The sequence below is a fragment of the Candidatus Woesearchaeota archaeon genome (genome assembly GCA_016180285.1).
GTDB lineage: Archaea > Nanobdellota > Nanobdellia > Woesearchaeales > JACPBO01 > JACPBO01.
Window position 1 is genome coordinate 1 of the sequence record JACPBO010000009.1, and the last position, 52146, is coordinate 52146.

A 52146-nucleotide genomic window follows, 5' to 3' on the forward strand; every position below is an offset into this window, starting at 1 on the left:
GATGGTGTTGCAGAAGAGATCGTGGAAAGGCTGAAAAAAGAATAGCGGGGGGAAGAATTTCATCCTTTTGGATTTTGAACTTCCGACCTCTGGGTTATGAGCCCAACGGGCACTCCTGATTGGGCGTGCAAGACAAAGCTTAACACTCTGCCCTACCCCGCTATATAGAATGGGATATTAAGTTTATTTATAAGCGTTTTTCTTTTGAATGAGTTTTTCAGTGAAAAATAAGAAAATTAATAAAGAATAAGGAACAACCATGAAAAGGACGAAAATGAAGAAGGCAGATGAGTATATAAAAATCATTAAAGATAACGGGTTGGTTCATGCCAGCTCAAGAAAACTTCCATTAATAACTGCCAGTTGCATATTTTTTGGCTATAATAATATCCTTAAAAAAGAAATAGGATATTCTTATGGGACTATGGGAAACATAGGGAAAGGTGACATAGCTTATTTCTTGATTAATGAAGAAAAGGCAGGAAATTTGTTTAATAAAAAAATTAAAGTGAGCGAGTTGAGATCCCTGAATAAAAAATTAAAAGCCCTCTTCGATAAAGACACTAATCTTTTTGAGCAAATTAAAAAAGAAAGAGATATTTTCAAAGTTTTAAAAGTTGCATTCCAAATATATCCCAGGGTTCTTGCTCAAATTGGATTTTTTAATTCAATAATGAGATATGTAAAAAATGACGAAGACCGGGCCAAAAAATTGGGAAAATTCACTTATTTGATTGCTAAAGATAAAGATGCTGTTGCTAACCTGATATACCTTAAAATAGAGCCGTTGATTAAAAAGTGCGCAGAAAAAATCGGGAAATCTATTTTTGAAGGGGATTTATTAAGGTATTTGACCTTGAAGGAATTTAAGAAATTTTTAAAAGAGAAAAAAATCTCTAAGGCCCAATTATCTGAACTATCAAAAAGAAGAAGAGGCTATTTATATCTTTTTCACAAAAATAAGGATAACATTATTACAGATAAGGAAATTGTTAATGGTGTTTACGAACAATTCATTAACGCTAAAAGCAATATGAGTGTTTTAAAAGGAACAACTGCTTATCCTGGAAAGGTTGTGGGGAAGGTTTATAAAGCGTTCCACGGAGTAAAAACCGCCAAACCGGGATATGTGCTAGTAACAACTATAACAAAACCGGAAGATACACCTCTCCTTAGTAAATTCGCAGCTATAATCACAGATGAAGGAGGTGCGCTTTCCCATATTGCGGTTGTGGCCCGAGAACTCAAAATCCCCAGCATTATGAGCACTAAAATAGCTACAAAGGTTTTAAAGGATGGAGATTTAGTTGAAGTTGATGCAGACAAGGGTATTGTGAGAAAGATTACTAAATAGAAGGCAATAAACATGAATAAAAAAGAAGAATGGTCTTTAATTGCGAAGCGGGATAATGTCCCTTTGCTTCCCGTATGGTATAAATTTGAAATTCTCGCTGGCCAGCAGGCAATAAAACTATACTCAACTGGCGTTCCTGGGTTGCAGGTATGGAATAAGCGTGAATATGTCTGTTATTTTCGTACTGATGAATATCGGAAGGCTGCGGAATATGTCACCCAACTTTTACTTTCTAAAAAAGCATATGCGCATATTAAAAAACTTGAACAAGCATGTAAGACAGCCAAGCATGCAGCCTCGCAAGCCACGAATATATCTCAGTTATCAGATAAACAACTTATAAATTTGCACACAAAGATTATTGGAATGTATAAAGAGATGTTTCTATATGGTTTTATTACGTGGTGTACGCAGGCTATTCACAGCAAAGCTTTAGAGATACTCAGAAAAAGAAGGATATCTGGTTTGGAAACAGCGTTATCTATATTGATTCAGCCGGATAAAGAGACGCCAACTACGCAGCGTGCAAAAGAAATTAGCAGATTAGCCAAAAAATATGGCAAAGATCCTGCAAAATCACAGCAGCTGAACAAAGACATTAAAGCTTTTATTGAAAAATGGGGTTGGGTTGGCTATGATTACGCCGGTCCATTAATCACAACAAAAGAGGTATTGGATGAAATCCGCAATACAGAAGCCCCAAAACCTGCCGCATCAAAACAAAAGATCCTATCTAAGCTAAGTAAATCAGAGCAGCAAATCTTTAATGTATTGTCTTTAATAGCATATACTAAAGATTTAAGGAATACAAGTGATGATTATGTGCATTTTCAGCTGGATAAATTATATCGTGAGCTTGCTAAGAGGCATAATTGCTCGTCGCAGGATGTGCGTTACCTATTGCCTGCTGAATTAACTAAGTTTATAGTAAATAAAAAGGATGTTAAGCTCAGACAAAGATTTCTCTTAGCTTATACCTGGCCGCTTAACTCAGAATTCTATACGGGCGTCAAGGCGCGCACATTATTCAGCCAAAGCATACAGGCAGAAAGCGCTTCTAAAACCACAAAAATATTGAATGGCATGGCGGCCTGTGCAGGAAAAGCAAACGGCATTGCCAGGATTATCAGAAAATTCCCGGATTTGAAAAAAGTAAAGAAAGGAGATATCCTGGTTGCAAGCATGACTTCTCCAAGATACACGGGTGCAATAGCCAGAGCTGCTGCAATAATAACAGATGAAGGCGGCATTACCAGCCATGCTGCTATAATAGCCAGGGAGATGCAGAAGCCTTGCATCATCGGCACTAGAATAGCTACAAAAGCACTTAAAGACGGCGATTTGGTTGAAGTTGATGCAAATAAGGGCATTGTTAGGATATTGTAACCACTTATTGGTGATATAAAAACGAAAGATTTAAATAGTCTAACATCTTCCCATATGATATGGCAAAAGCAAAAATTTACGATTATAATGGGCCAATAATGGATATTGCTCCATTTTTCGATTTTCTTAAAGCCAAGGATCCGAAGCTTTATTTTGACTATTGTATTTTAGGAAAAAAGGATAGAAGCAAGAAAGACCAATATAGGCCTGCTGTAGTGGAATTATATGAAGAGGCGATACAAAAAGGGCTGTTTCCTGCCAAGTTAATTCCCGGCATAGAGGAAAGGCTAAATAAGGATTTGGCAGAAGGCTATAAACCTCTTATATTTACAACTGTGCCGCATGATACTATGGCATCACAAACAAAGGAGACTGGAATCAGCAAAATTTTTCCTAACGATTCTATAATAACACTTACCGATATCATAAAATATGGCGGCCTCAAAGAAGGAATAGGCAAAGAGAACCCTGAAGTTTATCAGCAGCTTATCAAATATTTATCGGGTTTTGAGAGCCTAGAAACTTATGTTGATGATTCTGAACAAAGGCTATCAGCAGCACATGAAGCAAATATTTCCTTTAAAGACACAGGAAAGGGAATAAAGAGACTGTACCTTTTTAATCCCGAGGCAGAAAAGTCGCCAATGAAAAAAGAATTCTATACTTTGGTAAATAACCCGATGCATGTTGAGTAAAAATATTGGGCAAAACAGAAAGCTTTATAGACAAAAAGAATGTAATCTCCTTAAAGCGAGGATCCAATGACAAATATAAAGCTGTTTAAGGACATAAGGAAAGAAGACATTCCTATTGTCGGAGGAAAGGCTGCAAATTTAGGCGAACTGGCAAGCATGGGGCTTCCTGTTCCTGATGGGTTTGTAATTACAGCAATGGCATATGAGAGATTTGTAACAGAAGCAGGAATTAATGAGAAGATCCAAAAAATGCTTAAAGCCCTTGATGTTGAAAATACCGGGCAGCTGAATAAAACAGCAGAAAAAGTAAGAGAGCTTATTATGAAATCCCGTATGCCAAAAAATCTTGTTGAGGACATAAAAAAGCAGTATTCTGCAATGAATGATTTTGTTGCAGTAAGAAGCTCGGCAACAGCAGAAGATTTGCCGGATGCAAGCTTTGCAGGCCAGCAGGAAACCTTTTTGAATGTTAAGGGAGAAAAAGAGGTTTTGGAAGCTGTGCAGAAATGCTTTGCCTCATTGTTTACGCCGAGGGCGATCTATTACAGGGTTAAAAATAACTTTCCGCATGAAAAGGTGTTTTTAGCTGTTGTTGTCCAGAAGATGGTCAATGCAGACAAGGCAGGAGTCATATTTTCTGTAAACCCTGTAACTCAAAATAAGGAAGAGATAATTATTGAAGGGGCTTACGGGCTTGGAGAGGCTGTTGTTCTTGGATCATTGACTCCCCATTCCTATGTAATTGACAAAGGAACGCACAAGATAAAGAGCAAAAACATATCAAAGCTGGAGTGGGGCTACTATAGGAGCAAAAGAGGGAAAACAGAAAAAAGAAATATAAGCCACGGGCATATTGAAGTTCTGAATGAGAATGAAGCCAAAGGGCTGACAAAGTTCACAAAGGAAATCGAAAAGCATTACGGCATTCCAATGGACATTGAATGGGCAATTGAAGCAGGGAAGATCTACATACTGCAGGCAAGGCCTGTGACTGCATTAGGATAGATGCAAATAAAGGAATTGTAAGGAAAATAAAGTGAAAAAAGATATAAAAGAAAAGATTTTATCCTTGTCGTGGAAGCCCTGGCTAGAGAGGCATTTCAGCCCATTTACATTGTCTTTATTTCAGGATGGAATTAAGAAAGAATTTTTCAAAAAAATAGGGGTTTCTGGCGTAGAATGCAGGGCAATACTTCAGCAGAATCATTTTTGGTACAAAATCCAGGAAGTTTGGGATGACATGGCAAAAAAGCTGGAGATATACCTGAAGAAGCATTCCATATTTGACGTAACAAAATCGCTGAAGAAATTCCACGACGAAAAGAAAAAGAGGATAAAATGCCTTGCAAAAAAAGATGGGGACACGATAGCACAGTTTGAAGAAATTTACAATATACTTACAACCGTTACAACCTTTATATGGCTGGCGCATGGGCTTGAAGAAGTATATCAGAAGAGACTTAGCAAAGAAGTGCCAAAGTATGTAAAGGAAAATGTTGATGGCTTCATAGGTGACGCAAGCTTTCCATCAAAGAAGAATTCTCATGCGCTTATGGAAGCGGCACTAAGAAAAGGCATTTCTCCAAAAAGAGTCTCAGAAGAATTTGGATGGCTCAAGATGAGAGACTTTGATGATGAGCCATTCAGCGAAGAGGACATGAAAAAACTAAAGAAAGAGATTAAGTCTGATGAACTGCATAAGAAAGTAAAGATACCAAAAGAACTGAAAAAATTATTCAAGGAAGTAGAGGAGCTTGTGTTCTTCAGGACAGCCAGGACAGATGTATTCTATGAACTGATGTGCCTCTCAAGGCCAGTATTCAAAAAAGTCGCTGATTACTATGAGATTCCTTATTCGGATATGAAGCACTATACTGTGCAGAGCCTGATAAGAAAAAAGCCTAAAAGATACGGGAAGAGCTATACGCTTGCATGCTATGGCAATGACAGCAGTTTCAGTGAAGAGCCAATACTGAAGGAGAGAAAGAACCAGAAGGCGGATTATGTCGAGGGTATTGTTGCTTGCAAAGGAAATGTGAAAGGAGCAGTAAAAATAGTCCTTAAAGTATCGGAAATCGACAAAGTCAAGCAAGGAGATATACTTGTTACTCAGATGACATTTCCGGCGTTTGCGCCAGCAATGGCGAAGGCATCAGCTTTTGTTACAGACGAAGGCGGCCTTACATGCCATGCTGCAATTGTCGCAAGAGAAATGAATAAGCCGTGCATAATAGGAACTAAAATTGCAACCAAGACATTCAAGGATGGAGATTTGGTAGAGGTTGATGCAAACAGGGGAGTTGTAAAAATAATCAAGAGGAACGCATCATAACTATGGCAAAACTTCAAAATAAAAATTGGTATCATGACGTTCCGAATCAGAGAGTTATGTTGTATATTATGAGCATTTTGCTCGCCTGCTTAAAAGAGCATGACAGCTACTATAATAGAAAAATCAGAAACTTGATGTTTAGCGTTACTAATGTGTACTCTGTAAGAGCCTGTTACTCAGAGCCTGATTTAAGAGAAGGCGCACAGAAATTATTGGCTAAATGCATGAAAAATCCTGAATTTCTGAAGAAAACTGAAAAGATCATGATGGAACGAGGCAATCAATTGCTAAACTCTGCAAGAAAAGTTGAAACTATAAAGGACAGAAGCATAAAATCATTGAGTGTGCTGTTCAAAGAAATTTATGATAGCTATGTCAGGTACTTCGCCATAGTCATGATCCCCGAACTTTCCATTGAATTTGTTGAGAAAGATTTTGATGAAGAGATAAAAAAACAGTTTCGGGAAGAATATGGCAAGATAATAAGCCTGCTTTCAATTCCCAGAGACTCTTTTTTGCTGAGGGAAGAAAGAGAGTTGCTAGCAATATCAAAAAAGCCAAATTTCAGGCAACTTCTCAAAGATCACGTAAAGAAGTATTTTTGGTTAAACAACAATTACGTAGATACAAAATACTTGGATGAGGGATTTTTCCTTAATAAGCTCAAGTCATTAAAACTAACTGAAGAGCGCAATATAGCTAATAAGCACATTTTTTTAAATTCATTAGAAGGCAATAAATATAAACGGCTTAAAACCCTGGCCAACATGGTGGAATTCATAACCTTTGTGCAGGATACAAGGAAAAGGACAGCTATAGAAGCCAGCTATTACATAAATGAACTTTTTGATGAGATGCGCGCGAAGAAGGGGCTGAGTAAAGAAGAAATATCGCTGTTGACTGGCCAAGAGCTAATCCAGTTAGATAAAATTACAATCTCAAGGAAAGAGTTAATTAATAGAAAGAAAAAAATTGTATGCTATTACCACAATGGCAATTACGAAATGCGCACAGGAGATGATGGATGTAAGTTTGAACAGGAAATTGCACCCTTTAGTATATCTGGTCAAACGACTTTCTCTGGCAGGCCTGCTTATGGGGGTAAAATAAGGGGCGCAGTAAATGTTATTTTAAGCGTAAAAGAGCTACACAAACTAAATGATAAAGAAATACTTGTAACATCAAATACAACGCCAGATTATGTTCCATTTCTAAAAAAAGCAAAAGCAGTAATTGCAGAAAAAGGAGGCATAACCAGCCATGCAGCAATAATCAGCAGAGAGATGAAAATACCCTGCATTGTTGGAATTAAACATATAACCTTGGCCCTGAAGACTGGCGATGAAATTGAAGTTGATGCTTATAAGGGTGTTGTAAAAATAATCAAGCGCAACACATAACAAAAATATTTATAAACAAACAAAGAATATCTGATCTTTATGCCGAGGTGGCACAACCTGGTACTGCGCTGACATGCCTTCCATCTGGAGCATGGCGGAAGATTGCTAAGTACGCTTGGTGCTTACGATTACCACAAGTACCGTGAAGATTCAGTGCCCGCAAGGGCTCGGGAGTTCAAATCTCCCCCTCGGCGTTTTATTTTGATGCGCCCCATAGAACTTTAAAATAATTCTTGAACGTATCCGCTGTTCCTTTATTTTCAATCAAAATCCCTGTTTCAGACTCCCACAGCATAAAGGCAACTTTATTATTGTAGAGCCAAATTGATATTGGGATAACGTATTTTGTGCCAATGAGCCTGGCTTCTGTTAATTTAAGCTTTTTAAGCTCCTTTGCCCTTTTAATTGCTTCTTTATTTTTGCCAAAAATGATGTATAGTTTGATGTTTTCTTTTATTCTTCTCTCATGAAATTGAGGAAGGTAAAATGGAAGAACTTCAGTTGCTTTCCCGGCAGATGTCAGGGAATACCATATTTTTGGCTTGCTCTTGATTATGTCTTCCATTATATTTTTCAAGCCTTCTTTGCCTTTATGAACAGTTACATCAGTTATTGCCTTTGACTGCTGCGCTATTTCAAATAGCTTTGGCAGAACATTCTCGATGTTTGCTTCTTTTTCCTTGACAATCTCTTTTAATTTTTGCGGGCTTGCAGCAATGAAAAATCTGGATTTTCCTTCCATTATGAAGCTTACAAGGCCGCGGTCAATAAGCCTCTCTAAGCAATCATAGATGGTTCTTCTGTGCATTCTTGTTCTTTCTGCAATCCTGCCAATATGAGCTTTGCTAAGATCCAATAGCGTAATGTAAACAATTGCCTCATTTCTTGTCAGACCCAGGCTTTCCAATGCTTCTGTTTCGACCATGGTGTTTGGAGATTATTTCATGTTTTTAAAGCTTTCTATTTGTGGTAAAGAAGTTTACCCATTAAATATAAATATTAAGGCATTTTGCAGTAATTATTGTTTAGGAGTAATTAAAATGGAAAAATTGAAAAGATTAACTGAAAAAATAAGAGAAGTTGACCAACGAGATAAAGAAGAACAAATTAAAAAACAAAGAATGTTGAGCGAAGCGATAGGTGGTTTGAATGTATTAGACGACATCGCAAAAATACCTCAAATAACAGAATATGCAAAGAGAAGGAACATCTATATTGCTACTGGGGGATTTGGTAGTTATAACCTTCTGCTTCATTATGGTGAAAAGATTCCTAAGGGAGAACTTCATAATGTTAATACTTATTATGGTTTATCTTTAACGAATGGAACATCAGATATTGAATTATTAAGCGTGAATGTCGTTCAAAACTTTATTGACGATTGGTTTAATAGCGATTCTACCAGTGCTGAAAGAGGGGTTATAAAACTTTTATGTGAAATAAATGAAATTAAAGAAGAGAAAATGCTTGAGAGAATACTAGACGATTTGTTAAAATAAAAACAAGAGTTAAAAATGTTAGAAAATAAAATTACTAAAATGCAAGAGAAAAAGAAATTAAAGCCAATTCCCGTTGAGATCATTGCCTATAAATGCCCTGTATGCACTGCCCTATTGTATGTTAAAACACCTGATAAAGACATTACAACATTCACTCCAGAAGGAGTCATAGAGCATATTCGCAAGAGAATATATCCTGCATTACCTGAGGGGCTTGTATTTGTAAGAGAAAAGTCGAATTATTTTGAGATCATATTGAATGAAGGGAGAATGATAGAAGGAACATGGAACGGAGAAGGGTGGCCTTTAAGAGACACATGTTATGAAAGGAGTTTAGCACATTCCTACGGACATAAGGTTGGATTTTATGATGTTGAAAAGAAAAACTTTTTTTCTGATCATAAGATGACTGTTTTTTCAAAAGATATCAGAAAAAGATTAGGCAAAAATATTAGACTTTTAACAATAGACGAATTTTCAGACTTACAAACAGAATTCTTAAAATTAAAAAAAGACCCGCAAAAATATGCAGAGTCACCTGGCTTAGCATATTACATCGATTATTTTCTGTCATTGGACAAACTTATAAGGACAACGCCGGAGTTGGAAAAATTAGTGAGTAGACTTTAAATATTGAATAAATTACTTTATCCGCATAATATTATCTTTTTTCCTTTCCTTCAGATCCGGCTTCTCATCTGCATAGCCGAAGACAACTGCGTTGATCATCTTATAGCCATCAGGAATGTTCAATTTCTTCAGGATATTCTCACCTTCAATATGCTTCGCCATTCCTATGAAGCAGCTCGCAATCCCAAGAGAATAAGCAGCAAGCATCATGTTCTGGCTGCATATGCCGCAGTCTGCATAGGCCCATTCATTGCCTTCTTCGCTCAGTACAAATACAAGAAGCGGAGCAGAATAAAAAACAGGGTCTTCCATTGTCTTCATTCTTTCTTTTATTCTGGTTGAGATATTAAGGAGCTTTTTTGTCATGGCATCTGAAAGCTCTTTGATGAGTTTTTTGTTTGTTATGACAATAAAATTCCATGGCTGCCTGTTCATTGCAGAAGGGGCATAGCGGCCTGCCTCGATTATTTCATTTATTATATTTTCGGGGATTTCTTTATTCTTGTACTTCCTTACAGCCCTTCTTCCTTTGATTGCTTTGATTACACCCTTCATAATTAAGGAAGAAACATCATTTTATTTAAATTTATCTTTGAATTTGTCATACTGCAGAAAAATCCCGTTTTCATAATCAGGTCAAGATCCTGGTTTGCCAAAAGCCTACTTAATTATCTCCACAGCCAGCGTCCATTCCAGATGCCTCGATGTTCTTCCTGAAGCTGCTCCAAAAGCATAAGTATAAGGGTTCATATCTTCATATTGACCTGCAAGTGTGCCGCCATTGGCATCGAAAACTGCCTTCCTGTAACTATTTTCGCGGACAAATGGCGATTCTACTGCCATTTTTTTCAGGATATATTCTGCAATGCCGGGGCTGCTGCAAGTCATCTGGGAGATGTCCCCTGCTTCAAGATGCGGATTATCTTTGACATAAGGATTATCAATATATACTGTAAGGCCGGATGCATCTAATGTCATTTCTATCGGGACTTTGATGCCATAACTGGCGCTGAAAGAATCTGAATTGCATTCAGTAGTGCTGTATTCGCAAAAATCATAGGAAGTTGCAGCGCTGCCGGATGCTTTCATAGGCACTTGCAGATGCCTGACATTGTCTGTAGAAGTGTAGCCGTATTCGTCTGTTATGACGTCATATTCGTTAGAAGTATATGGGGTATTTTGGTTCCACGAACTAGGAGGCTGTGTCAGCACAATAACTTCATCAATCTCAAATATTATTGAGCCATCCTCCTTTGCAGATCCGCCGCAATAATTGAAGTTAACCACTTCTCCACTATAAGTTTTGGTTGATTTTAAGACTAATCTGTATTTCAGTGCAGTATTTTTCTTTATGCTCAGCTTAACATCCTTGCAGTCCTCAACACGCGCTGAGTCTATTGCGCATACCCTGAATGTTCGCTCTCCTTCCTGTGCCTCTTTTGGTATCTTCCCGCTCAGCTCTCCATTCGGGCTGAGAAAGAGACCAAGCGGCAGTCCAGCAGCAGAAAAAGTATAAGGAGCGCCAGCACCGCCTGAAACCGAATAGCTGCTTGTGCAGTCCAATGCAGCAGGATTATCGCAGAAACTGAATGCATAATCCATACCTATGCCTGCTTCTGGCAGTTTTGTAGGTGAAAACTCAGGAGGCCCTACGCTGACCGGCAGCTTTGCATCAAAAGGGCCATAAGCCTTTCCTGTTGAATCAACAATAGAGAACTTAAAGGAGAATATTTTCTCAGATACCCCTAAGAGTGTTGGAGCAGTTCCCGTAAGCTTACACCCGTTGAAGTTAAGGCCAGCTGGAATCGCTGAATCGGGCGTTGCAGCGCAGATGAACGGCCCTTTGCCTCCAGACGGCGCGGGCATATCATAAGAATAATCCTGACCTGACAGCGCTGCAGGCAATGCGCCTGACCCAGATCCGCAGCCAGCAATCAAGATAGCAAAGAAAATTATTGAAGCAAAAAATAGCTCTTTTTTCATGATTTCACCATTATTGGATTCAGCAAGTTTAAATATCTTTCTTCGTTTATGTCATGGTGCAAGAGGTTGCTTCAACATTTTCAAAAACCTTTAAATACTAAATAAAGACCATTTTCTTATGAAGAAGACTTCAATTATTTTAACATTTCTATTTTTAATAAATATTCTCTTAGTTTCAGCCTTGTCTGAAGACAGGGCAGTCCAGGAAAGCAGGTATTTAACAATAAGCCTTGGCCTGAATTCTGCAGTGAATATAACTCCGACATCTTATTCTTATTATGTAGATCATGTTTCTGTTCTGCTGCCTTTCATGCCGAGAGATGATTACAGGCAGAAGACTCTCAGCCTTATAACTGTGCCTGATGCTGCAGAAGAGAATGGCTCTTTGAAATACCTGTGGAAGAATCCTGAAAAAACCAATTTGAACTTTGCTTTAAATTCACAGATAGAAACAAGCAGCAGTTATCTTGAAATAAGGAAAAAGGCAGATTTCCCAATAAAAACACTGCCTGAAGATGTCATTGTTTACACAAAGCCATCAACAAAGATAGACTCAGGTGATCCTGATATAATAAACATGGCATCAAGCCTTGCAGAAGGTGAAACTGACCTGTACGTTGTTGCCTATAAGGCTGCATCATGGGTCACAAAAAACATAAAGTATGATTTAAGCACGTTAACTGCAGATGTAAGCCAGAATGCTTCCTGGGTGCTGGAGAACAGGGAAGGCGTATGCGATGAATTGTCTGTCTTGCTTATTGCAATGCTCCGCTCATTGGGAATTCCGGCAAGATTTGTTTCTGGCATTTCTTATACAAACTCGCCATTGTTCAAGGAGAGATGGGGATTTCACGGATGGACTGAAGTTTATTTCCCGGAATATGGGTGGATCCCTTTTGATCCAACATATGGGCAGTACGGATATATGGATGCCGGCCATATAAAGCTGAATGCAGCAGCAGATCCTGATGATGTAACAACAAAATACGAGTCAAGCGGCCGCAATATACAGATCGAGGCAGGCAAATTACATGTTGAGGCTTCAATAATAAACAATAGAGAGAAAAATCCGGATTATACTGCTGTTTCAGCAAAAATGCTTTATGATAAAGTCGGCTATGGCTCTTACAACCTTGCTGAGGCAGAAGTTGAAAATTTAAGGGATCATTATGTAACAGAAGCTTTTTTCCTTGCCAAGACTTCAAATATCCAGAATATAACTGCAAGAGAACAGAAAATACTGCTGAAGCCATACGAGAAAAAGATGCTTTACTGGATGATAAAAGTAGAGGAAGGCCTGCAGCAGGGCAATGTTTACTTTGAATTTCCAATTCTTGTTTATTCTTCGCAGAATATAAGCGCAGAAACAAAGTTTAATGCATATCCTGATGAGTATGCTTATTCTTATGATGGTGTGAACAATATATTGAAACAAAAAACAGAAGAAGAGAAAAAGAGTTACTCAAAGAGCATCACTTTAAACTGTAGCTCTGAAAAAGAAGCTTATCTCGGAACAGCTGATGTTAATTGCAGAATAAAGAATACAGGAAATATAATGCTCAATGACCTTAATGTTTGCATTAAAGCTGATTGTAGATCTATAGATTTGGGAATAAGCGAGGAAAAAGAAGCAATTTTTGAAGTTGTTGTTGATAAAGCTGGAAAAAACATAATTATTGCAGAAGCAAAGAATAGCGATGTTTCAAAAGCAGCTTATTTGGAGATTATGGGCTTAGATAAGCCTTCTTTATCGATAGATGACTTAGAATATCCTTCGGAGATGAAATTCAATGACGTTGTTAATATTTCATTTTTAATAAAGAAGAATTCGCTGTCAAATCCAAAAAATACTGCAATCGAGTACTGGAGAAATAAGGATCTGCAAAAATGGCAATTAGGAGAGCTTGCAAATGACCAGAAGATTAAAATTAGAATTAAGGGAGCAGAGCTTTCAAAGGAAAATACGATCAAAATAATAATAACTTATGAAGACAAAAATGGCAAAAGCTACAAGGAAGAAAAAGAGTTCAGGATAAGGCTCGTTGATCTTACATTGTGGCAGAATATAAGGCTGTTTTTCAGGGGATTGTTTGGGTTTAAATAATAACATTAATAAACAAAACAATAAAACAAGGTAATATGGCAAAAGAAAAATCAAAAAAACTGCAAAAAGAAAAAACTGAAAATAATGAAATAATTGAAAAACTAATTCCTGATACATCTGTGATAATTGAAGGATTAGTTTCTCAGAAATTAAACAAAGGCGAAATAAAGCCTGAGACGATCATAATCCATGAAGCTGTTGTTGCAGAGCTTGAGCATCAGGCAAACCAGAACAAGGCAATGGGTTTCTTGGGAATTGAAGAGCTTCAGAAGATAAAGGAATTAACTGGAAAATTGGGCTTCAAGCTTGAGTTTGCAGGAAAGAAGCCAAGCGCAGCAGAGATAAAATACGCCTCTTTGGGCGAAATAGATGCAATGATACGCGATCTTGCCTATGAAGCTGACGGCACATTGTTCACAGCAGACAAGATACAGGCAAGGATTGCTGAAACAAAGAGCATAAAGACAATTTATGTAAAAGTCGAGCAGCTGATCAAAAAATTAAGGCTTGAAAGCTATTTTGATGAAACAACAATGTCTGCCCATTTGAGGGAGAATGTGCTGCCTTTTGCTAAAAAGGGAATGCCCGGAAACTGGCAGTTTATGGCAATAGGCGAAAAACTTTTGACAAGGGATGACATTCAGGATATAAGCAGGGAAATAATAGAGGAAGCAGGAATAAGGAAAGACAGCTTCATTGAGATTGAAAGGCCAGGAAGCACAATTGTGCAGCTTGGGTTGTTCAGGATAGTTGTTACAAAGCCGCCATTCTCAGACGGGTGGGAGATAACTGCTGTAAAGCCTGTCAAAAAGCTGAATCTTGATGATTATAAAATGAGCGACAAGCTGAAGCAGAGGGTTGCTGAGCAGGCAGAGGGCATTTTAATTGCCGGAGCCCCAGGAATGGGAAAATCAACATTTGCAATGGCTCTTGCAGAATATTACGCATCCCAGAACAAGATAATAAAAACCGTTGAAGCTCCGCGAGACCTTATTCTGCCGGACAATATAACGCAGTATGCGATCTCGCACGGAGATGCCCAGGAAATACATGACATTCTTTTACTGTCGAGGCCTGATTATACAATATTTGATGAGATGAGAAATACAGGAGATTTTCAATTATTCGCTGATTTAAGATTAGCAGGAGTTGGCATGGCAGGGGTTGTTCATGCTACCAATCCGATAGATGCAATACAGAGATTTGTCGGAAGAATTGAATTGGGAGTTATTCCGCAGATAATTGACACTGTTATTTTCATTAAAAACGGCTTCATAAACAAAGTTTTAAGCCTGCAGATGGTTGTCAAGGTTCCTTCAGGGATGACTGAAGCTGACCTGTCAAGGCCTGTTGTTGTTGTGACTGACTTTGAAACCAAAAAGCTGGAATACGAGCTTTACAGCTATGGAGAGGAAACTGTTGTTGTTCCTGTCCGCGTCCAGGCAAGATCTGCAACTCATGAGCTTGCTGCAAGGACAATAATGCAGGAATTAAGGAAATACGCAGATGATGTTGAAGTGGATATTGTCAGTGAGGGCAAGTGCATTGTCAGAGTTCCTGAGAATAATATTGCAAGGATAATCGGCAAGGAAGGAAAGACTATTTCTGAAATTGAGAAAAGGCTCGGGATCAGCATTGATGTGCAGGAATTGGGGGCTAAAAAAGAAACAAGCAATGCAGCGGAGAACGCAGAGAAGCGCCAACTGCAGTACGATGTAAGGATAAAAAAGAATATGGTTGTTTTCTACCTTGATATCAGGATGCAGAACAATGATGTGGATGTTTATGTCGGCGATGATTTCTTATTGACTGCAAAAGTTGGAAAAACAGGGATTATAAAGATAAAGAAAGACAACAAGATAGGGCAGATCATAATAAACGCCATCAATGGCGGGGAGAAAGTCAAACTAGTATCTTAGCTTCTTCGCAAATCGGGCATTCTTTTTCAACAATGTTTTCGAGTTCCTTTTTAAGCCTGTTTTTTTCAGGGTGCTCAGGGTCAATTACCCTGTATATTCTCCTTCCCCTGTAATCGGTCCAGTATATTTCCGGGTTGTGCTCTTTGCAGACCTTCAATCTGATTTTTTTTAACCTCGGATCTTCTTCATCGACAATTAAGCTCAGGGATTCAAGTACAGAATGAATTGTGTATTCGCCGTCAGTGCGAAGATCAAGTGACCGCTCAACAGCATTCCTCAACGAAACTCCTTTGTCTACATCAAGTTTAACATTACTGGGCAGAGCATCGCTGATATCTTTCTCTTTGAAGATACAATCTACATCCTTTAAGAAAGTTCCGTAAAGAGCAGCTCTATGAAGTTGCACAATATTGAATCTGCTTTCATCTGTTAAGTCGAATAAGCCATATTTTTCATGCCCGACATATAGCCAGACCTTTCCTGGCTTTTTTGAAAATTCATGCCCATTTTTAAAATCTTCAAATTGAATTATTTTGTTAGTCTTGAGCAGCATATCCCTTTCTTCCTGGTTTTTATGAAGATGCCAAAGAAGTTGCCTAACATATTCAAAAGGAACATTGGCGATGTAGGAATCTCCGTTTGTCCCATTGAAGATGTGGAATTGATAAGGCTGTTTTTTTAAATCGATATGGGGCTCAAATCGGATAATATCGTCGCTCTTGAATAAGCTTCTTGCTTCCATCACAGTTTGAGCAGGTATCCTAATATGTATCGCAGATTCTCTTCCATTATAACGGGCTTCTGCTAGCGTGTGTTGTCCCCATTTATTGTAATCAATGCGCATTTGTGCATATAGCCGATAACAATAACATTTATATATTTGACCTTCTTATTTTGATATAAACATAACAAAAAACCAGCTAAAATGAGAGAATTAGACCAAAACGAAGTAAAAATTGTGAGAGAACTCATAAAAAATACGAGAATAAGCGACAACAAGATTGCAAAGAAGACAAATGTGCCTGTTATGACTGTGAACAGGAAAAGGAAAAAATTAGAAAAAGAGGGGTTGCTAAAATATTTCACGAGCCTAGACACAGGTGAGCATGGAACTGGAATGTTCAAGGCAAAGCAGCTTTATATCATTAAATTTAAGTTGGGTATAACGAGGCAGCAATATATGGAAAGCGTCGAATACGACAAAAAATGGATGGGTTTTAATGCAGATTATATCTCTCTGTCTTATTTGGGTGAGAAAGACGGCCATTTAGCTTTAATTCTTATTTTAGATGCTGAGATCGAGAGTGAGTTGGTAGATGAATTCAATAACAGAATAATCATGCACATCAAGGAGAAGCTCGGAGAAAATGCCATAATAGAGGTAATAACAACAAGGGTAACTGATACAATAAGAAGGCATCATAATTACTTGCCTTCGATCAATATGGAAAATGGCATAATGAAGAAAGAATGGTGTGATGAGTGGATATTTGTGGATAAGTCAAAGACATGGAATAACAGTAAGAAATAAGGTTAGTGTGGAAATGAACATGAAAAACTTGATTTTATTGTGGCTGATTGCATCTGTAATAATAAGCGGATGCCAGCAAAAAACCGGTAATTCCAAAGTCCTCGATGATCCTCAGAAAGAATGCGCAAGAGCAGGCGGCGAATGGAAGGCTCTTCCGGATGGCTGCGTAGATTCCTGTTTTAAAGCAAGAAGCAAAGAGCCTGTGTTCTGCACAGCTGTGCTGACTGATGGCTGCGACTGCGGAGCAGACAGATGCTGGAATGGAAAAACATGCGAGGTTAATTAATCCAGCATAATCGCAAAATATAAATACCAACAGCAATCATAACTTTACTATGTCAAATGGAAGCATGATTCCCCCTGGAATGGGGCCTGTAACCGGAATGGCTCCTCCGCCCGGGATGGACCAAAAAAAAGGAAAAGCCGCGCCTAGCGCGCCTTCTGATATAATAATGCAGATTACAGGGATGAACAGCAGACTAAGGATTTTAGAGGAAGGTTACATCAATTTAAGAAAAAAAGTTCAGGTCAGCGACCAAAACATGCTGTCTTCAAATAGAAAAATAGCAGAAGAGATTAAAACAATAAATGCGGATATTATGGATATGAAGCACGAAATAGCAGATGTTAAAGAAAAGATGCTTGAAGTAATAAAAGAGCTGAAATCCAGCGCAAAAGAAGAAGACGTCAAGGTGCTTGAGAAATACATAGAGCTTTGGCAGCCGCTTAATTTTGTTACGAGAAATGAAGTTAAAAAAATAGTTAAAGAGATTTTAGATGCTGTTCCGCAAAACAAAGAATAGAAAGTTATTTAAACAAATATTAGTAATAGCATTTATATTCAAACTATATTCAAAAAAAGGTGATAGACAATGCCTCTCTTCGGCAAAAAACCAGCTGCGCAAGCACCGCCATTAATACCTGTTGACCAAGTTCTCAATATGAGGGCGCAAGGGCTTTCAAATGACCAGACAATACAGGCATTGCAGCGAGACGGCTACACATCAGACCAGATATTCGATGCAATGTCGCAGGCAGATATAAAAGGAAGCGTAGACGCTGCCCAGCCTTATCAGATGCCTCCTCTGGAAAATCCCATGGAATCGCAGATGCCGCAGCAGGAATTCATGCAGCAGCCTCAAATGCAGGCTGCAACTGATGTTGAGAGGATAGAGGAACTGGCAGAGGCAATAATAGATGAGAAATGGAACGAGCTTGTAAAGAACATAAACAAAGTTATTGAATGGAAAACAAAGACTGAAGCGAGAATCAACAAATTAGAGCAGGCGATTGATGACCTGAGAAACAACCTAAATGTAATTCACCAAACAATGATCGGCAAGGTTGAAGAATACGACAAAAACATCCAGAATGTCGGGTCTGAAGTAAAGGCAATGGACAAGGTATTCCAGAAAGTGCTGCCACAGCTGACCGAGAGCATTGGAGAGCTTTCCAGACTGACTGATAAAGTGAAAGAAAAGAGCATTAAAAAATAGCCAAGTCTAATAAGTTTTGCACCAATAAATTTATATAATATCTAGTTAACCATAACATAATATGAATGCAAGGGATTGGAACTCTGAAAGAATAGTGAGTGTGGATTTTGATGGGGTTATTTCTACTTATGATGGTTGGAAGGGAGAAGATTATCTTGGTAAACCAATTGATGGAGCAAAAGAATTTATTGAGAAGCTCATTAAAGCCGGATTCACTCCTGTTATCTGGACGACAAGGGACAAAAGAAAAATCGAAAAATGGCTTAAAGGCAATAAATTTCCAGATATTGAAGTAACAAGTGTAAAATATCCTTCTACTGTTTATATAGATGATCGTTGTATTCAGTTCAAAGGAAATTTTAAAAAATTAATTAAGGATTTGAAAGAATATGATGTATATTGGCGTAAAAAGCCTAAAAAGATATTTGAGAATTTAAAATAAGTCGCAAAACTTACTTATCTTAATTGCTCCGTAATTCTCGACCTCTCTGAGTATTCGCAGGGACTTAACAGCGATCGCATATGTTAAATGCAATTCAGAAAAATCCCTAATACAATTTTCCGCCAATTGGAACATCTCGTTCTGGCTCAATTAAAACACACTCTCCATCCTCGCCAGGAACTCCTAAAGTTAAAACTTCAGATGCTGCAGGTCCGATTTGTCTTGGTGAAAAATTCACTACACACATAACTAATCTATTTTTCAGATTGTCTTTAGAATAATTCTTCACAAGTTGAGCGCAAGATTTCTTTATCCCGATTTCTTCTCCTAAATCAATCTTTAATTTGTAGGAGGGCTTTCTTGCTTCTGGAAAATCTTCTATCTCTACAATCCTGCCAACCCGTATATCTAACCTCTGAAAATCTTCAAATGTTGCCACAATAAATCAGTATCGATAGAACCTATATAAATGTTACGGGCTTTTTCTGAACTCTAGAATTTCCATTCAGGATGTTGCACTAAATTTCAGCCCTTTGGCAGGTATAGGCGATAGTGTACATTACTGCCTTTCGTAGCCGCTTAGAAGCCTTATTGTGAACGATGCTATCAGCAGTATGAGTATCAGCCCCAGGATCTTTGGGTGAAACAGCGTTGCCCAGAATGCTCCCTGGCCAAGAGTGCCGACACTTGTTGCGTTTGCGCCGATTATCATTGATTCGTTTGTTCTTGGCTCAAGCAAACCTCCGCTTGTGAAATACACCCTGCCGATTGCCCCAAGGATTATTATGACTGCAATAGTTATTATCCACCACAAAACAACCTTGTCCTTCCCAATTATTGTGCTGAGCAGATTTTCATCTGTAACGCCAAAAAACTTGAAAGCCATTATTACTAGCGCTGCGAAAATAAACATCAGGGTAAACCATGGAATAAGTAAGTTTATTACTTGTATGACTCCAGATAACATCAAGGTTATCACAGCAATAGCTAATGCCATTATGGCATGTATGCTTTTATTTTCGCCAAAAAGTTTCGTATACTCTGCAATAGCATATACAATAACCCATATGAAAATAAAAGAAAAAATGCTGGAAAAATTCTCCAGCAGGTTAAATCCGGATAAAATATCTGCCATTTTTACTTTCTGCTAAACAATTTACCAAATTCCTCTAGGAAGCCGGATCCTTGTGTCTGCTGTCCGCTTCTTGTAATGAACCAGATTATGATGCCGAATACAATAATAACAACCACCAATGTCTGCGTATTAGGATCTTCCAGCCACCTGAGCCACCAAGGCAATGAAACGCCTTCCCCCCACCAGTTAGCTGCTTTCCCAAAAATCGCAATTACAATTAGCAATGCAAGTATAACTATCCCGCCTGTGATTTTGCCAGCCCATGTAAACTCAACTCCAAACACACCCATCAGCATGAGCACCATCAATATCGCCACTATTACAACGGCAACATTCGGAATTGACTGGTTTATTATCTGCACAGGATCTGCATTTGCAGGATAGTTTCCTGTAACGTGCGGAATTACAACAAGCAAGGAAACTATCAATGCTATTATCACGTTGAAATTCTGCTTGTCACTCCCGAGTATCTTCGATTTCTGGAATATTGCAAATATTATTGTAAAGATCAGCAGGAAAGGCAACAAAACATCAGTTAAGCCAAGATCTTCAAGCCTTGTTATGACATCTGCTAAAGCACCACTTACCATTTTAACCTCCTTTAATCTTTCTTTTCCTCTTTTTTCTTTCCGCCGCCACCTCTTGTTATCAGGGCGATGAAGACAATTATCACGATTATGAAAATTATTGCTGAAACCCAGTCATTCTGCCAGTGATCACTCATCCAATTCCAAAACCATTCAAGCCAGCTATTTCCAGATTCCATCGGTATTGCTGCCAGGAAAATCAGTATTATTCCAACCAAAGTTGCGGACATAAAAACCGTTCTCCAGGCGCCTTTAAGAATAACCTCTTCGCCTTCGCTGAAGAATGACCCTATTAAAAGCAGGAAAGAAAGTATGACTATTAAAAACACAACAACATTGCCTAATGCCTGGTTTATTATTTTTACAAGCTTTGTTGAGGCAACAACAAGGAACGCAACAACAAAAGACGCCATTGCATTTAGGTTCTTCTTTGTGTATTTTGTACCGCCAATCTCCTCTGTTCCGAAAATCTTTGTTTTTTCAAGAATTGCAAAGACAACAGTAAACACAAGCAGGAAAGGCAGAACTACATCGTAAATGCCTATTTTGTCGAAAAACTCTATTATTCCGCGAAATGTAGAGGTTGCCATATTTAAGTGTCTTACTATTATAGTTCGTATATAAACTTTTCGTTTTTAAAAAGGTTTATAAATAGGGGAGATTTCATGCATTTTGATATAAAATGCTCAACAAAAATGACTTTGAAAGCATCAGGAAAGAACTGAAAAAATTTGATGAAGAAAGGGAGAAGACGATAAGGCAGTCCCGCGATATAATACAGCTTTCCAAGCAGATAATCTATGCAGTGCAGAGGGATGACATAAGTTCGGCTGATAAGCTGGTAAAAGAGATAAAGGAAAAAGCAAAGAAACTTCCTTTGAAGTTTTACGACACAGAAATGGATGCTGTTGCAATGCAGGAGCTTGTTGAAGCCATTGTATTTTACGAGTTTGTTAAAAATAACAAGATGCCTTCACGAAAAGAGCTCGGAGCTGAAACTACGGATTATCTTATGGGGCTTTGCGATCTGACTGGCGAATTGGTAAGAAAAGCTGTGAAGGATGTGATAAATAAAAGATACGGCGAAGCTAATAAAATAAAAGAGCTTGTTGATGAGATTTACGGCGAATTTCTGAAATTTGATCTTAGGAATGGCGATTTGAGGAAGAAAGCAGACCAAATAAAGTGGAACCTTAAAAAGCTTGAAGAAATGGAATATGATGTTGCAAGAAAATGAATTCTTTGCAAAAAGCAGCTTTAAGGATATTAAAGAAATGCATGGGTTTGGGCAAAAGAGATTCTTGCTTGATTATCTTTGATGAAAATAAGAAAAGCATTGCAGATGCCTTGTTCAAGGCTGCATCAGGAATTTCTAAGGCGAAACTGCTGCAGATTCCAATTGGAAAGCAGCATGGAGAAGAGCCGCCTTTGCATGCTGCAAAAGAGATGCTGAAGCACAGTGTAATAATGCTTGCAACAACAAAATCATTATCTCATACAAAATCAAGAAGGGATGCAACTAAAAAAGGAGCGAGGATTGCTTCAATGCCGGGTATAAATGAAGACATGTTTTTAAGGGCAGCTTCTGTTGATTATTCAAAGGTTTCTGAAAGAAGCAAAAAATTGATTTCTTTTTTAAAAAACAAAGAAATTGTAAAAATAAAAACAAAATCAGGAACAAACATTGCATTGAATATAAAAAACAGGCAATTGCACGGTGATGCTGCCGGGCTTTACATTAAAAAAGGAACTTGGGGAAATATTCCTGAAGGAGAAGTCTCCTTGTCTCCGAATGAAGGGTCTGCAAACGGAATTTTCATTGTTGATGCCTCGATTTTGGGAAAAGTTGACAAGCCGGTAAGAATAACTGTTAAGAATGGATTTGCTGCAAAGATTGAAGGCGGGAAAACAGCATTAAAGCTGAAAAAAGAACTGGAAAAGATTAAAAACAAGAATGCTTATAATATCGCTGAACTCGGAATTGGAATGAATGACAAGGCGAAGATCATCGGCAATGTTTTAGAAGATGAAAAGGTGCTTGGGACTGCCCATATAGCGCTGGGCAATAATGCCTCATATGGCGGCAAAGTGAATGTTCCGCTGCATTTAGACGGGATTTTCAAAAAGCCAACAATAAGCGTTGATGGAAAAATCATGATGAAAAATGGCAAATTACTTATATAGAAGGGTGTTTTTATTTATCTGTTTTATTGCTGTTATATTTTTTGTTGGCTGTACTGAAAGCAATGATAAAACAAATATTCAAGGGGTGAGCAATATGCTGAATTTAGATGGCATAAAGATTGAATGGCTGGGGCAGAGCGGATTTAAAATAACTGACGGCGACACAATCTATATTGATCCTTTTAATGCGAATGCAGCTGAAAAAGCAGACATAATTTTGATAACGCATGAGCACTACGATCATTGCTCTGTGAAAGATATACAAAAATTGGTAAAGCAGGATACAACAATAGTTACAGTTGCAGACTGCCAGTCAAAATTATCCTCTGTTGTTTCCGGAATTAAAGGCGTGAAGATTGTGAGGCCCGGAGCAAAGCTGATGATTGGCAACATTTCAATTGAGGCTGTGCCTGCTTACAACATCAATAAACAATTCCATCCTAAAGCAAATGATTGGGTTGGGTTCATTGTAACAATTAAAGGAAAAAGAATTTATCATGCTGGCGATACTGACCTGATTCCTGAGATGAAAAACATAACAAATATTGACGTTGCATTATTGCCTGTTTCCGGGACTTATGCAATGACAGCGGATGAAGCTGCAAAGGCAGCTGAGATCATCAAGCCAAAGACCGCAGTGCCAATGCATTACGGAGCAGTTGTCGGATCAGCCAAAGATGCAGAAAGATTTAAGGAATTGTATAAAGGGGATGTGAGAATTTTATAACTGATCAAACTCTTTGGGGGTTATAGAAATTCAAATCAGGCTGGTTGGGATTATAGAAATTCAATTGCGGCTGATTCGGGTTATAAAAATTTATTTCTGGCCTGCAAGGGTCGTAAAATTTATGGAATTGCCTGACTGCATGGTCCAAACCAGAATTATTCTTGTCCATAAAACACCATTTTGCATCGCAACTATTTAATTTTTATGAATTTCTGCTGTTTTTTGAATATGCTTTCAAAAACTCTTTCCTGAATTTTCAAAATCTTTTCAGGGATTTTTTAATTTACAGCATTTCATGCAGATCACACAGCAATGTCAACTGTCAGCTTGTCATAATCGAAAACAGGCATCACCTTGTACCCTACACCGCCTTCAGCATGCACCTTTTTCGCATCTATCAGGCCATACTTTTCAAGAATCTTAATATCAACTACTGTGCTCTTGATGTCCCTGTTGGTTAATTTAGCCAATTCATAGATTGATTTCGGATGCTTGTGCCTTATAACCTGCAGCAGTTCGATTCTCCTTGGAGTAAAAAATTCCCTGAAGGATTCCACGCTGCCAAAACTAAGCCCTTTTCTCATCTTTATGCTCTTTCCTTTTCTAGCTTCGCTCATAGCTTCAGCCGCTTCCTTCAGAACAGCCTTAAGCGGCTTTACATCGACTGTTATGTTCTTGATTTTCATTTTACCTCACCTTTTGTTATTCTTTCAATATCCTTTTGGAAATCTTCAACTAATTTCCATTCGTCAACAAACTCGTAAGGCAGCTCCATATTGCCTCTGTGGATGTGGTGGCCTTTTCTTTCATGATTGTCATATCCCAATACCCTTTTTCCGTCTTTGATCAAAGCAAGCGAATACTGGAACCCCTCTGGATGAAACTCGTCTTTTTCAACCTTGTAAATGTCGATTTCAACTATGTAATTCTTATCCCTGTGCTTGTGGCTGAATATGAGTTCTGACACACCATATGGTATGATATACCCTTATATAAACCTTTTGTTTTTAGAAATTGAAGTTACCTCTCTTTCATTTATCTTTTCTTCAGATACCCTTTCAAAAACTCTTTCCTGAACTTCCAAAACCTGTTTTCCTTTATTGATGATCTGATCTCCTTCATCAAATTCTGTATGAAATAAACGTTATGGTAGCTTAACAACCTTAATCCAGTTGGCTCCTTCATCCTCAGCAGATAATTCAGATAAGCTCTTGTATGATTCTTGCAGACATAGCAGCTGCAGTTTTCATCTAATGATTTGAAGTCTTCTTTATATTCCCTGTTTTCGATCAGGACTTTTCCATTTGATGTGAACAATGTTCCGTGCCTTGCATTCCTTGTAGGCATGCAGCTGTCAAATATATCGATGCCATGGCTGACACAGTCAATAAGATCTTCCGGCGACCCAACACCCATCAGATAGCGGGGCTTTTCCTTTGGCAGGAACCTTTCAGAGTAATCGATCATATTGTACATTAATTTTTTAGGCTCCCCAATGCATAATCCGCCTAATGCAATGCCGTCAAAATCAAGCTTTGAAATGAATTCGCAGCTTATCTTTCTAAGATCCTTGAAAGTTCCTCCCTGTGTTATGCCGAAAAACAATTGCTTTGAATCTTTGTGAGAATTCTTAAATCGTAATGCCCAGTCATGGGTTCTTCTTAATGATTCAATGACATATTCCCTGCTTTTACCGTAAGCAGGCATATCATCCAATACCATTGCAACATCTGAGCCAAGCTCTTCCTGTATTTTGGCAGCTTTTTCAGGCGTTATAAGATGAGGCGCGCCATCAAAAGGGCTTTTGAATAAAACTCCTTTGTTTGTCATAGCCGGTGTAAATGACCTGTCTGCTGTCTGGAATCCGCCAGAATCTGTAAAGATCACATCATTGAAATTCATGAACTTGTGCAGGCCATTTGCCTTTTTTATTATTTCCAGGCCGGGCCTTAAAAACAAGACAAGAGAATTGCAGATTATTGCTTTTGCTCCCATGCCTTTTAGCTCGTCAGATGTTATTAATTTCACGCTTGCCTTTGTTGCAACTGGCATGAAAAAAGGAGTTTCAGCTATGCCGTGCCTTGTTTTTAATTTTCCTATCCTTGCCTTTGTTTTTGGGTCTTCTTTGAGAATTTTATACATTTTAATTTATTTCTCCCATATCAAAACTTTCATTTCCTCTTTGCCCTGCATTATGGTTTTTTCATTAATCAGCCTGAATTTATACTCTTCAGCATATTTTTTCAATAACCAGTCTTTTCTGGATATCAAGATAACTTTTCCTTTGTTCTTTAAGATATATTCTGCCTGGTAAAATAACTCCTTGTATATTTTCTCAATTTCTTTTTCATTGTTTCTTGCAATGCTTATTTGAGGAGGATAGCTTATTATCTTGTCTATTGAGCTTTTTTTCAGCTTTATATCCAGCCAGTCAACATCTATTTTTGTGATGCTGATTGATTTTTCGATTCCGGCAATCTTTGCATTCTTCTGGCAGGATTTGAGATTTGCAAGGGAAGCAAATCCAAGTATCTTCATTTTGCCTTTTTTTATTTTTTTGTCAATCTTCCTGAAATCGAATTTCAAAAACTTATTGAATGCAAACTTGTCCTTTGAGAAATGATTGACCGGGAAGTTATTGGCAAACATCGCTGCTTCAATTGGGATCTCTCCGCTAAGGCAGAACGGGTCTAAAATTATCTCTTTTTTATTGTATTCAGCGATTCTGACAAGAGCATAAGCAACTGTTCCCTTTAATGAATTAGGTGCTGAGAATATCTTATAATCCCTTTTATCGAGCTCTCTTCCTGCGAAATCTATTCCGATATAGCAGTCATCGTTATAGATGTAAATGAAAACAATGATATCTGGGTTGTTAAGGTCAACTTTTTGAGTGTACTTTTTGCCTTTCTTTATCTTTTCAATGATAAACTCGCCGGTTTCTGCTTCAATTTCAGAGCTAGTAAAGCTATGCTCGCCGATTCTTTCAGACCTTACGACAAAGGTTCTATTTTTATTTAAAAATTCATCAAAGTTTATCTTTTCAACTTTTTCTTTAATATCTTCAGCATTTTTTATTTTAAAACAATCCATTAAAAAAAGAATCCTGTTGACGCTTTGGGATGTATAGCACAATTTGGCCAAGTCATCGAAATCTTTAATGGAGAAAATAACGCAGCTTTCCCTTATTTCGGAGCTTGCTTTAATCAATTCCTTGATTTCCAAAGCGGCAGCATTTTCAATGCCTTTGTTCACAATAGCCAATCCCTGCATGAAGAATGGTAAAATGTCCCCATATATAAATCATATAGAAGCTGAAACTACTTTATTGAGTGGCCTGCATATTCAAATTCGAGCTCAGAATTAACCAGCCTTCTCAGTGTTTCCTTTAAATCCTTGATTTTTACCCTTATCTGCTTTGTGTCATCCCTGTTTCTCAGCGTGACATCGTGGTTTTTCAGGCTGTCAAAATCAACTGTTATGCAGTACGGAGTTCCTGATTCGTCCTGCCTGGCATACCTTCTTCCTATGCTGCCTGATTCATCATAGAAACAGCTGAATTCCCTGTTTAAATCATTCAGAATTTCTTTTGCTTTTTTGTCAAGGCCTTCTTTTTTGATTAATGGGAAAATGCCTGCTTTTATCGGAGCCAATTTTGGATGCAGCTTCAAAACAACATTTTCTCTCTTTTTATCATACTCATATGCGTCAAACATAAATGCCAATAAGGCGCGGTCAACTCCCTGCGAGGGCTCGGATGCAACAGACGGGATGACTTTCTGTTTTGTTGCTTCATCGAAAACGCCCAAATCCTTTTTTGAGAATTTCATGTGCTGCTTCAGGTCAAACTGCTTTCTGTCAGCGTTTCCGTGAATTTCTTTCCAGCCGAATGGGAATTTATACTCAATGTCGAAGCAAGCGCCGGCATAATGCGCCAGCTCTTCTTCTTTGTGCTCCCTTAACCTTAAATTTTCTTTTTTAATGCCTAAGTCTGTGAACCATTTGTAGAAGGATGCTAACCAATAAGCATGCCATTTGTTTGCAAGATTATTTTCAGCCAGCTCTTTTATTGTTGTTTCCTTGTGTTTTCCGTCTTTTTTCTGGGCATCTGCTGTTAAAACATTTATTTTCATGCCGCTTATTTCATCAAAAAATAAACATTCGTCTGTTTTATCAGGATGAGTGAAGAATTCAATCTCCATCTGCTCGAATTCCCTGCTTCTGAACAAAAAGTCTCTTGGAGAGATTTCATTTCTGAATGCCTTTCCCATCTGAGCTATTCCGAAAGGCAGCTTTGCCCTTGCGTTTTCCTGCACAAGCTTGAAATTTGCGAATATTAACTGCGCTGTTTCAGGCCTTAAATAAGCAAGAGAATTTGCGCTTTCAACAGGGCCGATGTTTGTCCTGAACATCAGGTTGAACTGCTTTGCATTCTCGAATTCGCCATGGCAGTTCGGGCAGCCTATATTGTTATCTTTTATTAGTTTATCAATGTCTGTGGCTGACAATCCTTCTGCGGCGATGTTGAGAAGATCTGCAACCAATGAATCGCCTCTTATTCTTGCATGGCATTTCTTGCATTCGACTAAGATATCTGTAAAGCAGTCAGCGTGGCCAGATGCCTGCCATACTTTCGCGCTTGTTATTATTGCGCCGTCAATGCCGAAAACATCTTCTCTTTGCTGGACAAACCTTTTCCACCATTCTCTTTTTATATTTTCTTTTAATTCAACTCCCAAATGGCCATAATCCCAGAATCCAGCCATTCCGCCGTAGATTTCAGCATCAGGATAGACAAAGCCTTTCCTCTTGCAGAATGTTGCCATGTCAGCGATTGTCAATGCCATGGCATCTGAAAAACAGCAGGGGTATTTAAAATTTGCTTTATTTTTGCTTTGTTGTTAATTTATTTATCAAAAAGGATAATTTAGACAAAATAAAAAGAAGGGGACATACTCATTCTCCTATTTCTTTTGCTCTTTTCTAGATGGATTTTATGTATTTTATGGGCAATGAACCTATTGCCGCTTTTATAAACACATAAATATAATCTCTGTCTGTCATTAATTTTTATGCCATAACTTTTTGCCATACTCTTTAATTTGAATTTGGTTTAATGAATATGCTATAGTGCCCCATCACCCCAAGTGGTCTTCCGCCTCTTGTTTCTAGCTCCGTATATTTTATATTATTCACTTCTCGACCATATGTTATTATAAATGGCGTGTCTTTTATTGTTGTTTTTCCTTGAAATAAAATTTTCATCTCGTTGTTTATCATATTCTCTAAAAACTTTAAAGCCTCCTCTCCATTATTTACTGAAGATTCTTTCTGCTTCCATGCCATAAATCCATCGGCAACAATGTCCCAATAAAGAGCGACTATTTCTACCTTACATAGACCATATTTTTCTATTTTCTCAAAATCTTCTTTAGTAGCTGGTCTTCCTTCTGTAAACGGTTTGTATAGGTCTCCATCAGACTTTGTTATTTCTTCAAGGCGGGTAGCCCATCTTTCTTTATACTCTTTCCCTTTGCTTAAATCATCTATAGTTTCTACAACTTTTCGAATTATCATTCTTATTACCTCCACAAATTTATTTTATTTACTATGTAGTTATAACTAACCTTTTATATCTAATTTTACCCTGCATATGCAGGAAGAATAGCAAAATTTAAATAGAAGGCATGCTTTAACTTCATTATGTGGGTAGCGAAATTCAAAATCTGGCACAAGAATTGTTTAATCAGGCCAAGATGCGTAAAGTATAAAGTAACGGACTTTGTTTATTTAATAAATTCATGGACAGAAAAAAACAAATTTTACTATACAGAGCTTCATATTCTGCAGGGCAAAGAAGAAAACAAGAAAAAATTCATCAGGGACTTAAAAAAAGAAGAATCAATAAAAAAACTAGAGCAAGAGGGAAATCACATCTTCACCCTTAATGAAGAACCTGCTGAAAAACAATATTTTTCTCCTGTTTTCGATCCAAAAATAATTCAGGTTAAGCCAGTTGCGCAAAGAACAGACGGCTATGAAGACTGGGAATTGGCATGTTGGGATAAAGAAACTTTAATGAAGATCATGGATGTTCCTGTTTTTAAAGTCGAATTAAAATTCATACAAAACATAAAACTGGGAGATATCTTCCTTCCGCATATTTACCCAAAACTTTCACCAAAACAAAGAGAGGCAGTTGAACTGGCGGTAAAAGAAGGCTATTACGAATACCCCAGAAAGATTGATTTGGAAACACTAGGGAAGATTTCAAGAGTAAAAAGACAAACATATCAAGAGAATCTTAGACGAGCCGAAAGGAAATTGATACCGTTCTTAATAGAAAGCTCAGCTTAAATTTTTATTCCATTCGCTTTTTGAAATAGAAATATGCTTCAGTTTCATCTCTTCTGCATCTTCTCGTTCATTGATTTTAAATTGTAAAGAATAATCCTCTGAAGAACAACTGACAGCTTTTTGTCATTCCTTGCTTTTGAGCCTTTTGTTGAAAACAAATATTCTTCCAACAATCCCAAGGGAATGTCGGGCATTGGGAATTTCTCAGCCCTTAATAGATGGAATGCTATCAGCCTTGTTGTCCTGCTGTTTCCATCAGTAAAAGGATGAATGTGTTGGAAGGCATTATGGAAATATGACACAAAATCGAGTATTTCCTTTACTGATTTCTTCTTTTTCGCAGCAAATGAATTATATTCCCGCAATAATGCATTTAATTCGGGCTCTATTTTGCCAACAGAAGCAACTTTAAAATCAGGATTGCCTTTTATATAAACAGGAACAGTTCTCAGCTTTCCAGCAATATCTGGCCTGTGCTGCATTGCAAGATAATGATAATTAAGAATAGACTCTTTTGTCAACAGCTTTTCTGAATCTTTAATCATTGCTTGAATTGCTTTTTGGTAGTTTTGGACTTCCTGCACGGTTTCAACGCTTAGCTCTTTGGGAATGATGTGGTCTTTCAGCAGCCTGATTGTATCTGGCAAGGTTATTGGATTTCCCTCTAAATTCAGGCTGTGCTGAATAAACTTTACCTCATATTCTTCTATAATTTCAAGATACCTTTTATTGTTCTTTTTCCTTAATTTTAAAAATTTGCCTAATTCAGATTCGATCTCATCAAGGTATGCTTTTTCAGGGTATTTTGGCTGCATTAATGAGCATCCAAAAAATCCAGCTAAATCCTTGAGAAAGCTATTGTAAGGAATTGTTGCTTCCAATGGCTTCTTAGAAAGCAGTATCAGCAAGCCGCATTTTGAAAGTATTTCCACATATTTTGCAAATGTCCTTGGATTAAGGCTGAAATCCCTGACTGAAAACTTGGGCTTGGCAACAGCTTTGCAGATAAATCCGGCAATCTTTGCGTCCAATATTTCATTATAATTTATTTTATTTGCAATGCAGAATTTAATAATATTAAACAATAAATCGCTCTTTGCCGACCCCATGGCCTGAAAACCCTGTTCGTTCTTTGCAGCAAACCTGTTTTTTTCAAGATCTTGAAGCATCTTGTAGATGTTATGATATTCAGCACCTGACTTTCTGAATGCTGAGGCTATTTCTTGAGGCTTTAAGGCAGTTCCTTTCTCATACATGTATTCAAATACATCATATTTTGTTACCATGCTATTCTTATAATGAGAACTCCTTAATAAACCTTTCTATTTAGCATTAAAAGTTAATAAATATTTGAATTTTAGTGCAAAATAGCACATTTTATGGTCCGCTTGACTTGATTTAGCAATCTATACTCACGGACAAAATCTATTGAGCAATGGTTGTCCGCTCGTAATAAGTAAAAGGCATATTTATTGCTCAAATTTTTGTGCCTTTTACTATATCTGTTTATTTGCCCATCAGCCAATCTTTTTCTTCTTCGTTTAAATCAAGATAATCCGCGATCCTCTCTGCCTCTTTTTTGTTTTTCCTGAATATGACCTGCATATAAGGCAGTGTATCCTTTATGATCTCTTTCTGCGAAGAATGGGTTTTCAATGCGATCTTTTTTGCTATTTCCTTTCTTTTCATATACTTCATTTTAGCGTGCCACAGCTTGAGGATCCTTGTTGTCTGGCAGTATTTTATGAATTCGCTGTTTTTCTGCTTCTTTGAAACAGCAACGCCTGCTCTGCCTCTTAAAACATCTGCTTTGCTCAGCATATCATAAGCATTTGCCAAGTCTTCAGGATCAGTGTATTCTTTCGGAAGGTTTTCGTCAACCCAAAGGAAGCATTTGTCAATGTCCTCGTCAACATTTTCAAAAGCTGCTACAGCTATATTGGCGTCTTTGATCTTGAACACTTTTACAAGCGCATTAAGTATGGATTCCTGCTTGTTTCTCTCTGCAACATCTTCGACATCTTTTCTGATTAATTCTTTTCTTTCTTCTGCAAGCATCTGGAGATCAGTTATTGCTGCCCTTAAGTCGCCGCCTGCTCTTCTTGCAAGGCTCTTTAAAGCAGGCTCCTCATATTTGATGCCTTCTTCAGAGGCTATTTTTTTGAGAACAGTAAAAACATCTAAAATATCTAATGACTTGAATTGAATAAGCTCTGACTTGCTTCTTAATGAGCTGAACTTGTTGCCCCATGGATCATTTGAAATCAGAATTATTGGGAAGGTTGTTTTTTCAATCAGCTTTATTATTGCCTGTATTCCGCCCCTGTCCTCATTGCCGCTTAATCCGTCAATCTCATCAATAAGGATGATTTTGCCTTTTGAGAATAAGCTCATCTGATGCACTGCATTGCCGACTTTAAGGTTGATCTGCTCTTCATTCCTGAAATCAGAGGCGCTTGTCTCGACAATTTCAAGGCCCAGCTCATTTGCAATCGCATAAGCAGCAGCTGTTTTTCCGCTTCCTGCAGGGCCGTAGATGATTGCGGCCCTCTTCTTCTTATTTTTGAAATTAAAGGCAAAGTCCTTCAGCTGCTTTAAAGCTGCATCCTGGCCGTGAACATCTGAAACTTTCTTCGGCAGATATTTATTCACCCACAAATCTTCCATAAGGGAAGTAATGGCTGTTTGTTTATTAAGTTTTTTATAGTGGAATATCTAAAATGCAAAACAATAAAGCATATAAACCGCCGGATAATAACAAAGCCTGATGAAAACAATAGATGTCAAATTCAAAAAAATTGAGATCTGCAATTATTCGCCAAGGGAAAATACAATGGACATCAAGATAACAGTAGACAATAACGGTCAGGAGAAGCAGTTTTTGAAAAAGGACAAAATAGGCAATCCGGGTGATCTTGCGCTTTACATCCTGTCGCATATAAAGAAGTCGATCAAGGAGAAGAGCCTTGACAGCGAGGAAGGGCCTCTTGGAGGAATAGTTGTTGTAAGGCTGAATGACGAGGAGATCATAGACAAGATGACTAAATTCTTATCGGGAGTAAAAGACAGGATAAACCACATATTTCAGGATGGCTGAGAAGATAAACGGATTGGCTATGAATTTTTGAATTTCAGATAATTTCCTGTTTTTTTCAAAATCTTTAAAAACAGCAGATTAAATTCTATTGTTATGGAACTGCCGCAGAACTATAGCTTCAAGGAAGCTGAAAAGAAGTGGAATGAGCACTGGGAGAAAGAAGGCATTTACAAGTTTGACCCAGATGATGAAAAGAGAGAGATCTATTCAATTGACACTCCGCCTCCTACAGTCAGCGGCAAGATGCATTTAGGGCATGCTTTCAGTTATTCCCAGCAGGATTTTGTTGCAAGATTCCAGAGAATGCTTGGAAAGAATATTTTCTATCCTTTCGGAACAGATGACAATGGGCTGGCAACTGAAAGGCTGATTGAAAGCTTAAAAAATGTAAAAGCATCGCAGATGGACAGGAAGGCATTTGCAAAGATTTGCCTTGAAACATTGGAGAAGGAGCTTAGGCCAGCGTATATTTCAGACTGGAAAAGAATGGGCATGAGCTGCGACTGGAGCATCTATTATACTACAATAAACGAACACTGCAAAAGAATCTCACAGCGGTCTTTTGTTGAGCTTTATAGAATGGGTCGCATCTATAGGAAAAGAGCCCCTTTTGTTTGGTGCCCTGAATGCCAGACAGCAATTGCGCAAGTTGAAATGAAAGACAGCGAAAGAGAAAGCAAAATGGTTTACATGAAGTTTGACACAAACAAAAATGCGCAGATTATTATTGCAACTACAAGGCCAGAGCTATTGCCGGCATGCGTCGCTATACACATACATCCTGATGACAAAAGATACAAGCACCTGATCGGGGCAAAAGTAAAAGTACCCTTTTCTGGCAGGGAAGTAGCAATAACTACGAACAAAGATGTTGACATGGAGTTTGGCTCAGGAATTGTATATCATTGCACATACGGCGACATGGATGACGTTAAATGGCTTGATGAGCTGAAAATCCCCCCGATTGAAATCCTCAACAAAGACGGAACCTTGAATGAGAAAGCCGGCCGCTTTAAGGGGCTTCACGTAAAAAAAGCAAGAGATGCTGTTATAAAGGCGCTGGAAGAAGAAGGAAGAATCGCAAAAATAGAGCCGATAAGGCATGTTGTAAATGTTCATGAAAGATGCGGCACAGATATCGAAATTCTTAATACAGACCAGTGGTACATAAAATATCTTGACCTGAAAGAAGATTTTATCGGCTACGGAAAAAAGATGGCGTGGCATCCTGAGCATATGCGTGTAAGATATGACAACTGGATCAATGGCCTGAAATGGGACTGGAACATCTCAAGGCAGAGGCATTTTGGAGTGCCAATCCCTGTCTGGTACTGCAAGAAATGCAGCGAGATTATTGCTGCAGATGAAAGCCAATTGCCTGTTGATCCCCTAGTTGACAATCCGTTAAAAAAGTGCAAATGCGGCTCAAATGAGTTTATTGGCGAGAAAGATGTCCTTGATACATGGGCAACATCATCATTGACGCCAGACATAGCAACAGAGCTTTTTGACAAAAAAATTCAGAAAAAACTGCATCCAATGAGCTTGAGGCCGCAGGCGCATGACATAATCACATTCTGGCTTTTTAACACAGTTGTAAAGAGCTATTTCCATCATAAGAACATTCCATGGCAAGATATAATGATTTCCGGATTCGTGCTTGATCCGCACGGCAAGAAGATGTCAAAAAGCAAGGGAAATGTTGTGGAGCCGCAGTCTGTTGTTGATAAGTATGGCGCTGACTGCCTTAGGTTCTGGGCAGCAGGCTCTAAATTAGGAGAGGATCTTCCTTACCAGGAAAAAGATTTAGTTACAGGCCAGAAATTCATAATAAAATTATGGAATGCATCAAAATTCTGCTTTATTCATCTGGAGAAATATGAGAAAGGCAAAAATATAAAATTGGAGATGATTGACAGGTGGCTGCTGTCTAAATTAAACAGGATCATAAAAAATGCCACACACTCATTCAATGAGTATGAATATTCAAAAACAAAAGCTGAAACAGAAAACTTCTTCTGGCATGTTTTCTGCGATTATTACCTCGAGATTGTAAAGGACAGGCTGTACAATTCAGGAAACTATTCTGAAGAGGCTGTTGAGTCTGGAAGGTATGCTTTATACGCTTCTTTGCTGGCAATATTGAAGCTGATGGCGCCAATAATGCCGTTCATTACAGAGGAAGTCTTTCAGCTGTATTTCGCAAAAAAAGAGAAAGAAAAAAGCATACACATTTCAGAATGGCCCAAGTTTGATGAAAAATCAGTTGATGAAAATGCTGAAAAAATCGGTGAATTAGCCTGTTATGCTGTTGAGGCTGCAAGGCAGGCAAAATCCGAGAAGAAGATCTCATTGAAAGAGCCGGTTAAGAAGATGGTCTTAAGAGGGAAGGTTTCAAAAGAAGATTTCAAAAAGGTTGAGAAAGACATAATTGCCACAACAAAGGCCCAGGAAATAATTTATGAAGAATTGAAGAAGGATTCCAAGGCGGATTTTGAGAATGTGATTGAATTATAGGTGGTTTGGATTTTTACCCTGCTTTCTGTGATAGCTTATGCATTCGCAGCAGATCCCGTGCATTCTTTCTTGTTAACAAAATCTATCATATCTTCTTCCACCTTACGCCTTCAGGAGTGTCCATCAGTTGAATTCCCTTTTTGAGAAGTTCCGCCCTTATTCTGTCTGCTTCTGCCCAGTTCTTGTTTTTTCTTGCAGTTTCCCTTTCATCTATCAGTTTTTTAACTGCAGAAGGCAGCGCTTCCTCTTTTTCTTCCATGATTCCCAGAACTTTGTCAGCTGAAAAAATGAAATCAAGGGCATCTTTTGCATCTTTTTCGCTTATTTCCCTGTTTGCCAGCAAAATATTTATCTCTCTCATGAAATCAAAAAGAGAAGCCAATGCAACTGAAATGTTCAAGTCATCGTCCATTGCAGACTCGAACTCTGTTTTCGCTCTTTTTATCAGATTCTTTGCCTTTTTGCTACTTTCTTTTTTTACCTCTTTATGATCTTTTAAGCTCAAAACAAAATCCCTGAATTTTTCAACTGTTGATTCTGCTGCCTTTAATTCGTCAAATGTAAAATTAAGCTGCTGCCTGTAATGATTGGAAATGAGCAAATACCTTATTGCCTTCGGCTTATAGCCTTTGCTTATGACATCTCTCAAAGTGTAGAAATTCCCCAATGATTTTGACATCTTTTTTCCTTCTACAAGAAGCCACTCATTATGGAGCCAGTAATTCACGAATTTTTTTCCTGTTGAACCTTCGCTCTGCGCGATCTCATTCTGGTGATGGGGGAAGACAAGATCAATGCCGCCGGTATGGATATCAAAAGTTTTTCCCAAATATTTCATTGACATTGCCGAGCATTCCAGATGCCAGCCCGGCCTTCCTTTTCCAAGCTCTGTCTGCCAGTAAACATTTCCGTCATGCTCGTCCCATGCTTTCCACAGGACAAAATCAGATGCCTCTTCTTTTGCATATTCATCCTGCTTGACTCTTGCTCCGGCTTTTAATTCCTCCACCTTGATATGCGCAAACTTTCCGTAATCCTTGAATGTTGAAATGTCATAATAGACTGATCCGTCTTCGCCTTTGTAAGCATGGCCTTTTTTCAGCAATGCCTTGACTAGCTCAACCATTTCCCTTATGTGCTTTGTGGCTTCAGGATAGTATTCTGCCTTTTCAATGTTTAATGTTTCGAGATCTTCAAAAAATATTTTCTTGTATTTTACTGTGAATTCGTCCAATGTTGTGCCTTCTTTCTGGCTGCCCTTTATTGTTTTATCATCAACGTCTGTGAAATTCATTACCTGCTTTACTCTGAAGCCTTTGTACTCAAAATACCTTCTTAATATGTCTGCGGTAAGAAAAGCCCTGAAATTTCCGATATGGCCGTAATCATAGACGGTCAAACCGCAACTATAAATTCCAACTTCTTTCTTGCTTATGGGCCTGAATATCTCTTTTTTCCTTGTTGATGTGTTGAAAAGCTTCAATGGCATTTTAACCAGTCCTTCCTGAGTATGCTGTGGATATAATAATCATGGTACTTTCCTCCTACAAAAATATCTTCCTTTAATAAAGCTTCCTCTTTGCAGCCAACTTTTTCAATAACTTTTTTTGATGCCTTGTTTTCTTTTGCGCAATTTATGCAGATTTTGTGGAATTTTATCTTTCTGAAACCAAGATCCAGCAACAGCTTTACCGCTTCTGTTGTGTAACCCTTATTTCTAAAATGTTTTCCAATAACATAGCCTATTTCCGTATTATTATTTATCTTATTTATTCTAACAAAAGAAACAGTGCCCATTAATTCTTTTGTTTCCTTGCTGATTATTCCAAAAACAATTTCACTTCTATTTTTTCTTCTTGCGCTCGTTCTTTTCATGAATGCCAGAGCATCTTTTAACCTGTAAGGATAGGGTACACGGGTAAATCTGTGGATTGATCTGTCATGGCACAGCTTAACCAGCTGTTTTGCATCTGATTTTTTTAATGGCCTTAAATAAATCCTCTTCCCCATCATTTTTTTAGGCAGCATTTTTCTTCTTGCAGACAAACATACAATGATCTCTCTCAAACGGATCTAGAACCCGGTAATCAACAACAATTAGGCTGTTTTCAAGCTCCCTTCTGACAGCAGAGAATATTTCTTTCGGGCTTCTTGTCACGTCAATTGACCTGGATTTCACAGCTATTATAGCATATCCCGTGCTTTTCAGAAACAGATTAATGTTTTTCAGGAATATCTCTACCTGGTTTTTCTGGGCAACATCCTGGTAGATGATGTCCGCTGACGGAATAAAAGAATAATATTCTTCCGGCTTGTTTGCATCTGCCAATAACGGAATTATGTTTTTTCTCTGCTCCACCAAAAACATCAGGTCCCGCATTACCCTTGGAGCAAAGTCTATTGCAAAAATCATTCCTTTGCTGCAGATATCAGAAACATGCGAAACAGTTGTTCCGGTTGCGCTGCCAAGGTAGAGGACTTTTGAATCTTCCTTGAAGCCGAGCTGGTCAATGCCCTTGACCAATGCAGCAGCCAGCTTGCTCCTTCTTATATCCCATTCCCTGTATTCAATATCGTTTTCTGCAACAAGCCTTTCGCCATAAACCTGCTTTCCCGGGGTGAGATTTTTAGTGTAGAATGTTTTTCTGTTATCTGTTTCTTCAAAAAATATTCCCGGGAATTTTGTTGGTTTCATTTAAACTTCTCCTCCAACTCTTTCCTTAATTTGTCTCCCATAAACTTCCCTTTGAAGTAATCAAGCTTTGCTGCCAATGAGATCTTGTCAGCCAATGCCCTTGCTATTTTGCCGTGCATTGATCTCCTGCCTTTTGCAATCAAAGGATGCTCGTGCAATACCCCATATTTCGGAGGCAGCGCTTTCTTGTTTCTCAAATGCCTGAACAATGCCTTTTCAGCCCCCAATAACTGCAATGTGGAAGAAGGCATTTCAGCAAGCCTCTGCAGAGAGCCTGCATGCCCGACTAACTGCGCTCCGATAAATGAGCCAGCTATTTCTGTGACATTAGGCATTGCCTTTTTCATTATCTTTTCAAGGTATTCTTCTTGCTTGTTTTTCAAGTCATAAATATTTTCAAGCTCTTTTGCCAGATTAAACATGGCATCCAGATCCTCTTTCTCAAAATCAGCCCCCATTGTTATTTTGACTTTTATTTCGCCCAGCAGCTCTTTTTTATTTTTCTTTAAGATAGCTTCAATGAATTTCTGGTGGTCCTCAACTGAGCGCGAGAATTCAGGAGCATGCAGCTCATACCATTCCCTTAACCTTTTCACCAAAGTGCTTATTGCCTTTTCAATCTCTGAAATGCTGCTTACTGCCTGGATTATGAGGAGATCGCTTGTCACAGAATCTTTTATTTTTTCTTTCGTTTTATTGATGCAGGTCTCCCTTATCTTCTCAAAATAATTGTTTTTCATTAAAAATTCCGATACTGCCTCTAATTTTCTGATGTCCTGCGTCAGAATAACGTTGGGCATCTTTTCTTTTTTTAATCCAAGAAAGAATATCTTGTTTTTAGAATATTTTTTAATTAAGCTTTTTTCTTCATCCCGCCATTCATTAAAGTCGATATTTTTAATGTCATTGAACTCCAGCTTATCAATTAGCCTGAAGCTCTGGTCAAATGCAAATGTTCCGATGCAGCTTGTGTAAATGATGGTTTCCATATTGCTCTGGAATAGAGGCTTGTTTTTAAATATTGTCATTAAAATTTGGAAAAAGCTTATACGGAACATAAAAGCCCTAGCCACCCGAAAATTTTATAAATGCCCGCTGTACTTTATCATAAAATGTCTTTTCCTATAACAGAAGGGCTTACAGAAGGTATAGAACCCGCGCTAGGACAACTTGCACGCCCTTGCACTATTGATAGAATTCTAGCAACGCCGCCATTAAAGGATAGAATGTGGAAGAGAAGCCTAAACCAAAAATTTGATTTGAATGAAGAAAAACAAAAAGATGAAGAAAAAGTTATAGAAGAAAAAAGAATGGAGTACGCTAGACTTTCTCTGCCAGGAATTGTTAAAAGAGTTGTAGAATTTGACCCAACTTCTTCTGAGAGCATTAAACACATTTGCGGTAATGATTATTCTAACTTTGTAGTGGCCCAATTTAAGTTTAAATATTTAGTTTCTGTTTTAGAAGGGCTAAGAGAATTAGGTTCTAGCGCGCCTAACTCGGCAAGAAGAGGTCTTTTCAGCAGAGAAAGAAGAAATACATTCTTAGAAGGCTTTAAATCTAATTTTGATTTCAAACAAGTAGCTTATGACGCAGTTTTTAGCCGGTTATCTGCAAGAAAATTTGCAAAAGATTACGCTAGTGAATCTGCAAGAGGAATAGAAGAAAGAGCTATGGAGATGAGCCCAGAATTTATAAAAAGAGTTTTATCTATGAAGGATACCACATTAGAAAAAGTAGTGAGAAGTGAATTAAAAAGAAAAAAGTATGCTCATAAAGGAGAAGAATTTTATCAATACTTTCAAAAATTCCCTGATTCTTACATTATCCCTTCTTTTGGGTTTTTTGAGAGTATAAGAGACATACTGACACAACTTGATGGAGTCTATCTTGTTCACAAATTCTTGTCAAGTGGATTAGGAGCAGAAAGAGAAAGATTAAATGAAAAAGCTAATCCTTATGTAATACTTATAGAAATTTCTACTCCAGCAGCAAAGTACAAATTAGTTAAGAAATTTAATTTTTTTGATGAGGAAACAATTATTGAGGCGGATGTAGATAGTTTGCCTTATGAACAATTTTGCACGAAAATGTCAAAGCAAGGAAAGCATGTTAATCATTATAATATCCATTATGATAAAAACGGTAAAAAGATATCACCTAATGCTGTGGTTACAGAGTATGTTTATGAAAGATTAAAAAAAGCAGGTTTAAGGATAGATCATCCTAACACGGAGGGTAGTGTCCTTAGTATGCACATAAAGGGAAGGGTACCTAGCTATTTATATTATAGTTCTGGAAGTGATAATGCAGGTTTTTTCTATGCAACATATGGAAATAGGCTTAGCAGAAAAAATTTAGCATATGCTTTACATCAATTTGCAATTGTAATGCCTGTGCTTGGAGAAGCGTTAGACAAACATAAAAGCCTGCTGAAGAGAGCAGCAGTAAAACAGATGGAAGCTAAGTAAGGATATTAAATTTTAGCCATCAGAACGGATTCTTAAATTGAGGATGTTAAAAAATAAATCTTACAAAAGAGCAGATAAATGCTGGTCAAAATCAAAAACTATAAAAACAACATAAAATAAATAATTGCCATGATATTAATCTATATGACCTGCAGGGATGAAGAAGAAGCAAGAAAGATCTCCATGCACCTGGTCAAGAACAGGCTTGCAGCATGCACGAATATGTTTCCGATCAGAAGCATGTACTGGTGGAAAGATAAGATAGAAGAAACAGAAGAATATGCTGTAATAGCAAAAACAATAGATGAAAATTATGAGAAAATAAAGAAAGAGATCAAAAAGATCCATTCCTATGAAGTGCCGTGCATTATGAAGATTAATGCAGACGTCAATGAGGAGTACGGAAATTGGATCAAAAAAGAGACGAAAGTATAAACTTCTTACCGGCGAAGTTCATATTTCGCTGAATCCAGAAAAGCAACAAGAGATTTTACGATTTTACGATTTTATAATAGAAATATTTAAATATTAGTAATAAATTACTCCCAAGTATGGCGACTAAAGTAATGAAGAAAAATAAAAAGTCTGATAGCTGTTGCTGTTAGTTCTCGCATCGTCTGTTACTCTTGCGTTTTTATGTTCTATTGTTTTAAATCTTTAATGAAATTTTAATTATGGCTGCTAAACTACCCTTTGATCAAGAAAAAAAAGATCAATAATATTGAGGACTTGGTATTGAGAGATATTGTAGACGTAGAATTTAAAAATGACATCCAGAACTATTCTATCTGAGATTGGGAACACTCCGTTGGTGGAGATTAAGCATTTAAATCCCTATCGAAATAAGGGAATCTCCATTTATGCCAAATTAGAATACTGTAATCCTGGCGGGTCAGTGAAGGACCGAGCTGTTAAGTACATGGTTTTAGATGCGTTAGAAAAAGGGCAGTTGAGGAACAGGGTTTTGCTAGATGCGACGTCTGGCAACACAGGCATTGCGGAAGCCATGTTAGCGCACCATTTTGGGCTAGAGGCTCTAATCGTAATGCCTGAAAATGCAACTAAAGAACGGCGAGATGTTATTCAAAAGTATGGCGCGCTGGTTGAGTTAACTCCTGCTGCAAAAGGCTCGAATGGCGCTATAGAACGAGCGCAGGAAATTTACCGGCAAAATCCTCAGAAGTACTTTTATGCGGACCAATACAATAATCCTAATAATATTCGAGCGCATCAAGAGACCACGGGACCCGAAATCTGGCAACAAACTGCAGGAAAAGTAACGCATTTTGTCGCTTGTGTGGGAACATCTGGAACCGCTACTGGAACCGGATACGCGTTGAAAGAGTTTAATCACCGAACTAAGGTTTATGAAGTTCAGCCTAATGATGAGCTACATGGCATTGATGGCTTAAAGTACATGGGCGGCAATACGATTATTCCGAGCTTGTATGATGAGTGCTTTTTTGATGGATTTTTTGGGGTTAGAACCGAGGATGCGCTGGATTTGGCTAATCTAATTCATTCTGAGGAGGGATATTTTGTGGGGCCTTCTTCGGGAGCTGCGCTGAAGGGAGCCCTGCATTTAGCAAAACAATTAAATGATATAAAATGTTCTGACGCTGCGATTGTCACTATTTTTCCTGATGGAGGGGAGCGGTATTTAAGTACGCACTTTCTAAATCAAAAATCATAAATCTCTTGCGCGCTTTATCACATTCGATTTTATAAAAAAGTAAAAAAATTAGCAATTTCAATTTCACAAACTTTATAAAAGAGTGCTTTATCCGAAAGCCATGCCGCATCATATCGCAAGATCAGAAGCTCAGCAGGATACCTGCCTTTACTGCGGCTCTAGCTTAAAAGATAAAATCTGGGATTCTGAATTCAAAGGCCATCTGCATTACAAAACCCTGATCTGCAGCTGCGGAAGAAAAGCGCATATCAGGATGAATTTCAAGGGATCAGGTCATGATTCGTGGAACAACGGCAAAGTGGGCGGGGTAATAAGCGGAAACGGAAATAAAGTGAACAAGACAATAGAGCATAGGATGATGGCTTAATAGATTGTTGTTCCAATGAATTCTTTTTCATTCAATATTTTTTTCAAATTATCAAGATCTTTTCCATTGGCGATCATAACCTTTATCTTCAGTTTTTCAGCTTCTTTTGAAGCAATAGGATCAAACGGGGCATTCAACCTGGGAGTCCATTTATCGCCGACAATCTTTCTATAAGCCTTCCATTTGATCTCTTTTATCGGCTTTGCATCCTGGAATTTGCTTGGATCCTTGTCATAAACATAGTCTATATTTGTCAGATTAATTACTGTTTTTGACCCAAAATTTTTTGCAAGCAACACGCTGTCATAATCAGAGCTCCAGCCTGGCTTCCAGCCCGATGCAACAATTATTTTCTTGCCTGTTTTTATTTTTTCAGTCGGATTGTTGACAACTTTTTCATAAGCATGATTGGAGAAGATGCACCTTACAAGCTCTGCATTTAATTTTGTGCAGGCTATGCCGAGCCAGTCGAGATCATCATCTTTTATGCTGCCTATTTCTCTTGCTGCAGCATTGTAGTTCTTATTGATGCCTCCGCCGCCGCATACAATTATTAATTTATTATTTTTTTTGATAAAATCAAGAACAATAGCTTTAAAATTTTTTAAAAAATTAACATCTATGCTGTCCGGAATTATCAACGATCCGCCCAATGAGATAATTGTTGTTTTCATTTCAACTCCCAATTCCGATAAAGCTTACGCCTAATATGATCAGGCCAATGCCGATCCACCTGAGCAAGGTCATTTTTTCCTTTAAAAATTTTATTGACAGCAAGCTGACCCAAACATAGCTGAGCGATACAAAAGGATAGAGCACAGACAGTTCGCCGCCTTTTAATGCAGGAATAAATGCAACTGTTCCAAGGCCATACAGCATAACTCCTGCGATGAATTTCCAATTCAGGAATGATCTTATGCCAGAGACTTTTGAAGCCTTTTTCCAGAGTATTGGGGCGAATGCTGCAATAACTGTGCCCAATACTACCAGCCCAATTGCCCATAACTGCGTGGTCATTTTACATTTCCTCCCGATTTAAAATTAATGAAGCAAATTCCAGACAATATTGATAAAACGCCGAGCCATCTGAATAAATTCATGGCCTCATTAAAAAAATAGGCGGATAATAAGCTGACGAAAACATAGCTGGTTGCGATTATTGGATAAAGAACAGAAACGTCTCCCCCTTTAAAGGCAATGATCATCAGAATAGCTGCAATGCCGTATACCAGCAGGCCGCCCACCAATATATAGTTGGTTATTACCGAATAAAAACTGAATGAATCTATTTTATCAACGCCCAATTTATAGAGTATCTGGGCAACTGATGTAAGAATTGTAACGATGAACATTAAGATGATCGCCCATGCTTTTGTTGCCATCAAGCACCTTTAAGAGTTTTAATTTATTGGATGAATATTCATTTAGTCCTTCAGCAATGTTTCAACTATTACAGCATATGCAGGCCTTGTTATAAAGACGCCGATTGAAACTGCAAGTATTGTTGTTAATGCAAAGCCCCTCAACAATCCAGCTCCTGCAAAATACAAAGGAGCCATCGCAGCGATCAATGTCAGATAAGACCCAATTATTATGAAAAATGCATTTTTTATTCTTTTCTTCCAGTCATAAGCAGCCTCTGCCTTTTCTCCTTTAAGTATCTCATCTGTTATGACAATCTGGTCATCAACACCAGTTCCAACAGAGACAATTATGGCAGCAATAGCGGCAAGGTCAATATTCCACCCAATCACTGCTGCAAGGCCAAGCACAAGTAAAATTTCAACAAGGCAGGTAAACATTATTGGCAATGCAATGAACAGTTTTCTGTAAGCAATGACGAGTACAACAACAACAGCCAAGACAGCAATTAAGCCCATGAAAAGCGCATTTTTCAGGAATTCTTCCCCTAAAATCGGAGAGATATTGTCAGTTTTTACAATTTCAAGCTTTGCAGGCAGGCTTCCTGTTACGAGTATTGTCTGCAGCCTTTTCATGTTCTGCAGCGCGCTGTTAATCGCTTCCTGCTGCGTTGCGCCAACTCCTGAGCCAGATATTGCAATATCTGTTTCTGCTTTGCCTTTCAGGCCAAGCGCTATATTCAGGCTGTCAACAAGCTTCCCGTCAAGAAATAAATCCAAGGGCTTATCGAGATATTGCTCTCTGGATGACAAGCCGGCATCTGCAACTTTGACTGTAAGATTTCTTGTAAGGTCAGCCTGCCTTTGAGATGCATCCGGGCTTAATGAAATCCTGAACCAAAATCTGCATGCCCATCCTCCTGAAACTTGGCTGCAGCCGGCATTAGGGTCAATGCCTGCGCAATCTGCGCTTCTGCATACGTATGTGATGTCTTTTTTCTCTCCCTTGAAAACAGTGTCATTGCCTATCCTTGCCTCGAACTTTCCCTGCTGCGCTATAAGATTTTTTGCTTCCTCTTCATTTGCCCCTGCAATCTCAACCAGGATGAACTGGCTGCCTGACAAATCTCCAGCTTCCCTCACAACTATGTCGCTCAATCCATAAACATTGAGCCTTTCTTTCATGTTGTCCAGCAATATAGCCATATTATCTGCAGAAAGCTTTTCCTCCGGCTTCAGCAAAACCCTGACACCGCCCTGCAAATCAAGCCCTTTTCTGATATTTGTTGTCGGAGCAGGGTAAACTCTCAATCCGATGCCTTCTACACCGATAATTTTTGTAATTGTTTTTGGAGCTTCAACTATGTAAGTCCTGTTTACTGTTTTGTTTAATGTTGCATTAAAATATTCCTCTGTTACTGTTTTTATCTCAGTCTCATTAAGAATTGTTATACTTAATTTTGGCTTTGTGGTTAATGTGTAAAAATCTTTGTTGGTCCTTAATGCAAATGTTATGTTGTAGCTGAATGCATCAGTTATGCTATAATAATCATCAATAGTTTTTACGGGCACATTGTTTATTGCAAGCACCCTCTCCCTTGTCATCGGGGCAATATTTGGAGATGGGCTTTTTATTCCGGCCATGCTTGCAGAACTGTTCGGAATGACGTTTCTTATTGCAGCACCTTCATTCCACGGGCTGAATCCGATGGCGAATACAGCGGAGATTATAGCGATCAGTAATATTATTACCCTGATGTTCTTTATTAACTTCTTAGGCTTGCCGAGATTCATGTATTGCTCCTTTTTTGCGCTCTTTCCATTCCAGATACCATCTTAGAATTGCTGCGTTTGTTATCCACGTGTTTACAATATCAAATAAAAGCCCTATTGCAAGTATGAGCATTATCTGCCTTATTGTTTCTGAATTCGTGAATATGAAGCCAACAACAACTGCAACAAAAGAAGTCAGGGACATTGTCATGCCGGTTCTCATTGCATCCAAAGTCCTGCTTAAAATGCTTCCTTCTTTACTTTTAAGAACCCTTGTTGTCAGCAGAATGTCAGTGTCAACGCTGTAGCCTATTAACATAAGGAATGCTGCAATGCCTGCTGTTGAAACTTTAATGCCAAGCAGATTTATAACGGCCAGGGGCATAACGATATCTGAAAAAGCAGCCAGTATCACGAATGATGACGGGACAAGGTTTCTGAAATAAAAAAATACAACTATGCCCATCAAAACAAAGGCGAAGACCATCGTCATTATTGTTTCCCTGAAAAAGCTCTGGCCAAGGGAAGAGCCCATTTCTTCAGCAGTATACTGGTCTTTTGACAGCTGGCCTATTTTGTTCTGCAAGGATGAGAGCAGCTCATTTTCATCAACGCCAGATGCTTCTATTATTATTCCAGTCTGCTTTCCGCCGCTTCCAAGGACTCTTACGTTGATTTCTGCTTTGCTGAATGATGACCTTAAATAATTTTCAATCTCTGCTATGCTTACCCGCTTTTCTGAAAATATCGTCAATGACAAGCCGCCTTTTAATGAGATGCCTTTGTTGATGAAGTCGCCTGTTGCCGCTGCCTGATAAACCAGCTGAATGATTGCAGCCAACAGCACAGCGAGCATTATAAATAGCAGAACTTTGTAATTTTTATCGTAAAAGTTTCTTATGTTGTTTTTAATATTATCCTTTAACAATCAACACACCCAAGAGCAAAGAAAAGGCAGTTGTTTTTTAAACTTTCGGTTTTGGAAAAAATGAATTTGAAATATTATTGGAAAAAATCCAGCCAGCCATGACGGCAGACGGTCAAAACTCGCTATGCTCGTTTTGCCCTACGCGACATCCCGTAGGGACAACCCCTGTCGCGTCTGCGTCATGGCTGGATTTTTTCTTGCACACATGAACTTTTGTTTCATAAAGCATATAAAGGGTCGAAAAAGGCTTAAAAACCGAAATATTTAAATATGAACGCTTTCTCTAACCATGAAATAAATCATTTTTAAGAGGTTAAGTGGGTTGATAGCTGTTAAAAAAGGTGATAAAATGGGCGAAAAGCTAGTTTCTGAAATAGTCGGTAGGTCTGCAGTTAAGTTCTCAATGTTTATTCTCGTTGCCGTCTTATTAAGCTTACTTAGCGTGAGCTATGCAAGCGCAAATATTGTTATAAATACCAGCTCATTTTTACCTGGAAATGGCAGCCTTCTGAACTATCAATCAAATATAAATGTGACATTCAGCGTTACAGGAAACGATACAAAATTTAATTGTTCAGTTTTGCTGCAAGGCGCAAATACATCATCATGGACTGCCTGGGGCGTGGTTGGAAGCAATACAACTGGAGACAACAGGACAGTTGCTGCAAATCAAACTCTTACAACTATTAAATTCAATGTAGGCGCAGATGGAGCTTATAACTGGACATTAAACTGCACACACTATTTAACAAATGACCCGTTAGAAACAAATGTTTCTGGAGTCAATATGACATTCACAATTGATACAACTCCGCCGACACTTACTGTAAACTGGACTGGAGGGGCTGTTGATTTGCCATGGAATGGAACTGCTATCACTAATATAATCAATTCATCAAATGCAAACATGATGTTCAACTATACAATTGTTGATAATTCATCAATCCTTAATGGAACAATTGTGGTTGACCAGGCAGCGGGCTTTTTACTGACAAAGAACTTCTCAATAAATAATTTAAACACAATGCTGCAAGTCAATGGCTCTATATCTAATGGGACATCCATAACAACACCTCCTTTAGACCAAAACCTTACTGGAGGAGGCCCGGGAGGAGCTCCACCAGTTTTAACACCCGGACCAAGCGGCGCTCTATTAGGAGCAGAATTCCAAATGTATAATGGCGCCCACAATATCACTTTCGTTTTGACTGATGCTGCAAATAATACGGCATCAAAGAGCTACGCGGTATTATTGACTGCAGCAAATGTAACGCAGATGGAAGCATCGCTGCCATATTTGCTGACAGGAGGAGCTGCAGCGGTTGGCATTATAGAGCTTAAAGTATATATAATTGCCGCGGATGGCGGGTTTGCAAGAGCAAATGGGACAATGAATCCAGCTTCTAATAAATATGTGTGGTCATTTAACAAGTCCGCAGGAGCTTATGCCAGCGCTGTTGAGTTTATGATATGGAACTTCACACTTTCAAATGCAAACATGAGCAATATGAAAAATATGTCATCAAACCATTCTCAGCCTAATGTTCCTCCACCAGGAGGCTCAATGAGCAACAACAGTTACGCAATGCTTAGCATGCTCGGCTTCCTTGAAGACAGCATGTATGAACACGCTGTAATAAACATGAGCATGGCGCAAAGATATTATTATATTAATTTCTCAACAAAAAGCCCGAATATGGCTGCACCAATATATACTGTAGTGGCTCCTTGCAACAGAAGCGTCAGCCCAAAGAACGCGTCGCAGTCTATCCCGACGGACAAGGGATGCTGGATAAATGATACTGAAGGAAGAGCACTACTTTTCCTGGATCACTTTTCAGGCGCAGGCGGAGTAAATGATACAACACCTCCAAACATAACAATGAATGCTCCGACAACAAATGGAACATGGACAAATGACAACACAACAACAATCAACTTTACAATATCTGATCTCGGAGAATCAGGAGACTTTGGTATAAATGATTCTTCTATCAATGTAACGATAACAATAACCATAGCAGGAACCACATATAATTATACCTACAGCAATGCATCTGGAGCAATAAGATGCCAGTCTGCCAATGCAACAGTAGATAACAATATGTCCAGGACATGCTGGTTCACAACAAATGCATCAGTGGATGGAAACTATTCAGTTGCAAATATAACTGCAAGAGACTGGATGGGCAATCTGCAGAATTACACATTCTTCTATTATGTGGATACATTGGCGCCAACAGTAATGCTGGAAACTGCAGGTGAATATGCTTTTGGCAATTATACTGCTGCAGGAACCCTTTCATTCAACTTCACAGCGAATGACACACTTGACAGCGTAATAAACTGCACGCTATTTATGAATGCAACCTCCACAAATCCGACAGTAAACAGCTCAAGGACAAGCGTAAATGGAACACAAGCGAACTTTAATGTTACAATGGTAAATGATGGGCTTTACAGATGGTATCTAAACTGCACCGACAATGCAAGCAATATAGTAACAACAACTGTGGCTAATTTCACAATTGACTCAAAAGTGCCTGTAATAACAATCACCTCGCCGATGAATAACTCATTTACAAACTCTACATCAGTAACAATAACATGGAGTTTTGTTGATCAAGGAAATCACGCTGATAAAGTGAGATGGTATTCCGTATCTCAAGGCGCTGGTGCAGTGTCAAACAACTCAAATGCAACTTTCGGTTTCCCAACATCATACTCTGTTGCATTCACATTGCTAATAGAGGGGCTAAATAACATAACAATAACAGCAAATGATACATTTGGCAACCAGGGCTACAATTACACAAATATCACGCTAGACCAGACTGCGCCAGTTTTGACATTCAACCACACACCGCCATCAATCACACCTGGGCAGAACATTAACTTGAACATATCATGGACAGAATTAAACCCAGACAATATAACCATCTTGGTCAATGGAGTAATATTTAACTTCACTTATTTGTACACCAACACAACTAACTTGAGATTGGCTATAACATCGCTTAATTTTTCCATACCAACAAACGGAACATGGAATGGAACAAATAATGTATGGGCAAGGCTGTGCGATGCAGTTGGCTCTTGCGTGAATACAGGAAACTTCACTGTAGATGTCAATGATTCAATAGTGCCGACAGTAACATACGGCTATCCTACAAAAACATTCGGCAATTTCACAAATGACAACACAACAGCATTGAACTTCAGCATTTATGATGCAGGCGGGCTTAATTTGTCTTTAATAAATGTAACAATAAACGGAGTTGCATATAATTATACAACAAATACCAGCCTTATTGGGGCAGGAGGAGTGTTCTGCTCAGGCTCAACTGGAACAACACTAACAATGTGCAACTTAACAACATATGAGCTTGTAACAGCAACAAATTACTCGGTAAATGTAACAGCACGGGACTTGGCAGGGAACCAAAACAACTCACAAGGAGCATGGATTTTCATTGACACGCTGAATCCAACAAATTCCACATTCCTGCTGAACACTACACTATATGGGCATGTGCTAATAAATTGGACGAATTGCTCAGATGGAAAGTTCAACTCAACTAGAATTGACATATTGAGAGGCACGGCAGATACAAATTCATCATTCTCCACGCTGGCATCAGCTGTCGGAGTGGGCGCATCGTATTACAATGATTCAAGCGCAGTAAACGGAACTAAGTATTATTACAAGGTAAGATGCTATGATGAAGCAGGCAATTACAATGATAGCGCAGTCCAGAATGCAACAGTCAATGACACTCTAAAGCCCGCGCAGGTTACAAATTTAAATGCAAGCGGCTCAGGAGCAACAGCAACTCTGACATGGAGCGTTGTAACAGTTGATGTAAACGGCACGAATGACACTGCGGGATTAAAATACAAGATTTACAGAGGAACAACTGCAACATGCCTGAATGCGACCAATACAACATGCTGGTTAAATGTTGCTAATGTGACAACTGCAACAACAAACTCGACAACAGACAGCGTGACAAGCTCAGCAACATACTTCTATGTTGTAACGGCGATTGATGATAATGGAAATGAAAATGAAACTATTATTACTGGAAACAATGTAACTATTACATTGAATTACACAGCAGCAGCCACTACAACCTCGAGTGGCGGAGATGGCGGAGGTCAGACAACAACTCCGACAAGCTCATCTGCAGTAGCGCAGTCATTCATATTTTCAATAGGCAGCGGAGCAACAAAGACGTTATCAATAACATCAGATGCCCTGGCATTCACAAATGTGCAGATTTCGGTGACAGCAAATGCTGATAATGTTAATATCAAAGTTGAGAAGGTAACAGCAACACCGTCAGCAGTAGGCGCTCCAGCAGGAACTGTGTACCAAAACTTGCAGATTACAAAGACAAATCTGGCAGATACTGCAATAGGAACAGTAAAGATGCAGTTCAGAGTGGAAAAAACATGGCTGACCGAGAAAGGCGTAAAAGACTCTGATGTTGCATTGGCAAGATATGCAGACAATAAATGGAATGACTTGACAACAAAGAAGAAAACAGAGAGCGATAAATATGTTTATTATGAAGCAGACTCGCCCGGATTCAGCTACTTCACTGTTGTAGCAAAGACAGCCGCAGCAGCGCCAGTAACACCTGCGCCAACAACAACGCCAGTAACGCCTACACCTACTCCAACACCGACACCAGAAGTGACGCCCACACCTACACCGGCAGCGCCAGAGGCAGCAGCAGAAGCAGCGCCAAGCAATGCATGGATTGTGTGGACGATAGTGATCGTAATAGTGATTGCAATCATAATCGGCGCTGTGATGATGGGCAAGAAGAAGAAATAGATTTTTATTTCTTTTTTATAATTTTTTTTATTTATTCTGTTTAAGAAGTTATATTTCAATAAATTCTTTCTTTTTAATCTTCCTGTTCCAGAGCTTTAAAAAATCTTCAAATTCGCCTGCACTGTTAATAGGGACCAATACGCCGCCCTTTCCTGTCTTCTCGGAATTTGTGCGTTCCACCAAAGACTTTAATCCTTTGTTAAACATCACCTTTTTTGTTTGGGGGAGATCGCTCAATTCAAATGTATAAAGCGCTTTTCTTGAAATATGCAGTTTTTCATGGATAAACCTGCCTTGCCTTACACTATAGCCCTCAAACAGAATGTGATACGGGAGTTTGCTCTGAAGAAAATCTCCATAAGAGATTATCTGCAAATGCGCATTTTTAATGCTCTTATCAATCTCTGATTTGATTTGGCCTATGATAAGGGGCTTCTTTTCACTTACAACTGCGGCTATATCTATATCTGCGGGCTTTATTTTATCTTTCACAAAAGAACCGAAAATAATGAAGTCGTGAATAAAGCTATATTTTCTTAATAAGCTCTTCAACTTCTTTTCCGGGTTTTTTAAGCAAGACAATTGTTTTGATAGCATTTTTAATCTCCTTGGTGTCTTGTATTGTAAAATCAGTCTTATA

At 38.4% G+C, this 52146-nt stretch carries 53 protein-coding genes and 2 tRNA genes; 27 read left to right on the plus strand and 28 right to left on the minus strand.

Translation table 11 applies throughout. The features are described from left to right. Positions 1-42: 42 nt before the first annotated feature. A tRNA-Met gene (locus HYU07_02565) sits at positions 43-162 on the minus strand. 112 nt (positions 163-274) lie between these two features. Between HYU07_02565 and HYU07_02570 the strand changes: the two genes are divergently transcribed. The 7 genes from HYU07_02570 to HYU07_02600 all read left to right on the plus strand — a co-directional run bounded on the left by HYU07_02570 (position 275) and on the right by HYU07_02600 (position 7361). Continuing rightward, complete coding sequence (locus HYU07_02570; GenBank protein ID MBI2129099.1) at positions 275-1354, plus strand: hypothetical protein; 1080 nt, start codon at positions 275-277, stop codon at positions 1352-1354. A gap of 12 nt (positions 1355-1366) precedes the next feature. Then, entirely contained in the window at positions 1367-2740 is a 1374-nt protein-coding gene (locus HYU07_02575) for a hypothetical protein (GenBank protein ID MBI2129100.1), read from the plus strand. A gap of 59 nt (positions 2741-2799) precedes the next feature. Then, positions 2800-3435, plus strand: a complete 636-nt coding sequence (locus HYU07_02580; GenBank protein MBI2129101.1) for an HAD hydrolase-like protein — start codon at positions 2800-2802, stop codon at positions 3433-3435. Between the two features lie 66 nt (positions 3436-3501). Beyond that, positions 3502-4440, plus strand: coding sequence for a hypothetical protein (locus HYU07_02585; protein ID MBI2129102.1), 939 nt, complete (start codon positions 3502-3504; stop codon positions 4438-4440). Positions 4441-4675: 235 nt separating this feature from the next. Then, the gene (locus HYU07_02590) at positions 4676-5767 is read left to right on the plus strand and encodes a hypothetical protein (GenBank protein ID MBI2129103.1); all 1092 of its coding nucleotides are present in this window, start codon (positions 4676-4678) and stop codon (positions 5765-5767) included. 2 nt (positions 5768-5769) lie between these two features. Beyond that, a complete protein-coding gene (locus HYU07_02595; GenBank protein MBI2129104.1) occupies positions 5770-7167 on the plus strand; it encodes a hypothetical protein in 1398 nt (465 codons plus the stop codon). Between the two features lie 41 nt (positions 7168-7208). Continuing rightward, positions 7209-7361: transfer RNA gene (locus tag HYU07_02600), tRNA-Ser, on the plus strand. A gap of 2 nt (positions 7362-7363) precedes the next feature. Here the strand turns inward: HYU07_02600 and HYU07_02605 are convergent. Next, positions 7364-8092, minus strand: a complete 729-nt coding sequence (locus HYU07_02605; GenBank protein ID MBI2129105.1) for a hypothetical protein — start codon at positions 8090-8092, stop codon at positions 7364-7366. Here HYU07_02605 and HYU07_02610 point away from each other — a divergent pair. Together HYU07_02610 and HYU07_02615 are read left to right on the plus strand one after the other, a co-directional pair. Beyond that, entirely contained in the window at positions 8091-8666 is a 576-nt protein-coding gene (locus HYU07_02610; protein MBI2129106.1) for a hypothetical protein, read from the plus strand. The two genes, HYU07_02605 and HYU07_02610, sit on opposite strands and share 2 nt — an antisense overlap. 39 nt (positions 8667-8705) lie before the next feature. Next, positions 8706-9296 (plus strand): hypothetical protein, encoded by a 591-nt coding sequence (locus HYU07_02615; protein MBI2129107.1) that lies wholly within the window; start codon positions 8706-8708, stop codon positions 9294-9296. A 12-nt stretch (positions 9297-9308) separates the two neighbouring features. On the opposite strand, the gene HYU07_02620 is transcribed toward HYU07_02615, so the two are convergent. Next, complete coding sequence (locus HYU07_02620) at positions 9309-9851, minus strand: nitroreductase (GenBank protein ID MBI2129108.1); 543 nt, start codon at positions 9849-9851, stop codon at positions 9309-9311. A gap of 105 nt (positions 9852-9956) precedes the next feature. Continuing rightward, complete coding sequence (locus HYU07_02625; protein MBI2129109.1) at positions 9957-10898, minus strand: putative Ig domain-containing protein; 942 nt, start codon at positions 10896-10898, stop codon at positions 9957-9959. A gap of 499 nt (positions 10899-11397) precedes the next feature. On the opposite strand from HYU07_02625, the gene HYU07_02630 reads away from it, so the two are divergent. Then, positions 11398-13383: a transglutaminase domain-containing protein gene (locus HYU07_02630; GenBank protein ID MBI2129110.1), complete on the plus strand. Its 1986-nt coding sequence runs from the start codon at positions 11398-11400 to the stop codon at positions 13381-13383. Positions 13384-13475: 92 nt separating this feature from the next. Next, on the plus strand, positions 13476-15302 hold the full coding sequence (gene tadA, locus HYU07_02635; protein MBI2129111.1) for a Flp pilus assembly complex ATPase component TadA: 1827 nt from the start codon (positions 13476-13478) through the stop codon (positions 15300-15302). Here the strand turns inward: tadA and HYU07_02640 are convergent. Beyond that, complete coding sequence (locus HYU07_02640; protein MBI2129112.1) at positions 15286-16146, minus strand: hypothetical protein; 861 nt, start codon at positions 16144-16146, stop codon at positions 15286-15288. The genes tadA and HYU07_02640 overlap by 17 nt on opposite strands. An 81-nt stretch (positions 16147-16227) precedes the next feature. Between HYU07_02640 and HYU07_02645 the strand changes: the two genes are divergently transcribed. The 5 genes from HYU07_02645 to HYU07_02665 all read left to right on the plus strand — a co-directional run bounded on the left by HYU07_02645 (position 16228) and on the right by HYU07_02665 (position 18771). Further along, the gene (locus HYU07_02645) at positions 16228-16833 is read left to right on the plus strand and encodes a winged helix-turn-helix transcriptional regulator (protein MBI2129113.1); all 606 of its coding nucleotides are present in this window, start codon (positions 16228-16230) and stop codon (positions 16831-16833) included. A 13-nt stretch (positions 16834-16846) separates the two neighbouring features. Continuing rightward, positions 16847-17119, plus strand: a complete 273-nt coding sequence (locus HYU07_02650) for a hypothetical protein (GenBank protein ID MBI2129114.1) — start codon at positions 16847-16849, stop codon at positions 17117-17119. 49 nt (positions 17120-17168) lie between these two features. Further along, positions 17169-17636 carry a hypothetical protein gene (locus tag HYU07_02655; GenBank protein ID MBI2129115.1) on the plus strand — a complete coding sequence of 156 codons (468 nt, stop codon included), beginning with the start codon at positions 17169-17171 and terminating at the stop codon, positions 17634-17636. Between the two features lie 69 nt (positions 17637-17705). Continuing rightward, positions 17706-18329, plus strand: coding sequence for a hypothetical protein (locus HYU07_02660; protein MBI2129116.1), 624 nt, complete (start codon positions 17706-17708; stop codon positions 18327-18329). Positions 18330-18390: 61 nt separating this feature from the next. Further along, positions 18391-18771 carry a hypothetical protein gene (locus tag HYU07_02665; protein MBI2129117.1) on the plus strand — a complete coding sequence of 127 codons (381 nt, stop codon included), beginning with the start codon at positions 18391-18393 and terminating at the stop codon, positions 18769-18771. Between the two features lie 106 nt (positions 18772-18877). Here the strand turns inward: HYU07_02665 and HYU07_02670 are convergent, their stop codons facing one another. From HYU07_02670 to HYU07_02685, 4 genes are all read right to left on the minus strand, one after another. Beyond that, entirely contained in the window at positions 18878-19210 is a 333-nt protein-coding gene (locus HYU07_02670; protein ID MBI2129118.1) for a tRNA-binding protein, read from the minus strand. Between the two features lie 120 nt (positions 19211-19330). Beyond that, complete coding sequence (locus tag HYU07_02675; protein ID MBI2129119.1) at positions 19331-19906, minus strand: hypothetical protein; 576 nt, start codon at positions 19904-19906, stop codon at positions 19331-19333. 2 nt (positions 19907-19908) lie between these two features. After that, a complete protein-coding gene (locus HYU07_02680; protein ID MBI2129120.1) occupies positions 19909-20496 on the minus strand; it encodes a hypothetical protein in 588 nt (195 codons plus the stop codon). A gap of 11 nt (positions 20497-20507) precedes the next feature. Beyond that, positions 20508-21083 carry a hypothetical protein gene (locus tag HYU07_02685; protein ID MBI2129121.1) on the minus strand — a complete coding sequence of 192 codons (576 nt, stop codon included), beginning with the start codon at positions 21081-21083 and terminating at the stop codon, positions 20508-20510. A gap of 92 nt (positions 21084-21175) precedes the next feature. On the opposite strand from HYU07_02685, the gene HYU07_02690 reads away from it, so the two are divergent. The 3 genes from HYU07_02690 to HYU07_02700 all read left to right on the plus strand — a co-directional run bounded on the left by HYU07_02690 (position 21176) and on the right by HYU07_02700 (position 23404). Next, the gene (locus tag HYU07_02690; GenBank protein MBI2129122.1) at positions 21176-21730 is read left to right on the plus strand and encodes a hypothetical protein; all 555 of its coding nucleotides are present in this window, start codon (positions 21176-21178) and stop codon (positions 21728-21730) included. Continuing rightward, positions 21727-22677: an aminopeptidase gene (locus HYU07_02695; protein MBI2129123.1), complete on the plus strand. Its 951-nt coding sequence runs from the start codon at positions 21727-21729 to the stop codon at positions 22675-22677. Before HYU07_02690 ends, HYU07_02695 begins: the two co-directional genes overlap by 4 nt. 94 nt (positions 22678-22771) lie before the next feature. After that, positions 22772-23404 (plus strand): MBL fold metallo-hydrolase, encoded by a 633-nt coding sequence (locus tag HYU07_02700; GenBank protein MBI2129124.1) that lies wholly within the window; start codon positions 22772-22774, stop codon positions 23402-23404. Positions 23405-23408: 4 nt separating this feature from the next. Here the strand turns inward: HYU07_02700 and HYU07_02705 are convergent, their stop codons facing one another. The 7 genes from HYU07_02705 to HYU07_02735 all read right to left on the minus strand — a co-directional run bounded on the left by HYU07_02705 (position 23409) and on the right by HYU07_02735 (position 28981). Further along, positions 23409-23573, minus strand: coding sequence for a hypothetical protein (locus HYU07_02705; protein MBI2129125.1), 165 nt, complete (start codon positions 23571-23573; stop codon positions 23409-23411). A gap of 133 nt (positions 23574-23706) precedes the next feature. Next, on the minus strand, positions 23707-24090 hold the full coding sequence (locus HYU07_02710) for an HTH domain-containing protein (protein MBI2129126.1): 384 nt from the start codon (positions 24088-24090) through the stop codon (positions 23707-23709). Then, positions 24087-24371, minus strand: a complete 285-nt coding sequence (locus tag HYU07_02715; protein ID MBI2129127.1) for a hypothetical protein — start codon at positions 24369-24371, stop codon at positions 24087-24089. The genes HYU07_02710 and HYU07_02715 overlap by 4 nt, the downstream gene beginning before the upstream one ends. A 68-nt stretch (positions 24372-24439) precedes the next feature. Continuing rightward, a complete protein-coding gene (gene tgt / locus HYU07_02720; protein ID MBI2129128.1) occupies positions 24440-25546 on the minus strand; it encodes a tRNA guanosine(34) transglycosylase Tgt in 1107 nt (368 codons plus the stop codon). A gap of 6 nt (positions 25547-25552) precedes the next feature. Next, positions 25553-26677: a hypothetical protein gene (locus HYU07_02725; protein ID MBI2129129.1), complete on the minus strand. Its 1125-nt coding sequence runs from the start codon at positions 26675-26677 to the stop codon at positions 25553-25555. A gap of 47 nt (positions 26678-26724) precedes the next feature. After that, a complete protein-coding gene (locus tag HYU07_02730; protein ID MBI2129130.1) occupies positions 26725-28251 on the minus strand; it encodes a glycine--tRNA ligase in 1527 nt (508 codons plus the stop codon). 250 nt (positions 28252-28501) lie between these two features. After that, positions 28502-28981, minus strand: coding sequence for a hypothetical protein (locus tag HYU07_02735; GenBank protein MBI2129131.1), 480 nt, complete (start codon positions 28979-28981; stop codon positions 28502-28504). Positions 28982-29107: 126 nt separating this feature from the next. Between HYU07_02735 and HYU07_02740 the strand changes: the two genes are divergently transcribed. Beyond that, positions 29108-29761, plus strand: a complete 654-nt coding sequence (locus tag HYU07_02740) for a helix-turn-helix domain-containing protein (GenBank protein MBI2129132.1) — start codon at positions 29108-29110, stop codon at positions 29759-29761. Positions 29762-29805: 44 nt separating this feature from the next. Here HYU07_02740 and HYU07_02745 read toward each other — a convergent pair whose 3' ends face one another. Together HYU07_02745 and HYU07_02750 are read right to left on the minus strand one after the other, a co-directional pair. Next, positions 29806-31047, minus strand: a complete 1242-nt coding sequence (locus HYU07_02745; GenBank protein ID MBI2129133.1) for a Fic family protein — start codon at positions 31045-31047, stop codon at positions 29806-29808. 220 nt (positions 31048-31267) lie between these two features. Beyond that, positions 31268-32428: a replication factor C large subunit gene (locus HYU07_02750; GenBank protein ID MBI2129134.1), complete on the minus strand. Its 1161-nt coding sequence runs from the start codon at positions 32426-32428 to the stop codon at positions 31268-31270. Positions 32429-32528: 100 nt separating this feature from the next. Here HYU07_02750 and HYU07_02755 point away from each other — a divergent pair, with 100 nt between their 5' ends. Further along, entirely contained in the window at positions 32529-32858 is a 330-nt protein-coding gene (locus HYU07_02755; protein MBI2129135.1) for a hypothetical protein, read from the plus strand. 93 nt (positions 32859-32951) lie between these two features. Continuing rightward, positions 32952-35375, plus strand: a complete 2424-nt coding sequence (locus tag HYU07_02760; GenBank protein ID MBI2129136.1) for a valine--tRNA ligase — start codon at positions 32952-32954, stop codon at positions 35373-35375. 85 nt (positions 35376-35460) lie between these two features. Here HYU07_02760 and HYU07_02765 read toward each other — a convergent pair whose 3' ends face one another. From HYU07_02765 to HYU07_02780, 4 genes are read right to left on the minus strand one after another with little or no spacing between them, the layout of a single operon-like run. Next, positions 35461-36864, minus strand: coding sequence for a cysteine--tRNA ligase (locus HYU07_02765; GenBank protein ID MBI2129137.1), 1404 nt, complete (start codon positions 36862-36864; stop codon positions 35461-35463). Beyond that, a complete protein-coding gene (locus tag HYU07_02770) occupies positions 36855-37403 on the minus strand; it encodes a GNAT family N-acetyltransferase (protein ID MBI2129138.1) in 549 nt (182 codons plus the stop codon). The genes HYU07_02765 and HYU07_02770 overlap by 10 nt, the downstream gene beginning before the upstream one ends. After that, entirely contained in the window at positions 37393-38070 is a 678-nt protein-coding gene (locus HYU07_02775; GenBank protein ID MBI2129139.1) for a fibrillarin-like rRNA/tRNA 2'-O-methyltransferase, read from the minus strand. Before HYU07_02775 ends, HYU07_02770 begins: the two co-directional genes overlap by 11 nt. Next, a complete protein-coding gene (locus HYU07_02780) occupies positions 38067-39059 on the minus strand; it encodes a hypothetical protein (protein ID MBI2129140.1) in 993 nt (330 codons plus the stop codon). The genes HYU07_02775 and HYU07_02780 overlap by 4 nt, the downstream gene beginning before the upstream one ends. A 123-nt stretch (positions 39060-39182) precedes the next feature. On the opposite strand from HYU07_02780, the gene HYU07_02785 reads away from it, so the two are divergent. From HYU07_02785 to HYU07_02800, 4 genes are all read left to right on the plus strand, one after another. Then, positions 39183-40541, plus strand: coding sequence for a hypothetical protein (locus tag HYU07_02785; protein MBI2129141.1), 1359 nt, complete (start codon positions 39183-39185; stop codon positions 40539-40541). Positions 40542-40670: 129 nt separating this feature from the next. Further along, the gene (locus HYU07_02790; protein ID MBI2129142.1) at positions 40671-40976 is read left to right on the plus strand and encodes a divalent-cation tolerance protein CutA; all 306 of its coding nucleotides are present in this window, start codon (positions 40671-40673) and stop codon (positions 40974-40976) included. A 331-nt stretch (positions 40977-41307) separates the two neighbouring features. Beyond that, positions 41308-42234 (plus strand): cysteine synthase family protein, encoded by a 927-nt coding sequence (locus HYU07_02795; protein MBI2129143.1) that lies wholly within the window; start codon positions 41308-41310, stop codon positions 42232-42234. A gap of 100 nt (positions 42235-42334) precedes the next feature. Then, positions 42335-42601 (plus strand): hypothetical protein, encoded by a 267-nt coding sequence (locus HYU07_02800; protein ID MBI2129144.1) that lies wholly within the window; start codon positions 42335-42337, stop codon positions 42599-42601. Here HYU07_02800 and HYU07_02805 read toward each other — a convergent pair. The 5 genes from HYU07_02805 to HYU07_02825 are packed head-to-tail and all read right to left on the minus strand — an operon-like array spanning position 42598 to position 46591. Further along, complete coding sequence (locus tag HYU07_02805; GenBank protein ID MBI2129145.1) at positions 42598-43275, minus strand: UMP kinase; 678 nt, start codon at positions 43273-43275, stop codon at positions 42598-42600. The genes HYU07_02800 and HYU07_02805 overlap by 4 nt on opposite strands. A 1-nt stretch (position 43276) precedes the next feature. Next, complete coding sequence (locus HYU07_02810) at positions 43277-43618, minus strand: EamA family transporter (GenBank protein ID MBI2129146.1); 342 nt, start codon at positions 43616-43618, stop codon at positions 43277-43279. Then, complete coding sequence (locus HYU07_02815) at positions 43615-43983, minus strand: EamA family transporter (GenBank protein MBI2129147.1); 369 nt, start codon at positions 43981-43983, stop codon at positions 43615-43617. Before HYU07_02815 ends, HYU07_02810 begins: the two co-directional genes overlap by 4 nt. A gap of 42 nt (positions 43984-44025) precedes the next feature. Then, a complete protein-coding gene (locus tag HYU07_02820) occupies positions 44026-45756 on the minus strand; it encodes a hypothetical protein (protein MBI2129148.1) in 1731 nt (576 codons plus the stop codon). Continuing rightward, positions 45737-46591: a protein translocase subunit SecF gene (locus HYU07_02825; GenBank protein MBI2129149.1), complete on the minus strand. Its 855-nt coding sequence runs from the start codon at positions 46589-46591 to the stop codon at positions 45737-45739. The genes HYU07_02820 and HYU07_02825 overlap by 20 nt, the downstream gene beginning before the upstream one ends. Before the next feature lie 421 nt (positions 46592-47012). On the opposite strand from HYU07_02825, the gene HYU07_02830 reads away from it, so the two are divergent. Further along, positions 47013-51506, plus strand: a complete 4494-nt coding sequence (locus tag HYU07_02830; protein ID MBI2129150.1) for a PGF-pre-PGF domain-containing protein — start codon at positions 47013-47015, stop codon at positions 51504-51506. Between the two features lie 48 nt (positions 51507-51554). On the opposite strand, the gene HYU07_02835 is transcribed toward HYU07_02830, so the two are convergent. Next, positions 51555-52103 carry a hypothetical protein gene (locus HYU07_02835; GenBank protein ID MBI2129151.1) on the minus strand — a complete coding sequence of 183 codons (549 nt, stop codon included), beginning with the start codon at positions 52101-52103 and terminating at the stop codon, positions 51555-51557. Between the last annotated feature and the right edge of the window lie 43 nt (positions 52104-52146).

What these genes read in the sequence shown, in the direction of transcription:
- HYU07_02835 (MBI2129151.1), bottom strand. Translation starts at nt 52,103, where the DNA reads ATGCTATCAAAACAATTGTCTTGCTTAAAAAACCCGGAAAAGAAGTTG.
- HYU07_02580 (MBI2129101.1), top strand. Translation starts at nt 2,800, where the DNA reads ATGGCAAAAGCAAAAATTTACGATTATAATGGGCCAATAATGGATATT.
- HYU07_02615 (MBI2129107.1), top strand. Translation starts at nt 8,706, where the DNA reads ATGCAAGAGAAAAAGAAATTAAAGCCAATTCCCGTTGAGATCATTGCC.
- HYU07_02700 (MBI2129124.1), top strand. Translation starts at nt 22,772, where the DNA reads ATGCTGAATTTAGATGGCATAAAGATTGAATGGCTGGGGCAGAGCGGA.
- HYU07_02640 (MBI2129112.1), bottom strand. Translation starts at nt 16,146, where the DNA reads ATGCGCATTGATTACAATAAATGGGGACAACACACGCTAGCAGAAGCC.
- HYU07_02570 (MBI2129099.1), top strand. Translation starts at nt 275, where the DNA reads ATGAAGAAGGCAGATGAGTATATAAAAATCATTAAAGATAACGGGTTG.
- HYU07_02745 (MBI2129133.1), bottom strand. Translation starts at nt 31,047, where the DNA reads ATGGTAACAAAATATGATGTATTTGAATACATGTATGAGAAAGGAACT.
- HYU07_02695 (MBI2129123.1), top strand. Translation starts at nt 21,727, where the DNA reads ATGAATTCTTTGCAAAAAGCAGCTTTAAGGATATTAAAGAAATGCATG.
- HYU07_02725 (MBI2129129.1), bottom strand. Translation starts at nt 26,677, where the DNA reads ATGCAGGGATTGGCTATTGTGAACAAAGGCATTGAAAATGCTGCCGCT.
- HYU07_02575 (MBI2129100.1), top strand. Translation starts at nt 1,367, where the DNA reads ATGAATAAAAAAGAAGAATGGTCTTTAATTGCGAAGCGGGATAATGTC.
- HYU07_02765 (MBI2129137.1), bottom strand. Translation starts at nt 36,864, where the DNA reads ATGCCATTGAAGCTTTTCAACACATCAACAAGGAAAAAAGAGATATTC.
- HYU07_02735 (MBI2129131.1), bottom strand. Translation starts at nt 28,981, where the DNA reads ATGATAATTCGAAAAGTTGTAGAAACTATAGATGATTTAAGCAAAGGG.
- HYU07_02595 (MBI2129104.1), top strand. Translation starts at nt 5,770, where the DNA reads ATGGCAAAACTTCAAAATAAAAATTGGTATCATGACGTTCCGAATCAG.
- HYU07_02755 (MBI2129135.1), top strand. Translation starts at nt 32,529, where the DNA reads ATGAAAACAATAGATGTCAAATTCAAAAAAATTGAGATCTGCAATTAT.
- HYU07_02660 (MBI2129116.1), top strand. Translation starts at nt 17,706, where the DNA reads ATGCCTCTCTTCGGCAAAAAACCAGCTGCGCAAGCACCGCCATTAATA.
- HYU07_02610 (MBI2129106.1), top strand. Translation starts at nt 8,091, where the DNA reads ATGGTGTTTGGAGATTATTTCATGTTTTTAAAGCTTTCTATTTGTGGT.
- HYU07_02830 (MBI2129150.1), top strand. Translation starts at nt 47,013, where the DNA reads ATGGGCGAAAAGCTAGTTTCTGAAATAGTCGGTAGGTCTGCAGTTAAG.
- HYU07_02685 (MBI2129121.1), bottom strand. Translation starts at nt 21,083, where the DNA reads ATGGCAACCTCTACATTTCGCGGAATAATAGAGTTTTTCGACAAAATA.
- HYU07_02740 (MBI2129132.1), top strand. Translation starts at nt 29,108, where the DNA reads ATGTGGGTAGCGAAATTCAAAATCTGGCACAAGAATTGTTTAATCAGG.
- HYU07_02645 (MBI2129113.1), top strand. Translation starts at nt 16,228, where the DNA reads ATGAGAGAATTAGACCAAAACGAAGTAAAAATTGTGAGAGAACTCATA.
- HYU07_02785 (MBI2129141.1), top strand. Translation starts at nt 39,183, where the DNA reads ATGTCTTTTCCTATAACAGAAGGGCTTACAGAAGGTATAGAACCCGCG.
- HYU07_02625 (MBI2129109.1), bottom strand. Translation starts at nt 10,898, where the DNA reads ATGGATTATGCATTCAGTTTCTGCGATAATCCTGCTGCATTGGACTGC.
- HYU07_02795 (MBI2129143.1), top strand. Translation starts at nt 41,308, where the DNA reads ATGACATCCAGAACTATTCTATCTGAGATTGGGAACACTCCGTTGGTG.
- HYU07_02825 (MBI2129149.1), bottom strand. Translation starts at nt 46,591, where the DNA reads ATGCTCGCTGTGCTGTTGGCTGCAATCATTCAGCTGGTTTATCAGGCA.
- HYU07_02690 (MBI2129122.1), top strand. Translation starts at nt 21,176, where the DNA reads ATGCTCAACAAAAATGACTTTGAAAGCATCAGGAAAGAACTGAAAAAA.
- HYU07_02620 (MBI2129108.1), bottom strand. Translation starts at nt 9,851, where the DNA reads ATGAAGGGTGTAATCAAAGCAATCAAAGGAAGAAGGGCTGTAAGGAAG.
- HYU07_02800 (MBI2129144.1), top strand. Translation starts at nt 42,335, where the DNA reads ATGCCGCATCATATCGCAAGATCAGAAGCTCAGCAGGATACCTGCCTT.
- HYU07_02780 (MBI2129140.1), bottom strand. Translation starts at nt 39,059, where the DNA reads ATGGAAACCATCATTTACACAAGCTGCATCGGAACATTTGCATTTGAC.
- HYU07_02805 (MBI2129145.1), bottom strand. Translation starts at nt 43,275, where the DNA reads ATGAAAACAACAATTATCTCATTGGGCGGATCGTTGATAATTCCGGAC.
- HYU07_02655 (MBI2129115.1), top strand. Translation starts at nt 17,169, where the DNA reads ATGTCAAATGGAAGCATGATTCCCCCTGGAATGGGGCCTGTAACCGGA.
- HYU07_02665 (MBI2129117.1), top strand. Translation starts at nt 18,391, where the DNA reads ATGAATGCAAGGGATTGGAACTCTGAAAGAATAGTGAGTGTGGATTTT.
- HYU07_02710 (MBI2129126.1), bottom strand. Translation starts at nt 24,090, where the DNA reads ATGAAAATCAAGAACATAACAGTCGATGTAAAGCCGCTTAAGGCTGTT.
- HYU07_02820 (MBI2129148.1), bottom strand. Translation starts at nt 45,756, where the DNA reads ATGAATCTCGGCAAGCCTAAGAAGTTAATAAAGAACATCAGGGTAATA.
- HYU07_02790 (MBI2129142.1), top strand. Translation starts at nt 40,671, where the DNA reads ATGATATTAATCTATATGACCTGCAGGGATGAAGAAGAAGCAAGAAAG.
- HYU07_02815 (MBI2129147.1), bottom strand. Translation starts at nt 43,983, where the DNA reads ATGGCAACAAAAGCATGGGCGATCATCTTAATGTTCATCGTTACAATT.
- HYU07_02705 (MBI2129125.1), bottom strand. Translation starts at nt 23,573, where the DNA reads ATGGACAAGAATAATTCTGGTTTGGACCATGCAGTCAGGCAATTCCAT.
- tgt (MBI2129128.1), bottom strand. Translation starts at nt 25,546, where the DNA reads ATGTATAAAATTCTCAAAGAAGACCCAAAAACAAAGGCAAGGATAGGA.
- HYU07_02680 (MBI2129120.1), bottom strand. Translation starts at nt 20,496, where the DNA reads ATGGTAAGTGGTGCTTTAGCAGATGTCATAACAAGGCTTGAAGATCTT.
- HYU07_02590 (MBI2129103.1), top strand. Translation starts at nt 4,676, where the DNA reads ATGGCAAAAAAGCTGGAGATATACCTGAAGAAGCATTCCATATTTGAC.
- HYU07_02810 (MBI2129146.1), bottom strand. Translation starts at nt 43,618, where the DNA reads ATGACCACGCAGTTATGGGCAATTGGGCTGGTAGTATTGGGCACAGTT.
- HYU07_02770 (MBI2129138.1), bottom strand. Translation starts at nt 37,403, where the DNA reads ATGCTGCCTAAAAAAATGATGGGGAAGAGGATTTATTTAAGGCCATTA.
- HYU07_02585 (MBI2129102.1), top strand. Translation starts at nt 3,502, where the DNA reads ATGACAAATATAAAGCTGTTTAAGGACATAAGGAAAGAAGACATTCCT.
- HYU07_02650 (MBI2129114.1), top strand. Translation starts at nt 16,847, where the DNA reads ATGAACATGAAAAACTTGATTTTATTGTGGCTGATTGCATCTGTAATA.
- HYU07_02750 (MBI2129134.1), bottom strand. Translation starts at nt 32,428, where the DNA reads ATGGAAGATTTGTGGGTGAATAAATATCTGCCGAAGAAAGTTTCAGAT.
- HYU07_02730 (MBI2129130.1), bottom strand. Translation starts at nt 28,251, where the DNA reads ATGGCATTGACAATCGCTGACATGGCAACATTCTGCAAGAGGAAAGGC.
- HYU07_02760 (MBI2129136.1), top strand. Translation starts at nt 32,952, where the DNA reads ATGGAACTGCCGCAGAACTATAGCTTCAAGGAAGCTGAAAAGAAGTGG.
- HYU07_02675 (MBI2129119.1), bottom strand. Translation starts at nt 19,906, where the DNA reads ATGGCAGATATTTTATCCGGATTTAACCTGCTGGAGAATTTTTCCAGC.
- HYU07_02630 (MBI2129110.1), top strand. Translation starts at nt 11,398, where the DNA reads ATGAAGAAGACTTCAATTATTTTAACATTTCTATTTTTAATAAATATT.
- HYU07_02775 (MBI2129139.1), bottom strand. Translation starts at nt 38,070, where the DNA reads ATGAAACCAACAAAATTCCCGGGAATATTTTTTGAAGAAACAGATAAC.
- HYU07_02605 (MBI2129105.1), bottom strand. Translation starts at nt 8,092, where the DNA reads ATGGTCGAAACAGAAGCATTGGAAAGCCTGGGTCTGACAAGAAATGAG.